Annotated in this window: 47 protein-coding genes and 3 pseudogenes (2 of these 50 running past the window's edge); 24 read left to right on the forward strand and 26 right to left on the reverse strand. The window is 44.1% G+C overall.

Translation table 11 applies throughout. The features are described from left to right. Positions 1-986, reverse strand: partial view of an SGNH/GDSL hydrolase family protein gene (locus ACMAZD_RS19925; RefSeq protein ID WP_435250294.1) — the 5' portion only. Its footprint begins 265 nt before the window's first position; 986 of the gene's 1,251 nt are visible here — the first part of the coding sequence; it begins with the start codon at positions 984-986; the stop codon falls past the left edge of the window. A 427-nt stretch (positions 987-1,413) separates the two neighbouring features. Between ACMAZD_RS19925 and ACMAZD_RS19930 the strand changes: the two are divergent. The 7 genes and pseudogenes from ACMAZD_RS19930 to ACMAZD_RS19960 all read left to right on the forward strand — a co-directional run bounded on the left by ACMAZD_RS19930 (position 1,414) and on the right by ACMAZD_RS19960 (position 12,078). Then, positions 1,414-2,355, forward strand: a pseudogene (locus ACMAZD_RS19930) (esterase/lipase family protein). 39 nt (positions 2,356-2,394) lie between these two features. After that, positions 2,395-3,300 carry a lipase secretion chaperone gene (locus tag ACMAZD_RS19935; protein ID WP_435250295.1) on the forward strand — a complete coding sequence of 302 codons (906 nt, stop codon included), beginning with the start codon at positions 2,395-2,397 and terminating at the stop codon, positions 3,298-3,300. A 311-nt stretch (positions 3,301-3,611) separates the two neighbouring features. After that, a complete protein-coding gene (locus ACMAZD_RS19940; RefSeq protein ID WP_435250296.1) occupies positions 3,612-5,633 on the forward strand; it encodes a prolyl oligopeptidase family serine peptidase in 2,022 nt (673 codons plus the stop codon). Next, positions 5,634-7,778 carry a TonB-dependent hemoglobin/transferrin/lactoferrin family receptor gene (locus tag ACMAZD_RS19945; protein WP_435250297.1) on the forward strand — a complete coding sequence of 715 codons (2,145 nt, stop codon included), beginning with the start codon at positions 5,634-5,636 and terminating at the stop codon, positions 7,776-7,778. Positions 7,779-7,787: 9 nt separating this feature from the next. Next, the gene (locus ACMAZD_RS19950) at positions 7,788-10,040 is read left to right on the forward strand and encodes a proprotein convertase P-domain-containing protein (RefSeq protein ID WP_435250298.1); all 2,253 of its coding nucleotides are present in this window, start codon (positions 7,788-7,790) and stop codon (positions 10,038-10,040) included. Between the two features lie 33 nt (positions 10,041-10,073). After that, positions 10,074-11,507: an Lcl domain-containing protein gene (locus ACMAZD_RS19955; protein WP_435250299.1), complete on the forward strand. Its 1,434-nt coding sequence runs from the start codon at positions 10,074-10,076 to the stop codon at positions 11,505-11,507. 1 nt (position 11,508) lies between these two features. Then, positions 11,509-12,078: a DUF1566 domain-containing protein gene (locus ACMAZD_RS19960; RefSeq protein ID WP_435250300.1), complete on the forward strand. Its 570-nt coding sequence runs from the start codon at positions 11,509-11,511 to the stop codon at positions 12,076-12,078. 170 nt (positions 12,079-12,248) lie between these two features. On the opposite strand, the gene ACMAZD_RS19965 is transcribed toward ACMAZD_RS19960, so the two are convergent. Next, positions 12,249-13,892 carry a methyl-accepting chemotaxis protein gene (locus ACMAZD_RS19965; RefSeq protein WP_435250301.1) on the reverse strand — a complete coding sequence of 548 codons (1,644 nt, stop codon included), beginning with the start codon at positions 13,890-13,892 and terminating at the stop codon, positions 12,249-12,251. A gap of 468 nt (positions 13,893-14,360) precedes the next feature. Between ACMAZD_RS19965 and ACMAZD_RS19970 the strand changes: the two genes are divergently transcribed. The 5 genes from ACMAZD_RS19970 to ACMAZD_RS19990 all read left to right on the forward strand — a co-directional run bounded on the left by ACMAZD_RS19970 (position 14,361) and on the right by ACMAZD_RS19990 (position 20,420). Beyond that, the gene (locus ACMAZD_RS19970; protein WP_435250302.1) at positions 14,361-15,182 is read left to right on the forward strand and encodes a phosphate ABC transporter substrate-binding protein; all 822 of its coding nucleotides are present in this window, start codon (positions 14,361-14,363) and stop codon (positions 15,180-15,182) included. 111 nt (positions 15,183-15,293) lie between these two features. After that, the gene (gene pstC / locus ACMAZD_RS19975) at positions 15,294-16,223 is read left to right on the forward strand and encodes a phosphate ABC transporter permease subunit PstC (protein ID WP_435250303.1); all 930 of its coding nucleotides are present in this window, start codon (positions 15,294-15,296) and stop codon (positions 16,221-16,223) included. Positions 16,224-16,238: 15 nt separating this feature from the next. Beyond that, positions 16,239-17,102, forward strand: coding sequence for a phosphate ABC transporter permease PstA (pstA, locus tag ACMAZD_RS19980; RefSeq protein WP_102438304.1), 864 nt, complete (start codon positions 16,239-16,241; stop codon positions 17,100-17,102). 90 nt (positions 17,103-17,192) lie between these two features. Next, positions 17,193-17,942, forward strand: a complete 750-nt coding sequence (pstB, locus tag ACMAZD_RS19985; RefSeq protein WP_004732036.1) for a phosphate ABC transporter ATP-binding protein PstB — start codon at positions 17,193-17,195, stop codon at positions 17,940-17,942. Positions 17,943-18,275: 333 nt separating this feature from the next. After that, the gene (locus ACMAZD_RS19990; protein ID WP_435250563.1) at positions 18,276-20,420 is read left to right on the forward strand and encodes a GGDEF domain-containing protein; all 2,145 of its coding nucleotides are present in this window, start codon (positions 18,276-18,278) and stop codon (positions 20,418-20,420) included. A gap of 136 nt (positions 20,421-20,556) precedes the next feature. Here the strand turns inward: ACMAZD_RS19990 and ACMAZD_RS19995 are convergent, their stop codons facing one another. The 6 genes from ACMAZD_RS19995 to ACMAZD_RS20020 are packed head-to-tail and all read right to left on the reverse strand — an operon-like array spanning position 20,557 to position 27,529. After that, on the reverse strand, positions 20,557-22,239 hold the full coding sequence (locus ACMAZD_RS19995; protein WP_435250304.1) for a BatD family protein: 1,683 nt from the start codon (positions 22,237-22,239) through the stop codon (positions 20,557-20,559). Between the two features lie 2 nt (positions 22,240-22,241). Beyond that, positions 22,242-24,176, reverse strand: a complete 1,935-nt coding sequence (locus ACMAZD_RS20000; RefSeq protein WP_435250305.1) for a VWA domain-containing protein — start codon at positions 24,174-24,176, stop codon at positions 22,242-22,244. Continuing rightward, positions 24,169-25,161: a vWA domain-containing protein gene (locus ACMAZD_RS20005; protein ID WP_435250306.1), complete on the reverse strand. Its 993-nt coding sequence runs from the start codon at positions 25,159-25,161 to the stop codon at positions 24,169-24,171. The genes ACMAZD_RS20000 and ACMAZD_RS20005 overlap by 8 nt, the downstream gene beginning before the upstream one ends. Further along, the gene (locus ACMAZD_RS20010) at positions 25,154-25,639 is read right to left on the reverse strand and encodes a DUF4381 domain-containing protein (protein WP_435250307.1); all 486 of its coding nucleotides are present in this window, start codon (positions 25,637-25,639) and stop codon (positions 25,154-25,156) included. The genes ACMAZD_RS20005 and ACMAZD_RS20010 overlap by 8 nt, the downstream gene beginning before the upstream one ends. Next, the gene (locus ACMAZD_RS20015; RefSeq protein WP_435250308.1) at positions 25,636-26,562 is read right to left on the reverse strand and encodes a DUF58 domain-containing protein; all 927 of its coding nucleotides are present in this window, start codon (positions 26,560-26,562) and stop codon (positions 25,636-25,638) included. The genes ACMAZD_RS20010 and ACMAZD_RS20015 overlap by 4 nt, the downstream gene beginning before the upstream one ends. A gap of 10 nt (positions 26,563-26,572) precedes the next feature. After that, positions 26,573-27,529 carry an AAA family ATPase gene (locus ACMAZD_RS20020; RefSeq protein ID WP_017081852.1) on the reverse strand — a complete coding sequence of 319 codons (957 nt, stop codon included), beginning with the start codon at positions 27,527-27,529 and terminating at the stop codon, positions 26,573-26,575. A 454-nt stretch (positions 27,530-27,983) separates the two neighbouring features. Between ACMAZD_RS20020 and ACMAZD_RS20025 the strand changes: the two genes are divergently transcribed. Both ACMAZD_RS20025 and ACMAZD_RS20030 read left to right on the forward strand, forming a co-directional pair. Further along, the gene (locus ACMAZD_RS20025) at positions 27,984-29,900 is read left to right on the forward strand and encodes a methyl-accepting chemotaxis protein (protein ID WP_102276472.1); all 1,917 of its coding nucleotides are present in this window, start codon (positions 27,984-27,986) and stop codon (positions 29,898-29,900) included. A gap of 224 nt (positions 29,901-30,124) precedes the next feature. Further along, positions 30,125-30,325 (forward strand): restriction endonuclease subunit S, encoded by a 201-nt coding sequence (locus ACMAZD_RS20030; protein WP_435250309.1) that lies wholly within the window; start codon positions 30,125-30,127, stop codon positions 30,323-30,325. 118 nt (positions 30,326-30,443) lie between these two features. Here the strand turns inward: ACMAZD_RS20030 and malK are convergent, their stop codons facing one another. Beyond that, positions 30,444-31,556: a maltose/maltodextrin ABC transporter ATP-binding protein MalK gene (gene malK, locus ACMAZD_RS20035; protein ID WP_102276470.1), complete on the reverse strand. Its 1,113-nt coding sequence runs from the start codon at positions 31,554-31,556 to the stop codon at positions 30,444-30,446. 664 nt (positions 31,557-32,220) lie between these two features. On the opposite strand from malK, the gene malE reads away from it, so the two are divergent. The 3 genes from malE (at position 32,221) to malG (ending at position 35,960) form a co-directional block, all read left to right on the forward strand. Next, positions 32,221-33,405, forward strand: coding sequence for a maltose/maltodextrin ABC transporter substrate-binding protein MalE (gene malE / locus ACMAZD_RS20040; protein ID WP_435250310.1), 1,185 nt, complete (start codon positions 32,221-32,223; stop codon positions 33,403-33,405). An 81-nt stretch (positions 33,406-33,486) separates the two neighbouring features. Continuing rightward, positions 33,487-35,058, forward strand: a complete 1,572-nt coding sequence (gene malF, locus ACMAZD_RS20045; protein ID WP_435250311.1) for a maltose ABC transporter permease MalF — start codon at positions 33,487-33,489, stop codon at positions 35,056-35,058. 11 nt (positions 35,059-35,069) lie between these two features. Further along, positions 35,070-35,960, forward strand: a complete 891-nt coding sequence (gene malG / locus ACMAZD_RS20050) for a maltose ABC transporter permease MalG (RefSeq protein ID WP_435250312.1) — start codon at positions 35,070-35,072, stop codon at positions 35,958-35,960. Positions 35,961-36,646: 686 nt separating this feature from the next. Here malG and ACMAZD_RS20055 read toward each other — a convergent pair. The 5 genes and pseudogenes from ACMAZD_RS20055 to ACMAZD_RS20075 form a co-directional block, all read right to left on the reverse strand. Then, positions 36,647-36,919: a hypothetical protein gene (locus tag ACMAZD_RS20055; protein WP_435250313.1), complete on the reverse strand. Its 273-nt coding sequence runs from the start codon at positions 36,917-36,919 to the stop codon at positions 36,647-36,649. A gap of 257 nt (positions 36,920-37,176) precedes the next feature. Next, the gene (locus ACMAZD_RS20060; RefSeq protein WP_435250314.1) at positions 37,177-37,680 is read right to left on the reverse strand and encodes an acyl-CoA thioesterase; all 504 of its coding nucleotides are present in this window, start codon (positions 37,678-37,680) and stop codon (positions 37,177-37,179) included. 404 nt (positions 37,681-38,084) lie between these two features. Next, positions 38,085-38,459 (reverse strand): annotated as a pseudogene (locus tag ACMAZD_RS20065) (peptide ABC transporter substrate-binding protein); the annotation flags it as partial. Continuing rightward, complete coding sequence (locus tag ACMAZD_RS20070; protein ID WP_435250573.1) at positions 38,422-38,556, reverse strand: hypothetical protein; 135 nt, start codon at positions 38,554-38,556, stop codon at positions 38,422-38,424. The gene ACMAZD_RS20070 and the pseudogene ACMAZD_RS20065, both read right to left, overlap by 38 nt. A gap of 211 nt (positions 38,557-38,767) precedes the next feature. Beyond that, positions 38,768-39,661: a DMT family transporter gene (locus ACMAZD_RS20075; RefSeq protein WP_435250315.1), complete on the reverse strand. Its 894-nt coding sequence runs from the start codon at positions 39,659-39,661 to the stop codon at positions 38,768-38,770. Positions 39,662-39,760: 99 nt separating this feature from the next. Between ACMAZD_RS20075 and ACMAZD_RS20080 the strand changes: the two genes are divergently transcribed. Both ACMAZD_RS20080 and ACMAZD_RS20085 read left to right on the forward strand, forming a co-directional pair. Continuing rightward, on the forward strand, positions 39,761-40,549 hold the full coding sequence (locus tag ACMAZD_RS20080) for an AraC family transcriptional regulator (protein WP_435250316.1): 789 nt from the start codon (positions 39,761-39,763) through the stop codon (positions 40,547-40,549). 346 nt (positions 40,550-40,895) lie between these two features. After that, the gene (locus ACMAZD_RS20085) at positions 40,896-41,597 is read left to right on the forward strand and encodes an endonuclease I family protein (RefSeq protein WP_435250317.1); all 702 of its coding nucleotides are present in this window, start codon (positions 40,896-40,898) and stop codon (positions 41,595-41,597) included. Between the two features lie 47 nt (positions 41,598-41,644). Here the strand turns inward: ACMAZD_RS20085 and ACMAZD_RS20090 are convergent, their stop codons facing one another. The 7 genes and pseudogenes from ACMAZD_RS20090 to ACMAZD_RS20120 all read right to left on the reverse strand — a co-directional run bounded on the left by ACMAZD_RS20090 (position 41,645) and on the right by ACMAZD_RS20120 (position 47,552). Then, positions 41,645-41,839: a hypothetical protein gene (locus ACMAZD_RS20090; protein WP_435250318.1), complete on the reverse strand. Its 195-nt coding sequence runs from the start codon at positions 41,837-41,839 to the stop codon at positions 41,645-41,647. 126 nt (positions 41,840-41,965) lie between these two features. After that, a complete protein-coding gene (locus tag ACMAZD_RS20095) occupies positions 41,966-42,451 on the reverse strand; it encodes a GNAT family N-acetyltransferase (protein ID WP_435250319.1) in 486 nt (161 codons plus the stop codon). Positions 42,452-42,508: 57 nt separating this feature from the next. Next, complete coding sequence (locus ACMAZD_RS20100; protein ID WP_435250320.1) at positions 42,509-42,886, reverse strand: DUF4440 domain-containing protein; 378 nt, start codon at positions 42,884-42,886, stop codon at positions 42,509-42,511. A 102-nt stretch (positions 42,887-42,988) separates the two neighbouring features. Continuing rightward, a pseudogene (locus ACMAZD_RS20105) lies at positions 42,989-43,087 on the reverse strand (cytidine deaminase); the annotation flags it as partial. A gap of 88 nt (positions 43,088-43,175) precedes the next feature. After that, positions 43,176-44,306 carry a lipocalin-like domain-containing protein gene (locus ACMAZD_RS20110; RefSeq protein ID WP_435250321.1) on the reverse strand — a complete coding sequence of 377 codons (1,131 nt, stop codon included), beginning with the start codon at positions 44,304-44,306 and terminating at the stop codon, positions 43,176-43,178. Next, a complete protein-coding gene (locus ACMAZD_RS20115; protein WP_435250322.1) occupies positions 44,306-46,849 on the reverse strand; it encodes an FtsX-like permease family protein in 2,544 nt (847 codons plus the stop codon). Before ACMAZD_RS20115 ends, ACMAZD_RS20110 begins: the two co-directional genes overlap by 1 nt. Continuing rightward, complete coding sequence (locus tag ACMAZD_RS20120) at positions 46,836-47,552, reverse strand: ABC transporter ATP-binding protein (RefSeq protein ID WP_435250323.1); 717 nt, start codon at positions 47,550-47,552, stop codon at positions 46,836-46,838. Before ACMAZD_RS20120 ends, ACMAZD_RS20115 begins: the two co-directional genes overlap by 14 nt. 358 nt (positions 47,553-47,910) lie before the next feature. Here ACMAZD_RS20120 and ACMAZD_RS20125 point away from each other — a divergent pair, with 358 nt between their 5' ends. The 3 genes from ACMAZD_RS20125 to ACMAZD_RS20135 are packed head-to-tail and all read left to right on the forward strand — an operon-like array spanning position 47,911 to position 50,670. Beyond that, positions 47,911-48,705 carry an ABC transporter ATP-binding protein gene (locus ACMAZD_RS20125; protein ID WP_435250564.1) on the forward strand — a complete coding sequence of 265 codons (795 nt, stop codon included), beginning with the start codon at positions 47,911-47,913 and terminating at the stop codon, positions 48,703-48,705. Next, positions 48,702-49,664: an ABC transporter substrate-binding protein gene (locus ACMAZD_RS20130; RefSeq protein ID WP_435250324.1), complete on the forward strand. Its 963-nt coding sequence runs from the start codon at positions 48,702-48,704 to the stop codon at positions 49,662-49,664. The genes ACMAZD_RS20125 and ACMAZD_RS20130 overlap by 4 nt, the downstream gene beginning before the upstream one ends. A 58-nt stretch (positions 49,665-49,722) precedes the next feature. Continuing rightward, entirely contained in the window at positions 49,723-50,670 is a 948-nt protein-coding gene (locus ACMAZD_RS20135; RefSeq protein WP_435250565.1) for a FecCD family ABC transporter permease, read from the forward strand. A gap of 126 nt (positions 50,671-50,796) precedes the next feature. On the opposite strand, the gene ACMAZD_RS20140 is transcribed toward ACMAZD_RS20135, so the two are convergent. The 5 genes from ACMAZD_RS20140 to ACMAZD_RS20160 all read right to left on the reverse strand — a co-directional run bounded on the left by ACMAZD_RS20140 (position 50,797) and on the right by ACMAZD_RS20160 (position 55,693). Beyond that, positions 50,797-51,786 (reverse strand): zinc-dependent alcohol dehydrogenase family protein, encoded by a 990-nt coding sequence (locus tag ACMAZD_RS20140; RefSeq protein ID WP_435250325.1) that lies wholly within the window; start codon positions 51,784-51,786, stop codon positions 50,797-50,799. Between the two features lie 20 nt (positions 51,787-51,806). Beyond that, entirely contained in the window at positions 51,807-52,595 is a 789-nt protein-coding gene (locus tag ACMAZD_RS20145; protein WP_435250326.1) for a phytanoyl-CoA dioxygenase family protein, read from the reverse strand. Between the two features lie 277 nt (positions 52,596-52,872). Further along, positions 52,873-53,118 carry a hypothetical protein gene (locus tag ACMAZD_RS20150; RefSeq protein ID WP_435250327.1) on the reverse strand — a complete coding sequence of 82 codons (246 nt, stop codon included), beginning with the start codon at positions 53,116-53,118 and terminating at the stop codon, positions 52,873-52,875. 199 nt (positions 53,119-53,317) lie between these two features. Then, positions 53,318-54,199: a multidrug transporter gene (locus tag ACMAZD_RS20155; RefSeq protein ID WP_435250328.1), complete on the reverse strand. Its 882-nt coding sequence runs from the start codon at positions 54,197-54,199 to the stop codon at positions 53,318-53,320. Positions 54,200-54,361: 162 nt separating this feature from the next. Further along, complete coding sequence (locus ACMAZD_RS20160; RefSeq protein WP_435250329.1) at positions 54,362-55,693, reverse strand: MFS transporter; 1,332 nt, start codon at positions 55,691-55,693, stop codon at positions 54,362-54,364. Between the two features lie 325 nt (positions 55,694-56,018). On the opposite strand from ACMAZD_RS20160, the gene ACMAZD_RS20165 reads away from it, so the two are divergent. Both ACMAZD_RS20165 and ACMAZD_RS20170 read left to right on the forward strand, forming a co-directional pair. Next, positions 56,019-56,726: an AraC family transcriptional regulator gene (locus tag ACMAZD_RS20165; RefSeq protein WP_435250330.1), complete on the forward strand. Its 708-nt coding sequence runs from the start codon at positions 56,019-56,021 to the stop codon at positions 56,724-56,726. 106 nt (positions 56,727-56,832) lie between these two features. Further along, positions 56,833-57,671, forward strand: the 5' portion of a protein-coding gene (locus ACMAZD_RS20170) for an MFS transporter (RefSeq protein ID WP_435250331.1). It continues 355 nt past the right edge of the window; the window shows 839 of its 1,194 coding nt (coding positions 1-839); the start codon lies at positions 56,833-56,835; the stop codon falls past the right edge of the window.

Below are 57,671 nucleotides of genomic sequence, written 5' to 3' on the forward strand. Positions count from 1 at the left end.
ACGACATTGACTCCCCTAGCTTGGTAATACTCAGCTTGCTCTTTGATGAAGAGGTTAAACTCAATTATTTTGCAATGCACAATAGAAATTTCGTCTTCTGTTGAGTATTTAAATTGTGGAGCTTTTGTGGCGTCAGGGAGGGTGAAGAGCAAAATGTTTTGAGCACCACTTCCTGTTAAACGAATTAGAGCACTGCTGAAATCAGCTTTTACATCAGCCACCGATCGTTCGTAATTCATAAAGTCGTTAAGGCCGAACTCCAAAGTAAATAATGAGTTTTCTGGACGGTAATTCTTTGCGGCTTCCATGTATTTCAGGTACGACGTGACTTGGTCATAAACTCCTTTGAGGACTCCATACTGATTTGTGCCTGCTGCCCCACCAACTGCCCAGTTATACAGAGGTATGTTTTTCTCTCTAGCTAGGTACTCAGTCCAGACTAAGCCATTTGAGAAGTGACCTAAGAACCATGAGTTGGCATTCGGAAGAACCCATTGCGAACCGTTGAATACGTTTCCAGTATCAGAAAGGCTATCCCCAAAGGTGATGATTCGATTAATTTTATTATCTTGGAGTTCTTCGTCATTCGTCCATATTGAGTGGTTATAGGAGAAGCGACTGTCTGCTGCAAAATAAGTGATGTCGGCGGCATCATGCTGGATGTCTAGTGTCTCTTCGCAACGTTGTTCCATTTCTGATTGTGGTGTTCCACTAAAGAACATGTTTTTATACGATGAAGGCGACCACCAATATCCATCTATAGTGTAGTAATTGCCATCTTCGTTTCTTGCCCATTTCCAATCAGTTGCAACGGAGTCATTCGATATGTCGGTTCGGTACCAGCATCTGATATATGATCGTGTATCAAGCATCTGCCCTTGTGCTACTTCGTCAGGAATTGTTGAATCTAGAGGCATTGATGTATCTGCGATAGCTGATGCAATTAGAGGCATTGTCAACGTAAATACCAAGATCATTTTCTTCATTTTAGAGTACTCATTTAGCAAAGTAAGTAAGGTTAATTACTTTATTATTAATAATAAGAATAAATATCATTTAGACAATGTATTGAACATTACTCATTGTTGCGTCAATAACTCATATGAAGCAAGTGTCATAATTGTTGCACAGATCCAACTTTCAACGCCTTTGCGTTCTTTAATTTTTCTCTGGACGAGAGTCCATACCTACTTTATTAACATTCAATATTAATAGTTATCTCACTTAATGATTATTAATCAATTACTTACTTGTTTTTTCGTTTATTGTGACTTTGGTGGGATCAATGTTCATCACAACTGTTTAATTCAAGTTCAATATCACAAATATCGAGTTGCTACTTTCTGTTTTATAAAATCATCAACTACGGTTTTCTTTACTCATCAGAGGTCTAGTCTGTTTAAGGAAAGAGCATTGAAAAAGATATTTATTTGGACGATAGCCTGTCTATCCAGTTTTGGTGTCTATGCCGGAACGAGCGCATCTGCATTAGAAGCCAGCGGATACACGGAAACGAAATATCCCATTATGTTGGTACATGGTTTGTTTGGTTTCGATACATTAGCGGGTGTCGACTATTTCTACGGCGTGCCTGAATCCCTAACCAAAGATGGCGCGAGCGTATACGTCGCTCAGGTCTCTGCAACCAACAGTTCTGAGGTCCGTGGCGAACAATTACTCAGCCAGGTTGAAACGCTGTTAGCAGTAACGGGAGCAAGTAAGGTGAACCTGGTTGGTCACAGCCACGGCGGACCAACAGCGCGTTATGTGGCGTCAGTACGTCCTGATTTGGTTGCTTCAGTGACAAGCATTGGTGGTGTGCATAAAGGCTCGAAAGTCGCCGACCTCGTGCGTGGAACCGTATCAGAAGGTTCAGCCGCGGAAGGTATTGCGGTTAAGTTGGCTGGTGGGTTGACGACGCTCATCAACCTGTTGTCTGGCGGAACGGATCTTGATCAAGATGGCCTTGCTTCCCTTGAAGCATTGACCACTGAAGGTTCGCTTGCATTCAATCAGTTTTACCCTGAAGGCGTTCCGACGTCTGCGTGTGGTGATGGTGAATGGCAAGCAAACAACGGTGTTTATTACTATTCATGGACAGGATCTTCCACTTTTACCAACCTTCTTGATCCTACCGACGGAGCGATGACAATCCTTGGTTTAGCCTTTAACGAACCTAATGACGGCTTAGTGTGAGCATGCAGCGCGCATTTGGGCAAAGTGATTGGTGATGATTACAAGATGAACCATCTAGACGAGATTAATGGGTTGTTGGGCATCCATCATCTCTTTGAGACCGATCCCGTGACGCTATATCGCCAACACGCGAATCGATTGAAGTTGGCTGGCCTGTAGGTCGCACTGCCCAAAAGTTAAGATCATAAGGAAAATATAATGAAAAAGACCGCCATTTTGTCGATAACTACGATAGCCCTGATGAGCACAGCGGTGGTCTTTTTATATGTAACCTTTTTGCCCGAACAAACAGACAATCTAAATTTAAACAACAAACAACAGAACACCTCCTCACTAAAGGTTACCTCTCAACAAGATACCGAAATCGATAGTGCGTCAGCCAAAGACATGATGGAATATTTCGTGTCAGGTAATACAGAATTAACCCTCGAAGAGATTCGTGACAATGTGGCGAATCACCATGAGCAAACACAAGCAGCGGTGGTCGATGAAGCATTGTTCGCAAAGTATCTTGAGTACAAGTCGGCACTGACAGCATTGGATGTTCAATTCGACACAACCTCAATATCCGTAGAGGGCTTACGCGCACTTAATCAAGCCCTGCTTGACCTTCAAACTCAATTTTTCAGTGAGAGCGAGATAAGTATTCTGTTTACCCATGACAATAAAATGAGGGAAATCGCTTTAGAAAAGTTACTTATGAAACAAGAAGGGCTAGAAGAACAAGCATATCAGCAAAGGCTTGAATCTTACCTATCTGAACAACCCGATTATGTTCAAGTCAGTCATCAAAATCAGGTTTTATTACAGCAATTATCCAGCTCAGAAGTCCTAGATGAACAAGGCAAATACTTGAAGAGAAACGAACTGGTTGGTGAAGAGGCGACACAGAGGCTTGAAGCTCTCGATCAACAAAAAGAGAGCTTTGAAGAAACTTTAGAAATTTACTTTGTTGAACGAAATGACATTTTGAATGGCTTATCACTCTCAGAAATTGAACAAAAAGAGACGATTGCCCAGCTTAGAGAAGCTCATTTTCAGCCACAACAGCTTAGAAGGGTAGAAGCTATCGAAAGAATTAGAGCCGCGGAAAACGGTCAGTAAGGTTTACTGATCTAACGACGTTATTCAAGTTTTCATAATTGCCTTAGTGGAGATAGTTGCTTAACAAACTTAGTAAACGTTTGCTTATTCTGTAAATGGTCAATTTTATGATTGAAATTAACACTATCGACTGATTTATCAGGCTTATCTAAATATAAATTCCTTCCATGATTAAAATGGTAATTCATCATTAATTGATGCCTTTCTCGTGACTAATCTCACACATCAATGTGAATGATAATTTATCTCATTATCGTTTAGGTGCAATATACGCGAAATTTATTAAATTAGCGTATGGATTTGTTGTATTTATGAAAGCGTGTGTGTTGTTAGCTTTTGCGCTCTTACTGACGGGAGCGGTTAGCGCATCTGATCAGTTCTCTTGGCTCAGAGATGATTCTCGTAGTGCAAGTAAAGTACTCAATTATCTTAATCAACAGAATGATAAAACTCATTTATATCAAGAACGTATTCGATCTCTGAGTGAATCCCTACAACAGAAATGGCAAGACAATCGCCCTGAACGCGCCGATAAACCATGGCAGGAAATCGGTGGTTACGAGTATGCGATCCTAAATCACAAGGGCAAAAGAGCCTTGTTGTCCCGATTAGTTGGGAGTGAGGATTTGACCGAGTTGCTTAACATTGATGCTCGTTCTGCCGAGCATGATTACTATCAGTTAGGTGATTGGGCACTCGACTCAACTAAAACCAAGCTCGCGATAGCAGAAGATATTACGGGCACTGAACAGTATCGAGTGAGTGTTGTTGATCTTAAAACTCAGCAAGTCACATCAGTAGCTCAAAATGTAGACAGTTCGCTTGCGTGGTCGAAAGACGGTCAATCCCTGTATTTGATTCAACTTGAACAACAAACTTCGAGACCATATGCGCTAACAAAATACTTCTTAAATGAGTCAAAGCCGATTCAATTAACGGAAGAGCTGGATTCCGCTTGGTTGCTTTCGTATTACCTTTCTAGTGATACGCAATTTGCTGTGGTTCAGGCAAACAGTGAAAACTCCAGCGAGCAACGTTTGTTAAACCTTGATAGCGGCGAAGTCTCTGAACCACTTTTACCACGCAAAGCGGGAGTGGAATACTACGTTGATGTTGCGGGTTCTATGTTGTTTGCCAACAGTAATCACGAGCGCAATGATTTTGCTTTTTACTCTGCACCACTTACTCAGGCTACACATATCAACCTTTGGCGAACGGTTTTTAAACCAACGGACGAATCTAGAATCAGTAACTTCTATTTGTTTGAGTCTGGCGCTGTAGTTGTTAGCCAGATTGGCGCGTCTCAATCTTTGCACTTCTTCGATAATGACAATCGCTATCGCTCAAGCCAGTTATTGGCTGACGCAGGCCAAGTTGCTTGGGTAAGCCAAGTGGGCGACTACCAGAGTAACAAATTACATATTCGCAGTATGTCTTTGACTCAGCCAGCGAAGTGGGACCGGTTGAATACTGATACTTTACAACGAGAACGCTTCTCTCAAGACGATTACCCTCAATACCAGCAATCAGCGTATCAAACCGAGCAAGTTATGGTGAATTCTGGTGGGGTAACGATTCCAGTCACACTGGCTTATCGCAAAGACAAATTGACTAAGACCTCTCCAGTGTTTTTGTATGGATACGGTGCTTATGGCATGACGATGAAGCCCTACTTTATGTCCCAAACCATTAGCCTACTTGATGAGGGTGTAATTTATGCGATTGCACATGTTCGAGGTGGTGGCTTCTATGGTGACGCTTGGTATCAAGCAGGTAAGGGAATTAAAAAAGAAAATGCCATCTTGGATTTCATCGCCGCTGCTCGTGATTTGACTGCATACAATCTCGGTAAGCGCCCTATTTATGCTATGGGTGGAAGTGCTGGTGGCACTCTTGTTGCTGCAGCTTTAAATCAGGCTCCTGACTTGTTTGACGGTGCTGTCCTTAAAGTGCCCTTTGTCGATGTTGTGAACAGCATGTCTGATTCTGCATTACCTCTAACGGCTCAGCAGTACGGTGAGTGGGGCAACCCAAATATCGCCGATGAATTGAAGGTAATGCAGCAATATGACCCTTATCTGAATCTTAGCGAGCAAAACTACCCACCAATATTGATTCAGGTTGGCCTGAATGACCGCCGCGTACCTTATTGGGAAGGGGCTAAGTATTACGCAAAACTCAGTGAACTTACGACTGGAAGCGGCCCTTACCTATTATCGACAAATTTTACTCAAGGACACTCGACAGACAGGCGACAGTCCCAATCACAACAAGCGTTCGAATACGCATTCCTATTATCACTTACGCATAAAAAGACTAAAGCGGAGCAGTAAATGAAGCTTTCACCCCTATCAGCGGCTGTACTGAGTGTACTAGCTGCTAACCTCGCACACGCCGAATCTGAAGTTTTTCAATTTGAAGAGGTCGTTGTTACGGCGAACAAAATCGAACAGCCCCTATCTGAAGTGGCGGGTTCAGTGGCTGTCATTGATGGTGAACAGATAGAAAAAACAGGCGCGACAGAGCTATACGATGCCTTAAAAAATGAGCCGGGTGTTAGCGTGAGTGGTGGGGCAGGCAGACCTCAGAATATTACTATCCGTGGTATGACAGGCAACCGCATTTTAGTGGTTAAAGATGGAATAAAATCTTCGGATGGTTTTGGTGCAAACGACATTAACGACAAAGTAGGCCGCAACTCGTTTGATTTTGATGATATTGACAGTGTTGAAATTGTTAAAGGTGCGAGCTCTTCTGTTCATGGCTCAGGGGCTATTGGTGGTGTTGTTGTTATTAAATCGAAGAAACCAGGTGACTACCTTGAAAATAGCGATTTTTATAGCGACGTTTCCGGCACTTACACTGGAATTAGCGATAAATACCGTGGTGCAACTAAGCTTGCTTTTAGATCTGAAAGCTTTGAGAGTTTGATCAATCTGGCGTACTGGGAAGGTGGGGAAACGCGAAACTACGATGAAAGCTTAAACAAGCGCGATATTGATGGTGTTAGCGGTGCTTACACTTTGAACTACTGGGCACAAGACAATCTTATGCTAAAAGGTAAGATTGATTACTACAAAGACAACCTTAGTAGACCAGAAGGTCTAGCTAAAATCCAAAAAGATGGTGAGTGGGAAACAGAAGAGTTCGACCAACAAGCCTATACCGAATCTTACACTGCCTACGTGGGTGCCGAATATTTTCCAACAGACTCATGGTTTGAAGAGCTCGATACAAAAGTTTATTGGCGCAATACCGTAGCTGACGAAGCGGTGGATGCTCTTATTTCGCAAGAGCAAGGTAATATTACTGCATTTCGTAGATTGATCGATGATCGTCACTTCACTGATGAAGTTATTGGCGCGGATGCAGACTTTATCAGTTCTTTCTCTGATTCGGGGTTTTATCACACACTCTCTTATGGCGTGAGCTTCGATACTACTTTTCATGAACGACCAAGTAACTCACAAATTCTTGACTGGAATGGTCTAACTCAGAAAGATGCGAAGCCTTTTGCGTCTGCACGTTCTTATGTCTTTGCTGCGCATCTACGAGATGTGATTGAAGTAGATCGTTGGACAATTACAGCGGGTGCGCGCTTTGATATTCACCAAATTACCCCAGACTCTGACGGTACGATCGAAGGGTATAAATTAAGCGATAAGACAACAGGTGAGTTTTCACCGAGTTTGTCTCTCGCTTATCAAGTTACAGATTCACTGAACGCATACTTTTCCTATAACCATGGTTTCCGAGCGCCAACTTACGACAAGATTTATGGCTATCAGAACCACGATTTTGTGCCCATCACACCGTTTGAAATTGTGCCTAATGAGGATCTTGATAAAGAGACCAGTGATTCATTTGAGTTGGGGAGTAAGTTCGACAATGGTCAAACAGTGCTTTATGCCGCTGCCTTCTATCAAAAGTTTGAAGATTTCATCGATATTAAGCAGATAACGTCTTCTCCTGATATGAATAACCATGGGGTATATTACAAGCAATATCAAAATGTTAGTGGGGTCGAGACCTATGGTTTTGAAGCGACAGCTGCGCAACGTTTGAATGAATCTTGGAGTGTTACTACCAAACTTGGCTTTGTTAATGGAGAAAATGATGAAGGCGAGAAAATCCGCACATTAACACCGTGGGAAGGCAACTTTACACTTAATTACGATAGTGAATCTCTTTCTGCTTACACCATGTTGAATTGGGCACAAGCGATGAACAAGGTTCCGGAATGTGAAACTGATATTGGTCTAGCTGCAGATTGTGCTACGACGGCTGGCTGGGCAACAGTCGACATGGGCGTCAGCTACTCTTGGAACTTTGGGTTAGATGTTTCTGCAAACGTAATCAACCTGTTTGACAAAGAATACATCCGATACCAAGACGTAGCGGGCGTTATTGATTCGAACAAGCACTACTCTACAGAGCCTGGGCGTTACTTCACTGTAAATGCTCGATACGAGTTTTAAGGCGGATTTATGAAACTTAAGCCATTAGCAATATCACTTGTTCTAGCGTGCGCTCCGATCGTTCAAGCTGCTGAGTGGGATTATCCTTCAGCTAACGTTGTGCTAAACGATCAGTCGGCAGTCAAAAGCTACCTCGACTCCAATTATTCTGAGTTTGGCGATTTTGTATTTCGCTACAAAACAGAATCGCAGCTAGGCGAACATTTCAATTTTAATGTTTGGGTCAACGGTGAATATCAGCCGCAACGCACAGTAGTGGTAACTACCGATAAGACACAACGCGTCATGCGTGTATTCAAGAGTTTTGAAGATACAATCTTAAGGTCAGGTGTGCCTACCGTTGCTGGTAAAATGGAAGCGCCACGCTCTCTTGAAGCGGAAGCGCCACCCGCATTGAGCTCGGGGAGTTTGGTTAACGTCGATGTATTTCTGTTTGATCCCGATTTAAGAACGATGCAGCAACAGGAAGCGCCTGCATCGACTTGGTCATTGGTTTCAGAATACCCCCAATCAATCGAATATGTAACGAAGTCCATTGAAGTTCTGCAATCTGGTGGTAACTATTATTTGTCTAATTCAAGGCTGAACCAGGTTGATGTTACAGCGTTGATCACTGTGCCCTCTGATGGAGGAGAACCGGTTCGAGACACTTCTGGTTTCTTGATTCCAGAAGGTGTTCAATCGTTCGATAGCGTTGAAACCATTGAAAATGTGCGTTTTGGTGATGATGCTTTTCCACAGATTATGGCTTTCTATCACCTTGATACGTCTTTGAAATATCTAGAAAGTTTGTCTTATCAATTGTTTGACGACCCGTTGCGCTTTGATGGAAGAGGGTTGTCTCTCGATAACTCATCATACTATTACGGTCCGAGGGTGGTCACTTTTGGTATCGGCGGTGCTTCACCAGATGCTGTTGATTCAGATGTTGTCTTACACGAACTTGGACACGGTATTCATTACCAAGCCGTACCGGATTGGGCTTACGGTCATACTGGTGCAATCGGCGAAGGTGTCGGTGATTATTGGGCTGGTAGTGCGAGCTATCGTTCACAATACTTAGACGCTTCTCGTCGTGGACAAGAATTCGAACTGGATACCGTGTTTAACTGGGATGGCTTGTTTGGTGTTCGCCGTACTACTCGTAGTTTGTGGAATCAGCGCGCGCGCTACTTTGAACGAGCAGAATACCCTGCCCACGTGAGTGTAGGAGGAGAGTTGGGTGACGAACTTTGGTCAACTCCGCTTTTCCAAGCTTTAAAAGCTGCTATAGAGCGTTATGGTGATGGCACAGATAGCGTTTTTCGTGAGTTCGACGCCGTTGTTGTTGAAGGGCTTTATGGTGTCGGTCGTGGCGTAAAAATGCATGATCTCGCTGAGTCGACGGTATTTGCTGCTAACGCACTGTTTCCAGACAAAGAGTATGCTCAATTTCTTACTGATAGCTTTAATCAACATAACTTATTGAAGCCTCCTTTTGTGGTTCGTTACGATAATCGCTATATCGGTGAAGGTGATGATGTCACTGTGCATTTGGCACAAAATGGTCGCCAAGCGACGGTGAAAGGTCAATGGCGACTGAACAGTGAGTCGGTTTTCGACATTGATCAAACTGTATCTGATTCATCAAGTATGAGCGTTTCATTACCTTCTAACTTTGCTTGTGGCGTGCAATTCGATTCTGAAATCTCGCTAGACTATCAATTTGGTGCAGATCTAAAAACGAACCAATGGGAAAGCAGCACTAAGTTGGTTAATGGTCTTCCAAAGTTAACCACACAGCCAACCGCTTCAAACTCAACGCTTCCAGCGCAGGGTGACAAAATTTTTGTTCAAACCTTATCTGACAAAGAAGCAAAGATCGATGACACCTTTGCTGTCTATCTGAATATTGAACATGCCTCGCTAGAAGATCTGCATGTCCAATTGGTTTCTCCTCAAGGTAAGTCGGTGGTGCTACTTAACCACCAATCAAGCAGCAGTAAGGGGTTTAAAGGTTATTTCACAGCTCAGTATGACGACGAGTTAAAAGAGCTTGTCGGTGAACCGAGCTGGGGAACTTGGCGCCTTGAAGTTTCTGATCGTGTTTCAGGAAATTCTGGGGTCTTGGAAGAGTGGGGTGTGAGTCACTTTGCTCAATATCAGTGTAACACTGATAACACTAATGAAAGCAGTAGTGGTAGCTCAGGTGGTAGTGGTTCACCTTTGGGTTTGATTGTCCTGCTAATGCTATCAATGGTGAGAGTGATTCGCTCTCGATAAGCCACAAACTATTAATTAAAAGAAGATAAATCTATGAAGTTACAATATTCTTTCATTGCTGTATCGCTTGCCCTTGCTGGCTGTGGCGGTGGCTCTGGTAGTGACTCAGCGGCACCAACTTACGATGTTGCTGGTACTATTCGTTCTCAAGGTTCCCTGCTTGATACTCCTGTTTGTATCGATTTAAACCAAAACTTCGCATGTGATAGTAACGAACCAAGTGCGAAAAGTGACAATACAGGTCAATTTACGCTGACTTCGACAGACAAAAACATTTTAAATAGCACCATTCTTGCCGAAGTCGATGCTGGTTCGAGCAAAACACTGCGTATTGCCGCTCCGGGCCAAGGTTTAGCATCAGGTAACTCTATTAATGCGGTTACTACTCTAGTTGCTAGTCTGGTTATTGATGGTGAAACGGTCGCCCAAGCCGATGAAATGGTCAAAGCACAAGTAACAAGTGCGGGTGTCTCGCTAACCGGAACAGTGATGTCTGATCCAACGGTAAATGAGCTAACCAACCTTGAGCAGAATACCACTGCGCTACTTACTGAGATGAAAGTAGAGGAAATGACTCAAGGTGTCGCTCTAGTTGCTAAGAAGTTGAATTACGAAAATAAATCTCTTGTTTCAAGTTTACTATCAGCTGCTGAAACTACGGCATTTACTCAAGAGCTATCTCTTGTTGCTGCTCAAACATCAGGTTCGAACGACACGGGTGCAGTACTGCACTTTGCCGATGGTGCTAGCGACGTTGCAGACGCTCAGACCGATTTCCCTGGTCAGGATGCCGAGTATGGATTTGATAACGACGACCTTCAAACAACAACGGGTGCTGGTTTCAAGTTCGTGAAGCTTGATGACAAAGGTGCAACTCTAGCGGCGGATGCAACGGAATGGTCTTGTACTTTAGATGAGAGAACGGGACTTATTTGGGAAAACAAGAGTGCTGATACTAACTCAGTACAGTTTAAAGACCGTACGTTTGTTTACGAGTCAGATAGCTTTAAGCCATATTCTGAAGACTTGGCTGCTGTAGGTTGTGTTGCTGCCGGTGATGAAATCTGTTCAACGAGCCAGTATGCGGCTTATATCAATCAACAATCACTATGTGGTGTAAATGAATGGCGTTTGCCTACATATTTAGAATTGTACGATGTATTAGATTTCGGTGAGACTGAGCGAGACTCTGACGGTGAATTATATGGCTTAAACCATGCCTATTTCCCAAATCAAGGGATAGGAAGTCCTGATTTAGAAGCCGGCTCTATGTGGGTTCAGGATTTTAGTTACATAAATTATTCAACAGCTGGTGACGATACTGCAAAATACTTTGCATTTATTGTTACCAGAGGAGACTACCGAGGCAACATTAGTTTTGATCAAATCTATACAGATAAAGCTGATGAAGATAGCGGTGCGTCTTACCAATTTCCAATTCGTCTAGTTGCAGTAAAGGGTCAGTAAGATGAAAAAACTAATTTCCGTATTATCTCTAGCGTTAGTTTCTCAAACGGCTTTTGCTGCTCAAGAGTGCGCTGTTGATTTTTCTAAATCTGCACCTAACACACGATACACTTACTCTAATGAAGGTATTGTGACAGACCTTAAAACGGGTCTAACTTGGATGCGTTGCCCGGTAGGTAGAACTTGGGACAAGAACAGTGAAGCGTGTACTGGTGCTGCTGATAAAGTGATATGGCAGAGTGCGCTACTTACAGCAAAACAGATTCGTGATGAAAATGGCAATCATGCATTATATGAATTTGGCGGCAAAAAGAACTGGCGACTACCGAACATTAAGGAGTTAGTAGCACTAACAGAGCATGCTTGTTATGGCCCCGCGCTGAACGGAACCGCATTTGCCAGTGGCTATGATGATCTAGAAGCTGGCGATTTGGCTGGCTATATTTGGAGCAGCACTCCACATGGTAATGGTTCGCAAGTAATCGCGTTTGATTCTATAAATAGTGAGGTCTATGAATATGCTCCTTCTAGCACATATTCCGTTTTATTAGTAACCGACGAAGACCAGTAAATTGAACTTGATGTAAAAGCACCGCCAACATGGTGGTGCTTTTTTGTACGTCGAGTATAGTCAGGAATGGCGGTGAAGTTGACAGCTCTGCTACTATCCATGCTTGTAAGGCTACATTGAGAGGACGAAGGCCGTTAGGCCTCCTCTTAGTCGATTAAATCTGCTTTTATTCAAACCTTAAAGTATCCTAACTGTTGTTTCTGCAGTTCGGCAAGGTTAGACAATTCGTGGCTTGCTGCTGCAGCTTGAGTAATTCCCGCTACGTTTTGGCTTACTAGGCTGTAGATGTTTGAGATATTACGGTTGATGTCTGCAGTCACTTGGCTTTGCTCTTCTGCGGCAGAGGCAACCTGAGTGTTAATTTCTGTCATGTCGGTTACTGAGTTAGCAATACCAGAAAGGGCTGCGCTCACCTCGCCTGAGAGCGTTTGGTTATGCTCTAACATAGACAGTGAACTGCTCATGCTCTCATTGGCGTTGCCCGATTGAACCTGCAAGCCTTCGATGATCGCTTGGATCTCTTTGGTTGAATCTTGTGTGCGGGCTGCCAGCATTCGAACTTCATCGGCTACCACAGCGAAACCACGGCCACTTTCACCAGCACGAGCTGCTTCAATTGCTGCATTAAGCGCAAGAAGGTTTGTTTGCTCTGAGATGCTTTGAATCACCTCTATCACTTTACCTATTTGCTCCGAGTGCTCTTTCAGCGTGCCGACAACGTTTGCCGCTTCGCTAAGCTGAATCGCCATTTGCTCATTGGCTTTGTTGCTTTCGTTAAACAAACTCATGCTGTGTGTTGCCATTTCGTCGGCTTGCTTGGAAGCTGAGTCGGCTTGTACTGCATTCTCGTTTACGTGCGATGCTGTGCTCTCAAGTTGGTTTACAGCAGAAGCAACTTGCTCCACTTCTTGCTTCTCTTGATCTGAGTTTGCGCTTGATTGTGTCATTACAGCCGCGAGCTCTGTCGATGCTGACGCCACTTCGATACTGATCCGAGATAGTGAACTTACCGTGTCACGCAGTTGGTCTACCGATTGGTTAACGTCTTTTGCTAGGCGAGAGATCTCGTTGTCGCCATACTCTTCTGCTTTAACTAACAGGTTACCCTTAGCAACTTCACGCATGGTTGCTTGAATATTGCTGATTGGTTTAACAATGATGCTTGCGAGTACCCAGCTGATGCCCAGTGCAACTGAAAGGATAACCAACAATGCAAACGTTGCCGTATCAAGTGTATTGGTGTGTTGCTGACCATTGATGTCCACTTCTTGCGTTGCAAGTAAGTTGAGTTTTTTAGATAGGATGTTGATGGCTTGCACCATCTCGTTACCTGCATGACGATACTGCTCAATAGCCACTTGGTAACGTGCATCGAAGTCAGAAGACAGAACTGAATTACCATGTTTTATCTTTAATAAAGGAAGCATTGTTGTACGAGAAAAGTCGACATAGTGATTCATCGCCTTACTCATCGCTGCCACTTCGTCTTGCATCCCCGGCACAGTGTTTAATGAGTTCAATAGGCGAGTGTTTAGAGCGCGCTTCTCATTAAGAGTTTGAACCAAGGTTTTCACATCATCTGCATTGAACAAGCTGTAGATCGCTTTGATGCGCATACCGTAGCTGTTGTCGACGATTTCGCTGAGTTCTTCTTTGTGTAGGATCAGTTGGTCTGTTGCGATAGATACCTCTTTGAAGGCATTTTCTAGTTTGTCACCACCGATAATAACCCCCGCCAAGAGCAATACGACGGAAAAGAGTACAGGTATTAGTATTTGTATTTTTATAGATAAGCCACTGAGAAGTTGGCGCATGTAATGTCCCTTTTTGAATAAATAAATGAGTAGAAGCAATTGTTATTATTGTTATTAGTGGGTGATTCTAACTTCTGAGAATGACAATTCAATCAGTAATAGATTTGATTTATATATATGTGATAGGTATTTGATAAGTATTGATTATTAATCATTCAATTAAGCTTTTTTAACCTTTGTAAAGATAAGGCCAATAAGGGTGAGTTGCCCATGTCCTATGTAAATATAAGCAGTGATGGTTAATTGAGCGGGTTGTTTTCATTTGGTTGGAGTAAATACTTAGTGCTTATAGAACAAGGCAATGTATTACTTTGAAGGCATCTAAATAAGGATAAAACAAGAAAATAAATTGCAGTTGTCATCTAGGCTTCAATTAAGTGAAACACAACTGTCACATTCAGATTCTAAAGTGGGCACCGTTCAAGCAAAACAACATTACGGCAATAACGCCACTAAAGGAAATTTGTGATGAAAAAGACAGTTATCGGTGCAATCGCACTACTAGGCGCTCTAACAGTGAATACAGCTTCAGCTAAAGAAACTATCTCTGTAGTTGGCTCTAACAGTGCTTCTCCACTGGTTGAAGTTTTTGCAGAAACCTTCATGAATAAAGGTGAACCAGTGTTCATCGAAATTCAAGCTCCAGGTTCTTCTGCAGGCATCAAAGCAGCAAAAAATGGAAGTGCTGACCTAGGTATCTCTTCTCGTGAACTTAAAGCAGAAGAAAAAACAGTTGACCTGAAAGAGCTCGTTATCGCTCGTGACGGTATCGCAGTTGTTGTAAACCCAAATAACGAAGTATCTGCTCTTACGGCTGAGCAAATTACTTCAATCTACAAAGGTGACATCACTAACTGGAAAGATGTGGGTGGTGCAGACAAGCCAATCGTAGCAATCACTCGTGATACTGCATCTGGTACACGTGGCGCATTTGAAGACATCATGAAGCTTAAAAAGAAAATTGGCGATAAGAAAGTATCGGCTATCTCTCAGCGTGCACAAGTTGCCAACGGTAACGGCGCACTTAAAGTTTCTGTAGCAAGTAACCCATACGCAATCGGCTTTATCTCTTTGGGTACGGTTGACGAATCTGTACATCCTCTAACTATCGATGGTGCAGCTGCGACAGTGGCTAATGTTAAGAACGGTTCTTATAAAGTTGCTCGTCCTTTCCTAGTGCTATACAAGTCTGGCGCTCCTACAGCTGAAACTCAAAAGTTTTTGGACTGGATGGTTTCAGGCGAAGCTCAAGCTATCGCTGGTAAGAAAGGCTACATCACAGTTAACTAATCTTAACTGGCTCACTCTTAATTATTGCTCAGCCTGACTTTAGGCTGAGCCTTTTCTTTCAACTTTGGCTATTTCGAGCTCTTTTTGAGCCACAAAGTTTGAGATTTATATATGACCATCGCACATAGTGAAAAGCTTATGAATACTGAAGCAACTCAAATCAATAAGCCGAGTCTGCGTACTAAAAAGCGCGTTGACTGGAAAGAAAGAATCTTTCACGGCTTGTTCTTATCGAGTGCTGTAATCGGCATCGTATCACTAGCCGTTATCGCTTACTTTATCGTTGCAGAGAGTATCCCTGCATTCCAAGAGGCCGGTGTTTCTGGCATCGTTCTGGGCGTGGATTGGTTACCGCCAGCTCTATTCGGTGTTGCAACAATGATTGTTGCATCGATTGTATCGACACTTGGAGCTGTAGTTGTTGGTGTACCAGTCGGTGTATTAACCGCTATTTTTATTGCTGAGATTGCACCAAAGCGTCTTGCCGATATTATTCGACCTGCAGTTGAACTTCTAGCAGGTATCCCGTCGGTAGTTTACGGCTTCTTCGGTCTAGTAATCATTGTTCCTATGATTCAGAACATCTTCCAAGTACCAGCGGGTAACACTATCTTCGCGGGTATTATTGTTCTGGGTATCATGATTCTTCCTACCGTTATTACGGTTTCTGAAACTTCGATCCGTGCTGTACCTCGTACGTACAAAGAAGGCTCACTTGCACTGGGTGCGTCGAAAATCTACACGATTTTTAAGTTACTCGTTCCTGCTGCACGTTCAGGTATTATGACTGGTGTAATTCTGGGTATCGGTCGTGCACTGGGCGAAACGATGGCAATCATCATGGTGATGGGTAATGCGCCAGCAATGCCAGAAGGCATTTTGGACTCAGCTCGTACGTTAACAGCAAACATTGCTATTGAAATGTCTTACGCAAGTGGTATCCACGCGAGTGCACTGTACGCAACCGGCGTTGTGCTTCTGGTATTCATCATGATGTTAAATGGTGCTCTGCTTTATCTTAATCGTGAAAAAACGAAGTAGGCGAGGATTAGTAATATGGATCGCGTAAAACTAAAACAAGCACGTCAAACGAAAGATAATATCTTGAAAGGTTTTATCTGGGCGGCAGCAGCAGTCACCGTTGGTTTCTTATTCTGGATCATTTGGTACATCCTATCGAATGGCCTGCAATATGTAGACTGGAACTTCATCACCGACGACTACACTCGTACAGGTGAAGAACGTGGTATTTTCCCAATGATCATTGCCACGATCTACATGGTAATCGCATCAATTGCTGTGGCAGCGCCACTTGGCATCATGACAGCAATATACCTAACTGAATACGCAAAAGTGGGCAGTAAACTGGTTAAAGTGATTCGTTTCTGTACCGAATCTTTAGCGGGTATTCCATCGATTATCTTCGGTCTGTTCGGTATGACCTTCTTTGTTTCGATTCTCGGTCTGGGTTTCTCGATTTTGTCGGGTGCATTAACGCTGAGTATTCTAATTCTTCCTGTTATCATTCGTACTACAGAAGAAGCATTGATGTCAGTACCACAAACTTATCGTGAAGGCTCATACGGCCTTGGCGCTTCAAAAATCTACACCATCTGGCGTTTGATCTTACCAAGCGCAATGCCAGGTATCTTAACTTCGGTCATTCTTAGTATTGGTCGTGTAATTGGTGAATCAGCACCTGTATTCTTAACAGCAGGTATGGTGGCACGTGTTCCTGAATCGGTATTTGATTCTGGCCGTACACTAACGGTTCACTTATATAAGCTGACAACAGAACTATTTACTATCGATGAGTGGAACCAAGCCTACGGCACGGCAACAGTCCTAATCGTATTGGTTCTCTTGATCAACATGGTTACAAAACTGATTGCGAGACGCTTCAACACGGCAACTTACTAAGCTAATTAGCTGGCTCAACAGTAAAGAGAGCCCCCGTGATAAAGAAAGCATCAAGTTAGACACGAATTTAAGAATTTAGAGAATATGAAAATGAACAAATTTGATATTGAGAACCTAGATCTGTTTTACGGTGACAACCAAGCGCTTAAGTCTATTAACCTGCCAATTCCAACGCGTCAGGTAACGGCTCTGATTGGCCCATCTGGTTGTGGTAAATCGACATTGCTACGTTGTTTGAACCGCATGAATGACCTAATTGAAGGCGTTACTATTAAAGGTAAGCTGGATATGGATGGCACGAACATCTACGGTAACATTGATGTGGCCGACCTGCGTATTCGCGTAGGCATGGTATTCCAGAAGCCAAACCCATTCCCAATGAGCATCTACGAGAACGTAGCTTACGGTTTACGTGCTCAAGGTATCAAAGACAAGAAACACATTGATGAAGTAGTAGAAAGTTCACTACGCAGTGCGGCACTTTGGGACGAAGTGAAAGACCGTCTTAAAGCACACGCATTTGGTTTGTCTGGTGGTCAGCAACAACGTCTATGTATCGCTCGTACGATTGCAATGGAACCGGATGTAATCCTAATGGATGAACCTACATCTGCACTCGATCCAATCGCGACACACAAGATTGAAGAATTGATGGAAGACCTGAAGAAAGACTTCACCATCGTTATCGTAACGCACTCAATGCAGCAAGCGCGTCGTATCTCAGACCGTACTGCTTTCTTCCTAATGGGAGAGCTTGTAGAGCACAACGAAACGAGTGTTATCTTCAGCGAACCAAAAGATGATCGTACTAAAGGTTACGTAAACGGTGACTTTGGTTAATTCGATTAACTCAGTGCTGTTTAGTTTTTTTAAAAGACAGTGCGCTAACTGAAACGCAGGTTAGATAATCGAATAGATCGACAGAATTATCACTATAACTATAAGCGATGGAAGTTTTGCCCCACTTTAGGTGGGGCTTTTTTATGTCTCTAAAAAAGTCCTAATGTCGATGAAATTTTAGGCAAAAAATCCCATTTTTGTCGTCCTTCTCATGCTTGTGATAATGTAAAAATTGAAATTGCGACCCGCTTAACATCTCATTTTTAGTTATATTGATTGCATATCAATGCTTCGGTATTTTTGCTTCACTCTCAATCGCCAATGGACGAAAGCGTGCCTGTTAAAGCCTTTGCAAAACAAATATCTGCTACTCGCGACCACCGTTTATTGGCAGAGTTTCTTTTTGGTTACCTTGCTAAGGTACTCGTGCCAAAAGGCATGGGGATATTTGCAGAACCTATACCAGAAGGCGATTCGTTACCCTTGTTTTCTTATGGTGATCTAACCTCTCTGGCTAATTATCCTGCGACGTTTTGGCCTGGAGGTTCTCAGTTTGATACCGCAGATGGCGTGCTCCCAATGTCTATCAATACTTGTAAGTGGGAACACATGAAGGTGTTAGGTGGAGAGTCATTCATCATGATGCTCGACAACGCGCCTGCCTGCAGAACTTATTTAATTGTGCAAAATTGCAATGCAGAGCAGATCAACCAAACCTTCGACCAAGATCTTGATGTCCTTCAACTTGCAGCAGCACGCTGGCAATGCATTCGTGCAGAAAAGAACGCTGCGCTGGAGATCAAACACCGCGACACGCGTGAAGCGCAATACCTTGATGAAATTAAGCTTCGTGAGTTGTTTGTTGAGAACATGAAACTGGTTCATCAGGTGGCATTAGAGCTTTCTAATCCTGACTCTTTGGATGCCTTGTATAAAGCCTCAGTTGAGGCAGTTCGTGATCGGTTAGGGTTTGATCGTGCGATCTTCATGCTACTGGATATGAAAAAGCGCTGTTTTAGTGGAACATATGGTACTGATGAATCTGGCAAGACAAACAGCGAACATCATACCCAGTACGACTTACATCACCTCGAAGCGGAATACATCGAAGCGCTGTCAGACAACCACACCAACCTGATTGTTATCGAGCAAGCTCCTCTCTACACGGAAGGAAAAGTGGTAGGGCAGGGATGGAATGGAATGCTCATCTTACGTGAAGGTGATAAACCCGTTGGTTGGATTGCAATGGATAACTACATTCACCGTTCACCTATTACTAATTACCAAAAGCAGATGCTTGAATCCTTTGGTTCTCTGCTTTCTCAGATCTACATTCGTAAGCGCCAAGAACAAAACATACGCATGTTGCACTCAAGTATGGTTGAGTTGTCTCGCTGCGATACTGTCAGTGAAGTGTGTAAATCTGCGGTGAGCTTTGCGATTCAGCATTTAGGCATCGACCGACTGGCCGTTTTCCTCACCGATAAAAATTGCAGTTATATGCAAGGTACGTGGGGCACGGATATAAAAGGCGATATTGTCGATGAGTCCTATTACCGCTCAGAGCTGGTGGAGCGTGACATTGTCGCAGCAGCACGTGCTTGTCCCAATCAAGTCGCCTTTGAAGAGTCCGTACCTATCTATCACGATTTCAATATTGTAGGAGTAGGTTGGACGGCAATGACAATGCTCACCACCAATACGGGTGAGCCGATTGCGTTTATTGCTGCGGACAACTTACTGACTCGAAGTCCCCTAACGCCCCAGCTCCGTGAGGTGATACATATCTTCGCTTCTAGCCTTGCGGAGGTGCTACAGAGAACCATGGCTCAAGAGGAGCTCAAAAAGCTCAATGAAACCCTCGAACAAGAGGTCAGTAAGCGCACTCAAGAGCTTGAACGAGCAAATGAGCAGTTGGATATCATCTCTAAATTAGACCCGCTGACACGTCTTGGAAATCGTCGTATGTTGTCGCAGGTGTTAGAAGATCTAAACTGTGACGATCAAGGAGCGTTTGCCACACAACATGAAGTCACATTTGGCTTGATCCTTGTCGACCTCGATCACTTTGGTTTATACAACAGTGTTTATTGTCATACTGAAGGTGATGCTGCTCTGCGTACTATAGGCAAGATACTTAATGCCCATGTTCATAGCGATAAAGAAACTTTCTGTCGTATTGGTGGTGAAGAGTTTATGTTGTTAATGATCGGCACTCATCACTCTGAAACTAAACAGCGTGCAGAGTCGATCAGAAAATGCATTGAAGAGGCTAAGATCCTTCATTGTGAAAGCAGCACCAGCCAATATTTAACCGCATCCGTCGGCTATGCCTCGATAACCTCAGACCAGTATCAATTCGATTTTGATCTGCTGTATGGCAAGGCCGACAAAGCTTTATATCAAGCCAAAGACTCAGGGCGAAATCGAATTGTCTCTGCTCTAAAGCGAAGAAAGGTTGCGACGCCACCGACTTAGTGTGGTATTTATTTTTCCGCTCTTAAAAACGAATGAAGCCGTGATGATCATAATGTGATCATCACGGCTTAGTTCTTTTTTGTTTACTTATATTTTCTGCTTAACTAGCGTTCTGCTTACTTAGAGCGCTGGTTAATTAAAGCCTTTCTAATGTGCTCTTGTGTTTATTGTTCGACATGCGTTTTGGTTTCTTAACCGCTTTGATTGCTAGAGTTGGATCCCATGACTGACTTGGTGAACCAGCTTCAGTATAGAGGCTTTGGTTGAGCTTGGTTAGCTCGGCTTCAATTGTTTCTAACGTCCCATCACTCAAGTCTGAGTTTTTTGTTTTCCATTGCTCAAACAAGGTTCTGGTCATCACGCCATCTTTTGCTTTCAGCGCGGTAATCAGCGCTTCTGCTGTATCGGATTGACGTTCATCTTGGCGCTTTGGTTTTGCTGTTGTGCCGCGGCGTGACCAGAAGTAGAAAGCAACCGCAGAACTGATTAACCACAAGACAGCGAACAGCGCGGTTAGGTAAGGCCATATTCCAGGGTTATCAACGGTAACAATCGTCGGGCTGGCTTGTTTGGTTGGTGTTTCTGTCACAGGAGGCGGCGTGCTTGAGATCGCGCGATCGCTTGCCTGAACCGACAACTCTAGCCCAACAGCTTTACTGGTCTCTTGTGATTGCGAATCGGTATTAAACCAAGTTTGAGAAACATCAGGCAGAGAGATGCTTCCAGATTTCTTAGGGATTAGAACTTGCTTATACACTATGATAGCGTCACCGGATTGGGTAGTGCCAAATTGCGGTTTCTCTTCATAAACACGCACCGATTTAGGATAGGTGATGTTCAGTTTTGGTAACTGGTGTTGGGACAAGTTGCTGGCTGTCATGGTGATGGTTCGAGTTAACGAATCACCGGCTTCCATTTCAATTTTCTGCTTGTCGTCACCTAAAGGATTGCTATCTGTCAGCTCATTGCCTTGGCTATCTGACCACTTCTGAATCAACTTGAAGTTCGATGTTGGTACCCACTCACCTTGATAGCCTTTTGGTACTGGATTCACTGTGACATCTAAGGTTTCAACGGGCGTGTCGAGTTGGAAAAGGCGTGTTGTGCTTGAGTTGTTGGTTGAGTAAACAACAGCACCGGTTAATTTTGGCCCTTGAAGCTGAAATTGTCCTGCTTGCTGTGACGATATATGGAAAGATTGCTGAACAACAGTGACTTCCTTTCCATTAAGAACGTCTTGAAATTGCTTAGACTCTCCAATCGGTTCAACGTTTAATTGCGCTGAACTTGGTGGCGCAATTTTAGGATCTTGCAGTCTTCTAGGATCAGCCTTAATGATGAGTTTTACATCAAGCTCCGCGACCTCTTGAGGGTACAGCGAATCTTTACTCAGATTAAGTTGAAACTCGGCCATATCACTCTGCTTTGGAGCTGTTTTATTAACCGAAACGTTGATGGTGATCGGTAGGGTTTTTGCGCCGTCAATATCAAAGCTAGGGATCTGTATCTGACCTAGGCGCAGTGGAGCTAGGGTGATATTCCACTCACTTGACACCGAACGGCTACCATTAATGATTCGCATCGATGACCCAAAGCTTGGTGTTCCGACATAGAAGTCTTGCTGAAGCGCGGTGAGGTCCAGAGAATCAGAAGAGACCTTTTCATCGGTGGCAACTCTAAGGAGGAAGACTTCATCTTTGGTGACACTATTCTGTGAAACACTTGCTACGGCAGTAGCCGCCAATGCTGAAAATGACGAGAAAGCGCCCAACAGCAGTGTTAGGGCTATGGATAAAAATGGCTTATTTAGAAATCGCATGGTTACCACTTTTTGTTTTGGTTGTTAGGGGCACTTTTTTGTCGTGCTTGTAGAATCATTTGCGCTTTAAGTAGTTGGCTCGGATCACGAGCGCTTTCTACTTGCTCAAGTTTCCGCATATCAGGATCGCTCGACATCGGTTGACCTGATACTTGTGTTGCAGCTTGTTGAGCGTTGTTATCACTGTCTTTCTTAGTTGCCTCTTGTGCTTGAGCAGTCTGAGATGCTGAGTCATCTTTGTCTTGTGACGGTTTATCTTTTTGACCCGCTTTGTTCTGTTGTTCAGCTTGCTTGTCGTTTTCTTCATCCGCGTTGGAATCAGAGCGGCTATCAGCTTGGCTTTGGTCGGTATGCTGAGCTTGGTTTTCACTTTGATCTTGTTTGTTGCTTTGATCTTGGCTACCGCTTTGACTTTGCGACTTCTCATTGTCAGCAGAGTCTTGTTGTTGATCCTGCGAGTTTTGCGAAGAATCATTTTGCTGACCTTGCTGACCTTGCTGACCTTGCTGACCTTGCTGGTCTTGTTCATTTTGGTCTTTGGACTTAGAATCGCGTTGCTGTTGCTGTTGCTGTTGCTGTTGCTGTTGCTGTTGCTGTTGCTGTTGCTTCTGAGCCTGTTCAACAATCTCTAGATTCTTCTTCGCATAAGAATGCTCAGGGTTGCTTTCTAGGATACGCTGATACTCTTCAATCGCTTGGTCGTACTTGCCTTGCTTTGCTTGTGCATTGGCGAGGTTGTAGCGAGCATCTTCGCCAGAAAGACCTTGCAGCGTCTGTTCGGCCGCTTCGAAATCACCGGCTTTGTATTGCGCAACGCCTTTCCATTCTTGCTGTTCGAACTGTTCTGCGGCTTGTTGAAAGTCCTCATCTTGATACAACTGATAACCCACTTGGTCATCGGTTTTCCAAGGATTTGCAAACGCAGTATTCGGTTGGCTGAACGAGACCAGTACAGCTAGGCCACACCAAATCACCCCTTTTCGAAATAGCCCAAGTGCAGGAACTAACAGAAACGGCAATAACCAGAAACCGTTGTTCACTCTGGTGTTGAGTGAGTTATTGGTTTTAGTCACTTCTGATGTTGTCGCAACTCGGTCGAGGTAACTTGCGATGTGTTCAACGTCTGAGTTATCCAATTGCAATTCAGTGAATGTACCGCCAGAGCGACGAGTCAGGTCGCGCATATTGCCTACGTTGGTTTTCGTAACCACGGTTTGTCCTGAGTCGGTCTGTAACATCGAACCTGTAGGTAACGAGATCGGTGCGCCGCTTTCCGTACCTACAGCTAAGACTGATAACGTCCAATTACTACCAGAGAGTAGCGAGTCGATATCTTTCTTCTCTTGACCATCAATATCATCAGCAATCAGTACCAGATCGCCTTTATAGATATGAGCGCGAGTCATCATCTCAATCGCAAGCTTAACTGCCGATGCTGCATTGCCGCCTTGGAAGGGCATGATATCTGGTGATAGGTTGGGTACGAGGTTCTTGATGGTGTTGATGTCTGATGTCAAAGGACTAATGGTGTAAGCATCTCCGGCGTAGGCCACCATTCCCGTTAGGCCTTCTTTCCAGAGTGATAGTAGATCCAAAGCCTTGTATCGCGCCTGTGTTAAACGGTTCGGCTTAATATCAGTGGCATACATAGACATCGACATATCCATGATCACAACTCGCGCCTGTGTTTTTTCAAAGCTTGGCTGTTCATTTTTTTCAAAGCTTGGACCGGCCAATGCGATGACACCGACCAACCACCAAACACCGAAATAAGTGCTGCGGTTTTTCGATGGCTTTCTCGATTCAGGAGCCAGATAACGGGCGATGTGTGACGCTAATAACCCTTGCTTGGATTGTCTTTTGCTAAGCCACCAAATAGCGGGCAGCGGGGCAAGAGCCAAGAACCAATATGGGTAGATAAAAGTAAAGTTAGACATTGTTTCTCCTAATGGCTAACAGCATAAATGCGAAGAACATTGCCGCCGACAGTGGCCATACGAACCACTCTTGTTGCGGTCGCCATATCTTAGTGGCGTTCGTCACGGGTTCTAAATGATTGATGGTGTCGTAAATCGTTGCCAGCCCTTTGCTGTCACGCGCACGGAAGTATTGACCGCCAGTGCGTTTTGCGATTTCCATTAGAGTACGCTCATCCAAGTCTTGAGCAGTATTGACCTTACGAGTCATGAAGAACTCTTTGACCATCATTTCACCCGCACCGACACCCACTGTGTAAATTGTCGCGTTGTACTTCTTAGCAATATCTGCGGCCTCTAGTGGGTCTAATACGCCCGCAGTATTGCTGCCGTCACTGAGTAGAATCATCACACGCTGAGGGGCATCGCTGTCGACAAAGGTTTTGGTGGCAAGGCCGATACCATCACCGATCGCAGTTTGAGTACCAATCAGCTTTAGCACAGCCTGATTGAGTTGTTGTGAAAGCGTGTCTCTGTCTAACGTTAGTGGTGTCTGCAAGTAGGCGTGATCAGCAAATAGCACCAATCCGACTCGGTCGCCTTTTCGTCGATCAATAAAGTCACTCAATACATGTTTTACCGCAGATAAGCGATCGATGTATTCGCCATTGAACTGCATGTCTTCTTGGCTCATTGAGTAGGAGAGGTCGACAACCAGCATCAAATCACGGTGTTTCGGTTGAAACTCAACCGGTTCACCGTACCAAACTGGGCGTGCCATGGCAGTTACCAATAAAAGCCAGATGATGACCGATAACGCCTTGGGTAAGCGACTGCTCGGTGTTTTGGTATTGCTGTCCTCGGGCAAAAACGGAAGCCTTAGGGCATTGTTCGATTCCGCCTTAGGAGAGAACAAGTGAACGAGAACCGGTAGTGGCGCGAGCACAAACATCCACCACCAAACGAATTCAATATTTAATAAGCTCGTATTTAAAAGATCAGTCATAACGACCTCGCTTTGGAGGAAGGGCTTTACGAAGCCAGGTTTCGCAGTCATTAACCAATTGCTGTTGAGCCTTTTTCTGTTCGTCGGTCATCAAGGGTATATCTTGATAGAGTGCTTGTTGCCATTGCGATTGCTTTGCGGCGAATAACGGCTTTGCCAATTGCGCATCTAAGAACGTCAACCAATCATCACCAGACAAGCCTGCTACTTTTTCGCGTGGAAAATAGCTCAGCGCTGCTTGACGAACGAGGTCTTGAGCTGCGCTCGGAGACAAAACATTTGAAGACTGACGACTACGTAAGCAAGTAAGTGCTTCGTTCTTCGCGTGTTGGTTCTTTTGTCTGCGTTTTACAATGAAAAACATTAAGGCGATCAGAGCAATAGCCGTAATAATCACAGCCCACCAACCCAATGCCAAAGGCCACCATGATGGTGCGCTTGGCGTAATAATAGGGCTCAAGTCGAGAGATTGATTCATGACTGAACTCCTGACACTTGGCTCATTAAAGATTGTGCACAAGACAATGAACTGTATGGGATCGCCAAAGAAAGGCTCATTTGCATAATCAGTTGCTGCTTCTGATGAAATGCGTGACTGAGCTTTCCCTTTTCCCTACTGGATGAAAAGTTAAACCATTGGGTTTTATTGCCGTCGGTGATCTGTTTTGAACCTTTGAATGCAGTAACACCTTGCTCCAACGGGTCGTAAAAGTGCACTAATCGAACTCGATTATGTCGACGTATTTGATTGATAAGTGAGTAATTACTTTCGTTATAACGGACAAAATCACTGAGCATAATAATATCGCTGCCTTTCGGGCAAAGCTGATGAAGAGACTTCAGTCCATGCTCTAAGGTTGTGTCGCTGTGATTGTCTTGGTTGGTTAGCGCTGTGTTATTGATTTCTATGACTTTTTGTAAAATACGCAGCGGAGCATGGTTGCTAGCACTTGGTTTAATCTCAACGATCTCTTGGCCAGTATCTATCACTGCGCCAATCCGGTCTTTTTGAGCAACGGTTAACCAGCAAAGTTGGCTGGCAAAGTGCGCGAGTTGAACTGATTTAAGCAGTAAGGTTGAGCCGAAAATCATACTGCTCGACAGATCTAAGAACAAAATCACAGGCTGTTCTCTTTCTTCAGAGAACAACTTGGTATGCGCCTTACCAGTTCTCGCCGTGACGCGCCAATCAATGCTGCGGATATCGTCGCCCGCCTGATATTGGCGAACCTCAGAGAAATTCATCCCGCGACCTTTACGATTGCTCTCGTGTTGCCCGTTTAGTTGCGACCACAGGCTCTTGGCTGGAGGCAACCAGCGAACAGACTGCGCTTTGTATTGCAGCAGTTCGTCCAGATTTAACGTGACGCCGTCACTATGGTTGGGTAATTGATTATTCATGCGCTTATCCCTATGCGCTACCAACCAACGAGATAAGGTGTGCGATCACTTGGTTTGCAGTGACCCCTTCAGCTTGTGCGTGGTAGCTGCGAAGCAGACGGTGGCGCAATACAGGGAATGCCATCGCTTGAACATCTTGTGGAGTAACATAATCGCGGCCAGCAAGCCAAGCGTGAGCGCGGGCACAACGGTCTAACGCGATGGTTGCACGCGGGCTAACACCCATGTCTAACCATTGATCAAGTTGGTCGCTGTATTGCTTAGGTTGGCGAGTCGCCATTACCAATCTGATGATGTACTGCTCAATGGTGTCTGCCATGTGAATGTTGAGTACTTCTTGGCGGGCTTCAAAGATCGTTTGCTGAGATATCTCTTGTGGCTGAACAGATTCGTTGCCTTGAGCTTCGCCTCTGTTTAGGCGCAAGATCTCCAGCTCACTTTCCATGTCTGGATAAGCCACTTCTAAATGCAACAAGAAACGGTCTAATTGAGCTTCTGGTAGCGGGTAAGTACCTTCTTGCTCAATCGGGTTTTGCGTTGCCATCACCAAAAACAGATCCGGCAGAGCATAGGTTTTTCGACCTGCAGTCACCTGTTTCTCGGCCATCGCTTCTAACATAGCGGCTTGTACTTTCGCTGGAGCACGGTTGATCTCATCCGCTAGAATAAGCGAGTTAAAAATAGGTCCAGATTGGAAGGTAAACTCTCCCGTTTCTGGACGAAAAATATCGGTACCAGTTAGGTCGGCAGGCAATAGATCGGGGGTAAATTGAATTCGGTGAAAATCTCCCTCGACGCAGTCTGCCAGCGATTTAACTGCACGGGTTTTTGCTAATCCAGGAGGTCCTTCAACAAGAATATGACCATCTGCCAGTAAGGCGATCATCAGTTGCTTAACGAGCTCTTGCTGACCAATAATTTGAGACTCTAAGTAGTTTTGAAGGATTTCGAAGTTATTTTTATGCATTTTGGGACTCTCTGGGGGCCATTTGATTCTTACTTTGTGTATTGGTCACTTATTAATAGGAAAAAGTTCCAGTACATCTACGTAATTTATTCTTTCAAAAATGGAATGATTTACAAGTGTTTAGCTAAAAACATCGTTAGGGTGTGATTATTACCATATCAATTGGTTTTTATATACAAAATCTCGGGGGAAGGTCGTTGTTTGAGTTCGGTTAGAGCTAAGGGCCGTGAGCTAAAATCGCTTCTCGACAGTATGATATTTACTTAGTTAATTCATATTTAATCTGAATGGTTTTGATTGTTACATCATACTTGCAGTTTTTTGAGAGAAAAGTCTCTAGTTTTATTAGTTTTGGCCGATACATCACTCAGATTGTGCATTGCTTGTTGGAGTGCACTAAAAAAGTCCTGTTCAGGGTATACCAATAACGAGCGATTCTTTTAAAGGTCCAAATATGTTTAAAACTAACTCTCTGAGTATCAAACAAAAAGTTGTACTTGGAATTACCTTTGCGGTTCTTGCATCGACAGTGATTGTCGGCGCGATGGCACAACAGCAAGCAAGAGATGTATTGAGTCACCGTTTGGTTGATATTGAGCTTCCCGGTATGTTGGAGCGAATCAATGGTGAAATTGACCGTGAAGTCTCTCAGTTATTGTTAGCTGCGGAGCAAATTGCTTCAAATGAATTCATTTCTGATGCTATCGAATCGACCGAGCGCGATGCCGCGCTAGAGAATAAGCTGGTTAAACAACTGAACAATGTTCGTAACCAATATCAGTTGAACGATGCCTCGGTAGCGAACCGTCAAACAGCTTACTACTGGAACCAAGATGGTTTCTTACGTCAGCTAAACCAACAACAAGACGGTTGGTTTTTCGGTTTTACTCAGTCAGGCCAGCCAACTATGGTGAGCATGTTCCAAGAAGCCAATGGTGAAGTGAAGATGTTCGCTAACTACCAACAGCCCTCTGGTTTAGCGATGTCAGGTCTATCAAAATCGATGGATGACATGGTTAACCTGCTGAACGGTTTCAAGATTGAAAATACTGGCTTTGTATTTCTGACTGATAGCCAAGGTGATGTACAAATTCATCGTGAGCGTTCTCGTAGTGACTCTTCACTGCATCAACTTTACGGCCCTCAATCAAGCCAGCTGTTGAACAAGTCGGGCTTCAACCTGATCACCACTGAAAGCCAAGGGCAAGAGCTATTTGTCGCGAGCCTTTATGTGTCATCAATGGACTGGTTCGTTATTGGCGTGGTTCCAACCGATGAAGTGTTTGCTGAGCTCGATGCGACTGCGCAAAAGATGTTGATCATGACGGCTGTTGTGGCTATGGTTTTTATCCTAATGGGCGTAGTGCTAGCAAACAGCATTACTCAACCAATTAAACTTTTGGCTAAACGATTCGGTGACCTTGGCGAAGGCGATGGCGATCTTGCGCAGCGTATTGAAGTTAAAGGCAACGATGAAATCGCACAGCTTTCTAAGGGCTTTAACGGGTTCATTGAGAAGATTCACGAGTCGATGAAAGAAGTATGCTCGACAAGCCAAGCGTTGCAAGTGGCAGCAGAGAGTGTTTCGAATAAAGCACACATCACCCACGATAACAGCCAAGAGCAACGTGATCAAACCATTCAAGTTGTTGCTGCAATCAATCAAATGGGTATGACTATCAGTGAGATTGCATCAAACGCGGCGACAGCAGCAGAAACAGCAACGCAAGCTTCGGGTAATACGGAAGTGGGTCGTTCTGTGGTAAACAAAGCAAAAGACGCGATCAGCCGATTAGCGCAAGACATCGAAAGCACAGGTCAAGTGGTTGAACAGCTTGCTTCAACAACTCAAGATATCGGCTCTATTCTGGGTGTTATCCGTGATATTTCAGAGCAAACCAACTTGCTCGCACTGAACGCAGCGATTGAAGCTGCACGTGCCGGTGAGCAAGGCCGTGGCTTTGCTGTAGTAGCCGATGAAGTTCGTAACCTTGCTAGTCGCACAGCAGATTCAACGGAAGAGATTCAGAAGATGATCAACCAACTGCAAAGCGATGCGAAAGATGCGGTAACGGCAATGAGTGCAGGTAAAGTGATTACACTTGAGGGCGTATCGGCATCTGATGAAGCGGTAGACGTGCTGGGTGGCATCTCAGATCGTATTGTTGATATAACCGACCGTAACACTCAAGTCGCAACGGCAACGGAAGAGCAATCAACCGTAGTTCACACCATCAACCAGAACATTGAAGAGATTAACGCAATCAATGAAGTGACAACGGGTACCGCTGAGCAGCTTGCTGAAGCGAGCCAAGAGCTTCGAGACCTTTCTTCACGTCTGGATAAGATGGTTGGTTCATTTAAGCTTTAATCTCTTTAAGTTTTGATTCCTTTACGCTGTAGCATGGCTTAGAAAGGGACATAGACGAAGAGCTGGATTCATTTAATCGTGAATCCAGCTCTTTTCATTTGCGGGTTTATTTTCTTCTAACTGACCTTCGCTTGATCTGGTTTCGGGCTTTGCACTTAATCGTTCTAGCATCACAGGGCGTAAATGAGTAAAATCTGATTAGGTTTAATATTTAGGTAAGTATCATGAGCGATTTTGAAAAAGAACTAGAGCAGATGACTCAAGAGATGGGCGATGAGCCAGAAGTACAACTGCCATCAATTGAAGAACAAAAAGCGGTCGTTGCTGAATTCAAGCGACTAGAAGCGGAAGGTAAACTAACACCAGAAGTGTTAGAAAAGCATTTTGGCCAGTTTAACAAAACAAGTGATACACCAATCCACTAAGTTTCAGCAAGGCCAATCTATATCGTTTAGATCGGATGGCTTTTAGCTCAAACAGGTAAAGGTCTAGCATCCGCTAGGCCTTTTTTATGGGCAAGTTATATCTTAAAAGGCGAACCGATTAATCTGTACCGTACTCTTTGTACAAGCGACGACATGCGCGACCATCGCTGTGGAACAAGTGACAACGGTGTGCAGGAATACCAATCGCCAGCTTGTCACCAGACTCAATCGTCAACGTGTCTGGTTGACGGTAAATAACATCCGCATCGGCACTTTCAAGGTTTAGGTAAACCTGAGTTTCGTTACCTAGTTTCTCTACCATCATCACTTCAGCTTCAATCGTCGCATCACCTGTTTCAGCAGACAACAAGTGTTCAGGACGAACACCCAGAGACATACGGTCACCAGCATTGACAGTTGTGCCATCAACAGGGATCCAGAAAGTCATACCGTTAGAAAGTTGTACCAATACGCGTTCTGCTTCAGCTTGCTCGATGTGAACCGACATAAAGTTCATCTTAGGCGAACCAATAAAGCCAGCAACGAAACGGTTTTGAGGGTAGTGGTAAAGGTCCAGTGGCTTACCGACTTGAGATACGTAACCGCCATCAAGAACAACAATCTTATCGGCCATTGTCATCGCCTCCACTTGGTCGTGGGTAACGTAGATCATGGTGCAACCAAGTTGACGCTGTAGCTTAGTGATTTGCGAACGCATTTGAACACGTAGTGCTGCATCTAGGTTAGATAGAGGCTCATCAAGTAGAAATACATTTGGTTGAGAAACCAGAGTACGACCAATAGCAACACGTTGACGTTGACCACCAGACAATGCTTTAGGTTGACGATCTAGAAGGTGACCAAGCTGAAGAATTTCTGCAGCATGCTCAACACGCTTATCAATTTCAGCTTTGTTGGCGTTCGCTAGCTTCAGGCCAAAAGACATGTTGTCGTAAAGGTTAAGGTGAGGGTAAAGCGCGTAAGATTGGAATACCATTCCTACGCCACGCTTTGAAGGCTCAACGTCATTCATGCGTTGGTCGCCAATGTACAAATCACCAGATGTAATATCTTCTAGACCTGCGATACAACGTAATAGCGTCGATTTACCACAACCTGATGGTCCAACGAATACTACGAACTCACCTTCGTTGATGTCTAAGGTTACGTCCTTAGAAATCTGTACATCACCATATGATTTATAAACGTTTTTTAACGTGACACTCGCCATCTAGCTAGTCCTCGATCGATCAAATTTTAAGTTTTACTGTTTATCATTGTAAGAAATTTTTGGGTCAACAGTAACTGTAGAAATTGGTAAGTATTGAATGAGTAAGAAAAAAGTGGGTGAGACTTGGATTCTTTAGCCAAGCCCACCCGTCATAGCCAAACTGGTGCCTATTTCCCCCACATCCAGCTAAATCTCCCTCGTGATTCAATCACAGATTTAGCTCGATGCTTTATAAAGACAACAGCGGGCAGTGAAGCCAACTAAATGAACAATGCTTCAACGCATAACATTGGCTGGTAAAGGGTTCTTACTATCCATTCTTGGATGAATGCAGTTTCGGTGAATTGGCGCAATTGTACATCCTCCCAATGAAAATTTAACGAGGGGGAGTAGGAGGGGAGGAGTAGATAAATGGTGTTATTGATAATAGGCGATCCAGTTCAAATAAATCCACGGCATAATGGTGACTCTGATCACGATGAGTATGTTTTTTGTGATTTCAGTCTCTAATCTGACCGGATGGCGATCACGAAATTAAGCCATAATAGCTAGGGCGTAGTGGCTAGGATGATGAGTTAGAGTCTATTTTCTCAGATCATAAGCCCTGAAAACTGGCTCGTCTTGGTAGATGTGCTCTACGTATAAATATAAAAAGGATATTCACATGAAAAACGCTCTAAGCGCTGTAGCTCTAGGAACATTAGTTGCTCTGGGTTCTTTTGGTGCACATGCTGCTATCGAAGAAGGACAACTAACAATCTGGGTTGGCGGTGACAAAGCTTATGAAGGCATGGCTGAAGTAGGTAAACGCTTCGAAGAAGACACTGGTGTTAAAGTAACAGTCGCTTTTCCTGACAAACTAGAAGAGAAGTTCTCTCAAGTTGCTGCAGCTGGCGATGGCCCAGACATGATTTTCTACGCACACGACCGTTTTGGTGGTTTTGCAGAAGCCGGTCTTCTTGTTGATATCAAACCTTCTAAAGAAACTAAAGAAGGTATCGTAGACTTCGCATGGGACGCTGTTTCTTACGAAGGTAAAACAATCGCTTACCCAGTAGCGGTTGAGTCAGTTTCTCTTATCTACAACAAAGCACTTGTTCCTAACCCTCCTAAGTCTTGGGAAGAAATCCCAGCACTTAACGCTGAGCTTCAAAAAGACGGCAAGAAAGCGATCATGTGGCCTCTACGTGGCGGCGCTTACTTCACATGGCCTCTACTTGCAGCAGACGGCGGTTACGCATTCAAACAAACTGCTGAAGGTTACGACATTAAAGATGCGGGCGTAGCGTCTGACGGTGTTCAGGAGTCTCTGGGTTTCATCGAGAAAATGGTACAAGACAAAGTTATCTCTGCAGACATGGATTACTCAGTGGCTGAGTCTGAATTCGTGGCGGGTAACGTTGCAATGACAATCAACGGCCCTTGGGGCTGGGCAAACATCGAGAAAGCTGGCGTTGACTACGGCGTAACAACGCTTCCTAAGTTCAACGGTAAAGCGTCTAAACCTTTCGTTGGTGTATGGGCTGGTGGTATCAGCACTGCTTCTCCAAACCGCGACCTAGCTGTTGAGTTCATGGAAAACTACCTATTAACTGACGAAGGCATGAAGAGCCTGAATGACGACAAGCCATTAGGCGCTGTTGCTCTTAACTCATTCCAACGTCAACTAGATAGCGACGCTCGTATTGCTGCAACAATGGACAACGCGATGAACGGCGAAATCATGCCTAATATCCCTCAGTTCACAACGTTCTGGTACAGCATGGAAGAAGCGATCGGCAACGTAGTTGACGGCCGTCAATCAGTAGACCAAGCACTAAAAGCTGCTGAAGGTCGAATGACTAAGTAACAACCAAGCACTACCTTTTAAGAAGAGGGTAACCTCTCCTTACTTTTCTATTTTTTATCTATATCGCTAGCAGGTTCCTCTATGCAGTCAGTTCAAGGTACAGATGCTATCTCAGCACCATCAAACCTTCCAGGCAGTAAAAGCGCCTTCATCAAATGGGGGTTGCTTGGTAGCGTTGGTTTAATTAACGGCTACGCTACAATTCTAATGTATTCACGCGGTGAGCTCGCTTTTGCGCTGCTTACTGTGATTTTAACGGCTTTGGCACTTTACATTTTTGGCAGTAAGAAAACTTACGCCCACCGTTATATTTACCCGGGTATTGCCGGAATGATCTTGTTCATTCTTTTCCCATTGGCTTATACCGTCGGGCTTGCGTTCACTAACTACAGCGCAAAAAACCAACTTTCTCTAGAGCGTACTCAAACTGTCCTTTTAGACCGATCTTTTCAAAGCGGTGAAAGTTACCCATTTACTTTGTACAAGACTGATGACGGTCACCAGATCGTGGTTAAAGATGGCGAGCAACTGTTAGCAACAGACGTATTTTCTTTTGAAGATATGAGTGCAACAGATATGGACCTATCTGTAATTGAGTCGGCACAAGGTGAGAAAGAGAAGATCAAAGCGATCATCCAAAACCGTGCTGCGATCAACGCGGTTGATTTCCACTTGCCTAACGGCGACGACATCCGCATGAGTGGCTTACGTAAGTTTGCTTCTGTTGCTCCGCTTTACACACTGCAAGACGATGATGAAACGTTAATCAACAGTGAAACGGGTGAAGTTCTCAAGCCAAATATGGAAAAGGGTTTCTATCAACCGGTTGATGCCAATGGTGAGTTTACAGGTAACACAATCTCTCCGGGCTTTGTTGTTAATATTGGCACCCATAACTTTGAACGAGTGTGGAAAGACGATGGTATTAAAGAGCCGTTCATCAGCATCTTTATTTGGACGGTGATCTTCTCGGTATGTACTGTAGCGTTCACGCTTGTTATCGGGCTTGTACTTGCGAATATCGTGCAATGGGAAGAGCTAAAAGGTCGTTCAATCTACCGTGTTCTACTTATTCTGCCTTACGCCGTACCAGCATTCATCTCGATTCTTATCTTTAAGGGTCTATTCAACCAGAGCTTTGGTGAGATTAACATGGTACTGGAGAATATCTTTGGCTTAAGCCCGAACTGGTTCTCAGACCCTATCTTAGCGAAAACCATGGTGTTGATGGTTAACACATGGCTTGGTTTCCCTTACATGATGATTCTATGTATGGGTCTACTTAAAGCGATTCCTGATGATTTGTACGAAGCGTCAGCGATTGATGGTGCGAACTTCCTTGATAACTTCAAGCGTATTACATTCCCACTGATGATTAAGCCGCTAACACCGCTATTGATTGCAGCGTTTGCCTTTAACTTCAATAACTTTGTAATGATTCAACTATTGACGAACGGTGGCCCGAACATGATTGGCACCTCAGAGCCAGCGGGTTACACTGATTTGCTTGTAAGCTACACGTACCGAATCGCATTTGAAGGCGGCGGCGGTCAAGACTTTGGTCTAGCAAGTGCTATCGCAACGCTTATTTTCCTATTGGTTGGTGGACTCGCGTTACTAAACCTTCGTTTCACTAAACTGTCTCAAGATTAAGGAGCACGACAATGGCTATGGTACAAGGTAGAGGCCTTAAATACCGAGTGTGGGCAACGCATGCAGCGTTGTGGTGCTTCTTGGCAATGATTATCTTCCCACTACTGATGATCATCGCGATCTCGTTCCGTGAAGGTAACTTCGCAACAGGCAGTTTGATTCCTGATAACCCATCACTGGAGCACTGGAAACTGGCTCTTGGTATGTCGGTAACGAATGCAGACGGCTCGGTGACACCACCTCCGTTCCCAGTACTGACTTGGTTATGGAACTCGATTAAAGTGGCGGGTGTTACCTCGATTCTAATCGTGGCACTGTCAACGACATCGGCTTATGCATTTGCTCGTATGCGCTTTAAAGGTAAAGAAACTATCCTGAAAGCGATGATGATTTTCCAAATGTTCCCAGCGGTGCTTGCTCTTGTGGCTATCTACGCGTTGTTCGACAAACTTGGTCAATACATTCCGTTCTTAGGCTTGAACACGCATGGCGGCCTAATCTTCTCGTACTTGGGTGGTATCGCACTGCACGTATGGACGATTAAAGGCTACTTTGAGACGATTGATAACTCATTGGAAGAAGCGGCTGCACTTGATGGTGCAACGCCTTGGCAAGCATTCAGACTGGTTCTACTGCCATTGTCTGTGCCAATTCTAGCGGTTGTGTTTATTCTTTCTTTCATCGCAACAGTAGGTGAAGTGCCTGTCGCATCTATCCTGCTAACTGATGTGAACTCTTACACGCTAGCGGTAGGTATGCAGCAATATCTATATCCTCAGAACTACCTATGGGGTGACTTTGCGGCAGCGGCTGTACTTTCAGCACTTCCGATTACTATCGTGTTCTTACTTGCTCAACGTTGGTTAGTTGGCGGTTTGACGGCAGGTGGTGTAAAAGGATAAGCTGTACCCTATAAGAAAGACAAAGAGCGACCTTTTAGGTCGCTCTATATTGGCATTTTTATTACATCATTTGGTTTGGCCGCCGATCAGTAATAAAAATAACCCTCAGGTTACGCATAGCTGGCTACTAATCAGGTTCCTTACGCTATTAATGATTAGTGGTTTTTGTAACTCTAACCCAGGTATTTACTTGGGTTTTTTTATGCCTGCTACTTTTTGCTTTCTACTTTGTCTTGATGTCCGTTTACCTGTCAATTCTTGTGCTCATAACAGCTTCATGTTCAAAGTTTCGAGTCACTTATCTCTCAAACCTTTCCTGCCTCATTCTTCTACTTGAAGACATGAACGAGTCTCACAAATCAGACACTCAGTATAAGGGGCTGTTGGTCTATTGATATATTGCTAATCATCCAATGCGTGATACTTCAATGATTTGCGTGCAACAAATACAAAAGTTACACAGAAAATGTATATAGAAACGGTAGGCGGCTGTGAATTACAGAGAATGATACCTCTGACTTATGGAATGAGTTGGGAAGGTAGTGAATGACGAATGATTGATGTTAGTTGCTGATTCAAACTAGATGCTGATGACTATGATCAGTTAGAAAAGTTATTAGTTAGGAAAAAGGGTCAGTTAGGACCAATGATTAGTTAGGGAAACGATTAGCGATGAACTGTAGAAGCTAGAATTCTTTGCTCGAAGGAGCACAGCCCAAGTGTTGCAACAACACATAGATGCTTTCTTGATCGAGTGCTACACGGCGAAAGAGATCCGCAAACGTGTTATCCCCGCCAAAACAAGTCTGGATATAGTGATTAATTTCATTGCTATCGTAACCTTCTACATACAAGGTTCTGACCCATTGGTACTCAACTGCCTTGAGGTTGTTCAGTGTAGATTCGCTAAGAGTGGGGCGTGTGACGCTCAAGAGTAACTCCGGGAAATTAAAATACATCCATTATGATTGGCGGTATTTAACCAGAGCTAAATGACGACTTTATTACAGTTCGAGCAAATCGCTAAGCAATAGCGGCTTCATTTTAAACCTTGGCTGAGTATCACGCTATATAAGCCGTATTGAGATAAGCAGTAGTGGGTAAGACGCGGCTTTGTCTGTGAGAGTGTGAATAGGGGAGTAGAGCTAGATAAGTAAATGCCAAGCATGTGCTTGGCATCGTAATTAGGTTTTGTAGGGCTTTCTGGGTCGCGACCTTATTTAAGGTACTTCACGTGCGCTTCCATCTCTTCGCCAATCTGCTTTCGCATGTTCATTAGACGAATAGCTGAATCTCTTAATTCGATGTCTTCTGACGTTTCTGGTACCCACTCTGGTACCTTAGTTGGGTTACCGTTTTCATCAACAGCAACCATAATAACGATGCAGTGAGTCGTAAGGCGATTATTGAGCTCTTTAGGGTCGCTGGCTTGCACGTCGATAGCGATGTGCATGGAAGATGAACCGGTATAGATGACCTTCGCGCTGACTTCAACAAGGTTGCCCACATGGATTGGTGCAACGAATCGAATACCACCAGCGTAAGCGGTAATACAATATTTACCACTCCATCCTGCAGAACAAGCATAAGCCGCTAAATCGATCCATTTCATTACTGCACCGCCATGAACTTTACCACCAAAGTTCACATCCCCAGGTTCAGCTAAAAAACGGAGAGTAACGTCTCGTTTACCATCTTGTCGGCTATTGTTACTGCTCATCTATCTTCCTTCATTATTATTGTGCTGCATAACATGCTTGTTACTTGCTAATAACAATATACTTAAGATGACATAAATTAAAGCGGATAATCTCACGGTTAAGACTATTTTTTCAAACGGATGACGAACTGATGAACATCGGTGTTTTCTAGCGATGGAGGCGAGAGGTAAACAAGGCGAGAGGTAAACAAGGCAGAGCAAACATGAACAACCCAAATAGAAAGTCGATTTCAAAAAAACACCTAGCGTAATGCTAGGTGTTTCTAAGCCATTTGGTACTCATGTCGGTACCTTTTTATGTTTGCCAACTAACCGCTGTTAATCTGGTTTAGTTGAAGTGACTGTATCTCAGTTACCACTAAAATGGTGGTGATTATTGTTTTCTTATCAGCTCACTTTTACTCTTATACAAAGTATAGATCCTTAGCGTAGATATTTCCTTTCGGGTTATTGTTAGGGAAGCCTTTAAGTATATTTCGCACTAATCGAGTGTGGTTATAGTGATATAAAGGCATAACTGCTGCAGGTTCGTTAAGTAGCAGTTATGCCTGCTGGTATAAAGCAAAATGTTTAGACTGACCTTCCGTTTTACTCGCTTGCTACAAGAGCTCATTATAATCAGGGTTACAGTACCCGCTCCCATTTGCTGTATGACGACAAGTGAAGGTTTCCAACAGTGCAGAAGGCTCTGGATAGTTACCAAATTCCCAAGAGCGAGCAAGCTGATAATCTCCCGCTCCTTTAGCAGCGACATACGCTTTCCATTCCATGTTCTTTAGATAATGGTGTATCAGTAGGAACTGTTGCAGCAAAGCTTGAGGCTGAGCATAGAGCAAGCAGTGACGATATGATCACTGGAATCCTTGGTTGAATCATTGTAATTCCTTTTACAACTTAAACGGTACTAAATACACTAAAAGTGAGTCAACTCAAGGTTGCAACAGCAGTCAGAACGCATTAAAGGAATTTGAAAACGGTGAGAACAGAACAATTGAACAAAACAGGAAAACAGCAATGCCTGCTGAGGGAGCAGGCATTGTAAGGAGAGGTTGATTCGCGAATTTTCGTTCGTCTAATTTAAGAAAGGCTAGCTTTGCTGAGGTAGCGCAGTTTCAAGCCTTGGTTTCCTTTTCACTTGAGCAAGGATAACACCAGAAATCACCATTACACCGCCAATGATATGGAACTGGTTAATCTCTTCACCTAACCATGTTGATGCCAATACAATAGCGACTACAGGCATTAAGTTCATGAACATTGCGCTGGAATCAGCGCCAATGGTATCAATGGCTTTCACCCACATCCAAGGGGCTAAAATCGAAGCAGCAACGGCGGCGTAAGCTATAAGTGGAATAGCTTGTTGTGAAGGAATGAGTTGATCACTGGTTAGCCAAAGTGGAGTCAACATTGCGACCGCGAACATCCCTTGGATATAAATCACAACCCAATTGCTGATTGGCATTTTCCAGCGCTTCAACAATACACAGTATGAAGCATATACACATGCCGCTATTAGCATGTAGCCATCACCTTGGGTAAGTTCTTGATGGATGAAGAATAGGGGATCGCCTTTACCCAGCATCAATGCTAAGCCCGATAGAGACAACACACCTCCTACAATACTCAAACTTGAAATCGATTTATTAAGTAGTGGAACGCTAAGGAATACACTGATTAATGGCACTAATGATGTAATCAAAGCCATGTTTGAAGCGGAAGTGGTTAAGCCTGCGTAGTAACCTAAAGACTGGTTTAACACCATTCCCAAAAAGCCAAGGAAAGCCAATTTAGATAAATTAGGCTTAATGATTTGCCATTGTTTGATAACCGAGCGAATACAGAACGGTGTGAGAATTAACATCGCAATAAACCAGCGGTAAAAACTCATTGCACTTGGTTCAATGGTACTTGCCGCTAGCTTATTGACGATAGCATTTGCACCCCAGATACAGACTGTGAAAAATGGTAATAGATAATGCATGTGAGTCTCGTGGCAAAATGAGTTGATGCGGCTAGTTTGACAGGTCGTTATACTTACAGATATCTTTAAAAAGACATCAGGCGCGATAGGAAGACAAGTTTGAAAAAACACTCAAGAAACCTTCATCCATCCTTATCATTTGATAAGGCACCATCCAACGTATTTATGAATTTCGAAGCTTTCTTATCGAATACCGAAACTCGTGTACATAGCCACCCTTGGGGTCAGGTACAGTTGATCAGCGGTGGGATTCTTGAAATGGAAGCAGAAGGTACACGTTTTCTTGCGCCACCACATCTCGCGATTTGGGTACCCGCGGGGGTAATGCACTGCAGTTATAATCGAAAACCACTTGATTACTGCTCACTGAATATCGCACCAGAGCTGACTCAGCACCTGCCAGAAAAGACCAGCCTAATTAATATCACGCAGATAGTCTCTTCGATCATTGATGACTTTCGTCAGCGCGATATCAATGTCGCCCAAAGTGAACAAGATCAAAGGCTTGTGCAGGTGTTACTGGATCAACTTGCAGAACGGCAAGTCGAGCATCACTTCCTACCTTCAACTGATAACAAGTACCTTGCTCCTATTCTTGCTGCCATAGAAGAGAACCCTACCGATGATATCTCGTTAAAAGATTGGGCCGACAAAGTACATGCAACCGAGCGAACTTTGTCGCGTCATTGTCAAAGTGAGCTCGGAATGAGTTTTACGGAGTGGCGATTACGAGTTCGCTACTTATACTCAATGGATCTATTAAGAAACGGACAGTCGGTTAAAGAGGTGGCACTCACATTAGGCTACAACCAAGCCAGCCCCTTCATTAGTATGTTCAAGAAATATTCAGGCCAAACGCCAGAGCAATATAAGAATCGTTTGTTGTAATTAGTATATGGAGAGGCATCGGTTTGGAAACGGGTGTCTGTCACGGCAAAACGTTCAGTCTTGCCAAACTAAAGTATCTAGAATCCATTGCGAGTTATTACCTATCAAGAGCTGGATATTGATCCCTTCAATAATAAGGCGTTAGACCTCCCTTTTTATAAATAAAACGATTGCATATAAATTGTGTTTTGTAGAGTCTTAGGACACTCATCAATGATGAGTGATTAAAACAATAATAAGGATACTAAAAAAATGAAAATGCGTTTAAATCTAAGCCTTTTCCTAATTTCTACCGCTCTTAGTCCAGTTGCGCTTGCAGATATTACATACCCTGACGGCTACTACCTTGAAGCTGAAGGGGCTAAGCGGTGATGCCTTAAAAGACATGCTTGGTGTGATTGCCGCTCGCGGGCAAAAGCAACTCACTTATACTCAGGTGTGGTCTGCATTGAAAGACACCAACGAAGACCTGAATAACTCGAACAACGTTATTCTGTATTACAGCGGCCGTTCACAATCTAAAGATTTTACGTCGTCGGGAAATAACGATAAAAATGCATGGAACCGTGAGCACCTTTGGCCTAAATCTTTTGGTTTTAAGCGTAAAGATCAGTGGGGCTATACAGATATTCACCACCTGCAACCAACCGACGCAGAGATTAACTCTATCCGCTCAAACAAAGACTTTGACTTTGGTGGTTCGCCATTGAGAAAGTCTCCGCTTAACAAAACCGATTACAACAGCTTTGAACCTCGCGATGCAGTGAAAGGGGATACCGCTCGTTCGCTTTTCTACATGGCCGTACGCTATGCAGGAGATGACGCGAAAATGCCTAATTTGTACTTAGTCGATAACATGTCGAGCTCTTCAGGGCAACCTAAGGTTGGAAAACTGTGCACATTGCTCCAATGGCATAACGCAGATCCTGTCGATGATTGGGAACGTAACCGCCATGAAAAAGCCGTCAAATGGCAAGGTAACCGCAACCCGTTCATTGATAACCCAAGCTGGGCAAATGACATATATGACAGCCGCTGTAACGGTTGATATATAAACTGAGGCCAATGCAAAGAAGCCGTCCTAGTGATGGCTTTTTATCTTGCGAACACGTTATTGGGTAGAGCTGCTAACAGCACTGAGCAATTGGTGCATCGACTATCGAAAGTGACTCTTAGCCCCTTTTCGTGCGTCGTGGGGAGATCTAATAGATGTGAATCTAGTTCATACTGATCGGTTTCAGATGCAACTTTAAAGCGTTGCCACATCTTGTCGTAAATCTCTTCGCTCACAGTTTTCCTTCGATACTTATTAAGACAATAGGTGAGTACAGAACTTATTCCATTGAGATGAGTGGCTTAAAATTCATCCTCACTCAAATATTATGTTTAGCTGTTCCATTACTCGGTTGTGTGGGTCTAGGCTTCAAGAGCTCCTATTTTCTTAGACATATTAAACCCAGTAATAGAGAAGCCCACTGCTTGGTAGAGCTTTAGTGCTCTTTCATTATGGTACGCGACTCTTAACTTTATTTGTTCAATATCATGTGCCTTAAGCTGCTGCTCTAATAAGCTCAGTGCTTGTTTACCATAGCCTGCACCTCGGTACAAATTAGATACGTAGAAGTCGTAGATGAAGGTAGATTTATCTTCTGTATTAATGGAGTGCCAAAGGTAGCCGACAAGACATGCTTGTCCATTTAACTGAGCTTCAATACAAAGAAGCGAATGCTCGTTTCCTTCAAGGCCATTCGGAAAGCAACGATGCAGATCTTTTTTAGCTAGCTCAACGGATCGCTCCATAGAGTGGCCATAGTTTTTCGCTATTTCACGGCTGTAATCGTCAATAAAATAGTCGCAGTAAGCGGGGTACTCTTCATGGCGCATTTCTCTAAGTTCAATCATGTATGTCCTTACTATGTACAAAATAAAGTCGCGATCTAATGGTTAAGATGCGATGTCTTATCTGTCGGTTAGCTCGAAAGGTAAACAAGGTGTGCCTTGGTGGTATTTAAGCAGCCAACCAGCCTCAGTCAAAACCCATATAGAGCAACGTTTGGCATAGTTACTCACATCACCAAGTTCATTTACCAAAGCGGTCTGATATTTGAGTAAGTGTACCGAAGAGCTTAGTAAAAGGCATTCGTAGTTTTGTGAGTGAATTTTTGAGGTTGAAGGTTCCTCTGCTCTCATCATTTTAACGATAGACATAAAGTTATAGCTATCACCACTGCGACCGACTTCGGAAAAGTCGGGATGGATTAAACGCTTAATACCATCATTGTTTTGTCGAACTTCATATTGATGAAGCTCGATTTCTTGCTGAATTAAAATGTCCAATTGAGCTCCTTAGCGTAGATTTCAAATTCCCAGTGATCATATTACGTATCATCCCTAGAAGCATTGTATAGAGTGCTTCGAGGCTTGGTTATAAGCGTTTTGCTATAGATTGATTCCATTTACTAACGAACAGTGATGTGGCATTAATTCACGGATAGTTTTGAACACCAGCTTGTTCTCTTTTGTAGTGAACATGACTTTACGCTATGCCAAGAGCGTTCGATTTGAATAGGTGGCTGGTTAATTCATGTCTTTTTATTGTCATTGCTTTATGATTGCTCAGACATACCTAATACCCGGTCAACTCCATATACCCTGTACCTGAGTGTGTTCCTTTAATTGAGATTGGCCCCTCCCAATAGGGAACCGATAGTGGCATTTTTGCTTTTGGGTTGAGTGCCGAGACTGTCAGTTCTATTTGCTGGCTTGGAATTGAAACCAGCCACTCTGTTGGATAATCGCGCCCATCAATTACTGTCTGTTTGGTTGCAGTGAGAGTAATGTCTTGCTGCGAAATAGCAGTACCAGAACCATTTTGCTGCATCAGCCTTGCGTGAGCATAACTGGCTTCGCCTGTTGCCGAGTTTCGCAGTTGGAATACGACTAGGCTGGTTTCATCACTGAGCCTAAGTGCAAACCAATCCCAGCCTTGTTGTGAGTCGAGTAAGAACTGTGAGCTCCATTCTCTGTCTATCCAACCTTTGCCTGAAACCTGATGTGTCACACCATCAATCGTCACGTCGCCTGATACATCGATGAATGGCTGACTGTAGTAGTAGGATGCGACTTTTCCGTCACTGCTTTTGGTGCTGTAGCCTTGCTCTCCTTGTTTTTGGTAGGGAGCGTCGCTAGTCAGTGTTAACGAGTAGCCAAACTGCTCTGAGTTAGCATTCAATGTGGCAGGGAATAAGTCATCGGTAGAAGATGTCCACTGCCAATCATCAAGATAGACGCGAAATGGTGATGTGTTTACCCCTGCCAGTTCTGCGTGATCGCGTGACCATTTTTCATCGGCGTAGTGTTTGTCTTCGGTGGTGACGGCACTGTGCGCCATGAAGATCTGTTGGCTTTGCCATGTGGTTGTCTTGTTTTGTTCGACGCTGTTTTCTGGATCTGCGGCAAAGCGGAACTGTGTCCATTGTACGCCTAGTGTGTTGCCGTCCTCATCGATGAGGTTGGCGGTTAAATACCACCATTCATGACGGAAACTCGGGTGCGCTTGATGGTCTTCGGGGAAGGTGAGTTCAACGCCTCTAATGACGGGACTGAATTGATCACTTTGTTGCTCACTGCTCCCGCCGAGTATTGATCCCATGTTTTGAGCGGAATTCGGGTCGACCTTGTCACAACCCCATAGAGATAGCAGGCCCACTGAGAGAGCAGATAGTCTGATTAACTTAGTTTTCAAGCCAATGTTCATTACAACACCTCACTTTGCAAACTGGATACCACAGGTTTACTGACCAAGCGCCATAGAGGAATGAGTGTTGCAATCACAGCCACAATAATTGTGATGAAGGAAATATTGAGCGCATCGCTCCAACTCCACTGGTAATTTAAGCTCCAACCGAAGGCACGAAGGGTGACGATGTCTGTTAGTACGTAGCCAACCATAGCACCTAGCGGGATGGCGATAACCAAAGTAAAGGTCACAAGCACAACGATTTGCCCGATCACCATCGCCATCAACTTTTTACGGCTTACGCCAAGCGCATACAACCTTGCGATAGCGGCCTTACGAGCATCGAGCAGCATAAAACACGCACAGAATAAGCCAATCACAGCGACCATCAAGGTAACGCCATTCAGTGCGCGTGTGATGGCGAACGTTTGTGAAAAGATATCTAAAGCGAGGGATTTGATCTGCGCTTGATCGTAGAGCTGACTTTGGTGCAAGTTCAATTGCTGGCGCAGCTGTTCGTAGACTTGTTGTTGGTCACCAGAGACTTTAATCCCTAGGCTGGTGGGCAAATCCGTGAAGCCGCTTTCAAGCCACAAATTAGGGGCAAGTAACACTTCGCCATTGGGGGAGCCGTAGTCGTGGAAAATCGCCCCGACGATTAGTGATTTGTTTGGAATAGAGTCGAGCCTAAGTTCGCTGTTCAAAGACAAACCAAGCTTCACCGCAGTGGGTTCGCTGATCGCTACCAGTTCACCCTGAAAGAAGCGTTGCCAAAAGTTATCAAGCTGCGATTGGAACACCATGGTTTGCGCTAGTGTATCTTTGTCTTTGGTACCGAGTAACGTTGGCAAGCCTTGCAAGTTATCGTCGACGTAATATTGCTTATAGACGGTTTCAACGTTTTCAAACTGCTCTAACGCACGTTCTACGTTGGCGATTTCGCCTTGAGCAGGGCTAATGTAAATGTCGGCATGCAGCCGCTGTTCTAACCATTGCTTTAGGGTGGTTTCAAAGCTGCCTACTAAGGTATTCATTCCCATGTTAGCCGTTACGGCAAGAAGCAGCGCCATCATGGCAAGGGATAGTGGAGAGATGAGCTCTCTCAATTCAGCAAACAGGTACTGCATCAACCCCGACTGAGTGCGCTCTTCACTCCAATTTGCTAATACGCTGAGCGTTTTAGGCAAATACAAAGGGATAGATACAACTAACACGCCAAGCCACGTCATGGTGAAGCGGTGATGTTCGCTAAGCCACAAGCCAGCTAATGCGATACACGTGAGTGTTACTCCGATGATAAACAGTCGGTTTTCGTTTGAAGCCTCTGGCGTTTGATAAAAGCCACCATGAGAAGAGAGCGGTTGTTGAATGCGTTGTTTAAAGTGCTGCCAGCAGGCAACAAGTGTGGCGGCTAAGGTGAGCACTAAGGCCTGAACTAACCATGACCACTGCCATGTGCCAGGCAGAAGTGTTGCTCCGTATAGTTGTTCCAGCGTTATCGCAACGGTTGGGTGTAGCCAATGGCTCACCTGAATACCCAAAATGAAACCGAGTGAAGCTCCTATGGTTACCAAAACGATAAGCTCGATTAGCAGAGCTGAAAACACGATGCTTGGAGCTATGCCGGCTTGTTGAATTTGCACCAACAGCCGATTACGTTTCAGCAAACTGTACTTCACGCCATTGTAAGCGATAAATAGGCCAACCAAAAACGCCAATAAACTCATGGCGGTCAGATTGAGGTGAAAGCTATCGGTAATTGAACCGAGATCCGTACTTTGGTTGTTGGATATCCATTGCCCTTGTTCGCCAATAAGGCTTTGCCATTTATTTTGGGTATTCCCCTTAGTGTCAAAAACAGCGATGTAGCTCAGTTGCCCTTGCTTGTTAAGCAACTGCTGAGCGAACCCAATGTCCATCAACATCCGACTACCCAGTTGCCATTCATCGGGCAGCACTACCACTTGGGTGACTACTTCATCGAGAGTCAGTGTATCTACTTCACCTAAGCTTTGATGTTGCGATTGGCTCATCATCACGATGGGCTTGCCAGCTAATAAGTGAGGAAGCGGCAAGGCACTGTTGAACAGGGATATGTCTTGACTGTCTTCTGAGGTTCCATCGTTTTCGGCTGGCTTGTCGCTAGAATAGCGAGATCGTGAGGTGAGAGCGGCGATCAATTCACTGCCTTGTACCGACCAACGACGACCTTGTTCGTCTCTCACACGCCCTTCAATCACAGGAAGTATCTCGCTGAGTCCGTTTTGTCTAAGCTTGAAGTAGAGCGATTCTGGTAAGTAGTTTTGCCCCGCTGGTGGAATGATCAGGTTTTGCGCTTGGGCACTCAATTGTTCGGTCGATTCAGCGTAGCTGCGTTTGGCATTGAGGTTGATGGCTTGAACCGCGACAAACAGGGTGACCGCCAACACGATACCAATCATGATCGCCGCTGCTTGTAAGGGGGATTGGCGATAATGCGAAGCGAATAGATTTAGCGTAAGTTTTGTGTGAGTGAGCCATGTGTGATTTAACCTAGAGTGAGTTAAGTTAGCTTGCGGCATGAGGCTTCTCACTGGCTTGATTTTGGTTTAGATCTACACGCTTTAACTCTCCATCATCTAACACCAGTTGAGTCTGCATAAAACTGGCACATTCGGGGCTGTGTGTAACCAGCAATAAAGCGGTGTTGCCTTGCGTGGTGATTTCGTTCAGCAGCCTCATCACTTCTAAACCAGCTTTGTGGTCGAGGTTGCCTGTGGGTTCATCGGCAAGCAGCAGTTTCGGTTTATGGGCTAATGCACGTGCGATCGCCACTCGTTGTTGTTGTCCGCCAGACAGTGCTGATACATGTCTATCGAGCAGTTCACTGATGCCTAGCGCTTCCACTAAATAATCACACCAGTCGCCCCACTTTTGTTGGTTCAAATGCAACGGAAACGCGATGTTTTGTTTTACGTTGATCGGGGTTAATAAGTTGAACTGCTGAAAGATAACGCCCAGTTTTTGATAGCGGAAACGGCTCCATTGTGGGTCTTTCCAAGCTGATGTGTTTTCACCATCGAGCCACAACTCACCTCCTGAAAGTGGTTCAAAGCCTGCTATTAGGTTGAGTAGAGTACTTTTTCCGCTGCCACTTGCTCCTGTCAAAGCCACGCTAGCGCCCGTCGTTAGAGTAAAGTCGACATTGTCCAGCACGCTATGTGTCTCTTTACCATCAACAAAGCTTTTTCTGGCGTGTTTCAGCGTGACAACTGGGTTTTCCATTTCCTCTCCTTACTACCAAAACTGACAATCAAAAGGTGTTGTTACTTATGGTAATTATTGAAGCGATAAGCTCTATCAAACTGTAGACAAAAATTTGGAGAAATAGAGCGATTTATATCGAATTATTAGTAACTTGTACTTCGAAAAGAGGGAAATGGATCAGTAATGGTCGCTAGAAGTATTTTCCTAAACAAGCTTGTCCTCATCTTAAGGTGGTAGCAACAGCCTAAGTTTCTAACCCAGATTAGTACTGCCTTAATATTTCTATTAATAACTATATCTTTAATTTATTGTTATGTTATAACGTAGCAATAGATGTGATTTTTAGAAGCTCGGTGGGAAATTGAATAAACCTGTATTGACTGTGCGTGGCCTCTACGCCGACGGATTGGCTAACTGGAGAGCCGTTTCCGACGTCACATTTGATGTGAATGATGGAGAGTGTGTTGCGATAATCGGACCGAATGGAAGTGGTAAGTCTAGCTTACTGAAAGGGATCACAGGCGAGTACAAAATGGTTGAGGGTGAGATGTTGTTGTCTGGCATCGCCCTTAATAGCTTAGCAAGGCAGCAGATAGCCAAAAAAGTCGCGGTTGTCACTCAGCATGAACATGTGGATCCTCGCTTGAGTGTGTCTGAATATGTTAGCTTAGGCCGCACTCCTCATACCTTTTGTTGTAGCGCGAAAGAGCACAAGCGAGCCGTTCAGCAGGCGATGGAAGATGTCGGGTTGCTCCATAAGAGCCAGCGATGCTTTGGTGAGTTATCTGGAGGTGAGCAACAACGCGCTAGTATTGCCCGTGCATTCGCACAAGAGCCAAGGCTGCTGCTTTTAGATGAACCGACCAACCACCTAGACCCTCTCGCTCGTCTTGAACTTCTGAGCCTAATCAAACAACGCGGTATTGCGTCTGTCGTGGTACTGCATGATTTACCTTTAGTGGCGCCATTCGCCGATAAAGTTCTTTTGATGTCTGATCAAAAAATGGTCACGTTTGCAGCGCCAGATACGGTGATGCAAGACCGATATATGATTCCTGTTTTTGGGTTGCGCGTCCTCTCGTTCAACCATCCTAACCTGTGCAGCACCATCCATCATTTTGAAGCTGCATCTACTTACTCTAATCATTCTTTAATAGGAGCAGCCCAATGAAGTGGCCTGTAATTTCCAGTCTTTTGTTTCTTTTACCTTTGTCTCTTGCAAATGCAGCCAGCACTCAATACCCAGTTACGGTTGATAACTGTGGTAGTCCGCTGACCATTGAAAAGCGTCCCTCACGTGCGGTTGTGCACGACATCAATATGACTGAGATGGCGTTTGCTCTTGGCTTGCAGAAGGACATGGTAGGCGTTACAGGTATCACTGGGTGGTACAAGATGTCGAGCTCATTCAAAGACCGTTTAGGAAACATTCCAGAACTTGCACCCAAGTACCCTTCGTTGGAAACATTGATTGCCTCAGATGCCGACTTCTTTTTCGCTGGCTGGAACTACGGGATGAAAGTAGGTGGTGAAGTGACACCTCAAACACTGAAGCCTTATGGAATTCATACTTTGGTACTCTCAGAAAGCTGCATTCATACTCAAGACAAAAAAGAGGGTGTCACAATGGATCTGCTTTATGGTGATGTGCAAAAGTTAGGCGTTATTTTCGACAAGCAATCCGAGGCTGAGGTTTTGGTTAAGGGTTGGAAAGAGAGAATCGCAAAAGTTGCAGAAAAGCAGAAAGCACAAGGCCAACCGAGTCCAAAAGTTTTCTTGTTTGATTCCGGTGAAGACAAGCCTTTTACTGCGGGTAAGTATGGAATGCCAAATGCAATGATTGAAGCCGCTGGTGGCCAAAATATTACAGGTGATATGGAAGCAAGCTGGGCACGAACATCTTGGGAGAACGTTGCTCGCGCTAACCCAGATGTCATTATTCTTCTCGACTACCAAACGGCGAGCGGTGCTGATTCACTGCAGCGTTTCCTTGAAGCGCATCCACTAATGAAATACACCAATGCAGTGACATCTGGTCGTTACGTCAAATTGCGTTATGAGCAACTCACTCCTGGGCCTGCCAACATCGATGCTATTGAGAAATTAGCAACAGCGTTCGCTTCTGAGTAGTCATCGTTTGATTTTATTTGATAAATATCGAGTAGCTTGGCTAACAGGTATCACTGCCATGCTGCTCGCCTTTATGATGAGTCTGCAATTTGGCTCGGTTCCTTTGTCCTTTAAGGAAGTGGTTATAGGGTTGAGCTCTTTTAACGATCCAACGCCGGATATGACAAGTCGAATATTGCTCGACTTGAGGCTGCCGAGAGCGCTTTTAGCTGTTATTGCTGGTGCAGGGCTCGCGATGGTAGGGGCATTGCTCCAGACCTCGACACGTAATGACTTGGCGGATCCTTTTCTGTTTGGCTTGTCATCAGGTGCGTCTGCTGGTGCAGTATTGGTGATTACCCAAGTGGGAGACACCTTAGGCATTTGGTCGCTTCCGCTTGCGGCATTTTCAGGTGGTATTGTGTCGGCTACGGCTGTTTTAATTCTGTTTTCGATGCAGAAGAAAAAAGGCAATGACAACCTGATTTTGTGTGGCTTGGCAATTTCATTCTTGTTTGGGGCGGTCACGAGTTTTTTGATTTACTCGGGCGATCAAAGGGCGGCGAGCTCAATTTTATTCTGGACGATGGGAGGCTTAGGGCTCGCTCGTTGGAATAATCTAATTTTTGCCTTAATTGGCGTGTTGTGTCTTATTGCTTTAGTGATTAAACGTTATCGCGAACTCGACACTTTGTTAGTGAGTGAACAGACCACAAGCTCATTAGGGATCAATGTTCATCGCCTGCAAAGTGAGATTTTTCTTTGTTGTGCGTTTTGCACTGCATCGATTGTTTCAATGACGGGCGTGGTGGGCTTTATTGGTCTGATGGTGCCTCACCTTGTTCGACCGTTTTCAGGTGTGACTCACAAGCGAGCTATTCCTTTGATCGCCTTATGGGGAGCGGTTCTCTTATTGTTTGGGGATTTAGTCAGCCGAACCATATTAGCGCCACAAGAATTGCCTGTTGGGATTGTGACAGCAGCGCTAGGTGGATTGTTTGTTTTATACCTTGTTTGGCGTAAGTAGCTTGTTTTTTTAACCAGGGAAAACTCATCAAAATTAAGCTTAGGAACGTCTCTAAGCGCTAATCATTTGGGTACTTTCGACCTTTATTCTTGGCGGTTGAAAGTACCTTCTTAGACCCAAGTAAACCTAAACCGGAAGCAAGACGATCTTGCCATTCAGCTGTGTGGTTTTTGATTCAATAAGATCAATAGCAGTCTGAACTTCACTTAGTGGAATACAGCGGTCGATGTCGAGCTGTATGTCGTTAGTGATGAAATGGTCCAGCATGGTCATGAACTTGTCACGACGGACACCTTTCCCCTCTGCTTCTTCCCAATAACGTTGGAAGAAGGTGCTGAATTCGATAGCTTGGTTTTTTGCATATTCGAAGAAGCGTGGTTCATAAAAATCCAGAGAAAGCGTTCCGTAGTTGATGAAACGCCCGTTGTTGCTAAGGGTATGGATAAGTTCGGTTCCGGGCTTACCACCAATCGCATCAAACGCAACCGTCGGTCGAGGTAAACCTAGCTGTTGAATCTGTGCAACCAAATCATCTTTGGCATCTAACGCATAGTTTGAATTCGTTCGAGAGCGCTCAGGTTGTGAGGTCACAACAATGATTTGAAACCCAAGTGATATCGATAACTGGGAGAAGATCTTACCGATGGCTGAGCTACCTGCATTGATGATTAGCACATCTTCTTTGGTCAACTTCGCGACTTCTGTCGTTAGCACCCACGCGGTGAGCGCATTAATGTACAACTGACAGGCGTAGCCATTTTCTAGATCCTGAGGAATGTGGAAGAGGTTGTCTGGTGATACATCGACATAGTTCTGCCATGTTCCACTGATTGCCACGAGCACTCGCTGATTAACTGCAAACTCATCATGGCTGGACTCTACAACCCTTCCTACTGCTTCAAACCCCGGTACTCTCGGCGGTTGGTGACTGTATTGGTATTGCCCAACACCATAAATCGACAATAGATCACTAGGGTTGATGTTGGTCGCTTCAACTCGTACTCGAACCTTATCTTTATCTAGCGTTCCTAAAGCAACATGCTCTAGTTTGAGAGACTCTTTCGGCTGCCCGAAACGGAACTGGCTAATTCGAGTATTTTGCTTAGTGTCAGTCATGGTTCGGGTACCTTTATAGCTTACGAGCACTGAATTGATTTTAAGTGTAGCGTATTCATAAACAGTCTTGGATCGGAAATGTTGTCCAACATTGCAGACGTTGGTAGGCAATCGTCGTCAACGTAGTCGACATAGTCTGCCGCCGAATCAAAGATCAAAATATCCAATGCTAAACGATCCAGCCCGTATCGACCTCTGTGGATCATATCTGCGGAAAACACCAACAAGTCACCTGCTGCTAACGGTATCTGCTTACCGCCAGAGATATCATCGCTGCTCACTTTGCCATTTTCTTCTTGGCGAACATTGTATTCTTCTTCGTTGTCCCAGCGTTTGTGTGTTCCAGGGATAAGCTCCATACCGGGCTCATCAAATAGGGGGACACGCAGGTGCAATACTTGAGTTTCCATGATGACTTTCATCTGATCATCAATGTCGTAGTCGTATTGACAGTCACGATGCCAGAAGTCTTTTTGTTGCGGGTCTACAGGGTTGAAGAACAGTTGCGTGTTCATGAAAGCAGGGTTGTTCGGTATCACAGCATCAACCACATCCATTACTTGTTTTGAGCTGATGAAGTCAAACAATACGGTTCTATCGTCGGCGGGTAAATATTCGCTTCCCGTAATCAAAGATGAGTTAAATGCCTCTTCTTGATAGAATTCTTCGTTGTCCGCCTTCCATGATTCATGGAATTTGAGCACGACTTTTCTAAGTGATGCAATCTGAGCTTCATCGAAATAATTTCTGAGAACAAAGTAACCGTGTTCATCGTAACGGTTACTTAATTGTTGGCTTTTTTCTACCACTGACTACCTTCGTTCATTTTGTACCGTGTAATAACCACGTATTTCTTGGGCGCATAATGCCAGACAGGCGTCATTCAACCAAGTAACAAATGAGGAAATAATGAGATGCGGTGGTGTTAATAGTTACACATGAATATGAGTTCTATGCACGGAACAGATTGAGATTTTTAGTGCTAAAGAGAGCGTTTATCTCTTTGAATCATGCCGCCCACACCTAAGCTGATGTGAACGTTCGCGATAACGAGTAAATCAATAGTTTGCCTTACTGTTGCTATCACTATATCGCAGGCTGTGGCGCTGAGTCGGTATTGTGATTTTGCGTTAGCTTCTGAGTCACAGCGGTTTCGTTTTCATCTAAAGGCACAAAATGTTTATCTGTTAACGCCACTGTCATTGCTTCATGTTTTACCGTTATGGTCGGCGTTTCTGATGGGGCTTCGTTGGTGGCCGTCGGTTCGGCGAATGCCATTAGTGAGGTTGTAAATACGATTGTTGCTAGTGCGATTTGAGCGAGTGTTTTCATTTGGCCGTATCCTACTGGGTAAGTGGAGATTACAAATAGCTGATACGTGCACTATAGAAATTATGTGGAAGTGGTTCTTATCATTTTGGGCCACCATAAAACTTATAACATGGCGTGATGTATTTATCATGAGTATGGATGAAAGGTCAGTTTGCTCACTTTTGTTTGGCCCATACTCACCTTGGTAACGTCGGTCAAACTACTGCCACATCACAAATAACGCTGCAATAGAAAGCAAGATAAGTGCAAAAATGTCTTTGTGAGCAATGTTTTGCCCTAACCAGAAGTAGGATATCAGCACCATAAAGACCACTTCGATTTGGCCTAATGTTTTTACATAAGGCACGGCCTGAAGTGACATCGCGCTAAACCAGCCAAGAGAACCAATTACACTTGCTAGGCTTGTCATCACCACCAGCTTCGATTTGGTAAATATCTGGCGCAATGTGTTGCGTTCTCTGAAAAAGAGATACGTACAGATAATAACTGTCTGAAGTGAAATGACGAGGAACAGCACCCATGCAGCGCTATGAGGGAAGGGTAGGCCGATGCTCAAGCTGGCTTCTCGAACCCAAAGAGACGTTAAAGCAAAGGCGGTGCTGCAAGCCATACCTAAGAGAAAGACTTTGGGAGAGAGGCTTCGCCAGCCGGAAGAGCTGCTCATGATCAACACGCCCAAGGCACCAATAAGTACACCAACCCACCCAGTAATGGTCAAAGCGGTGCCAAAAAACAACACGGACAATACCGCTGAAACCGGAGCCTCACATTTGGCGAGTCCGGCACCTATCGCATAGTTCTCTAGCTTAAACAGCATCACCATTAAGCCTGTCGCTAGGATCTGCATAATCGCAGCAGCAACAATGTAGAAAACGAACTCACCGGAAAAATTAGGCGTGGACACTGGCTGCCATTGATACAGCGAATAGAGATAAATAAGCGCGATTGGGCCAGCCCAAATAAAGCGAGCTAACGTCACGCCAGCCACGCTCATTGTGCCCGCTAGTTTACTTTGAAATGCATTGCGCCAAGATTGGCTAAAGGCTGCGAGAAGAGTAAAGACTATCCAACTAAAAGACATGACGCTTCCATGTGTTATGTAATTTTATGATTATATTAACAAAAAATCATATGATAAGAAGCGATATGGTCTATCTATTACCATAGGCTCACTTTTACTCTCTATTCGGCATCAGTACGTTCTTAAAAAGATCGATGTTTTCTTCAAAAGATCGACGCTTTTTTAAAAGATAGGCTGTTTCTTGTTTTTGAAATAGAACAACGCACTGATCGAAACGAACAATAAGGTGAAGTAGTAGAAGAACGAAGACAGTGAAGCCAAGAAATCGAGGTTTTGTTCTATCTCTTGCGAGGTGTAACCCTGAGACACCAACTTATAGTAGTAGGCATACAAAATACCGATCAAGCCATACCCAAGGTTAAACATCAGGCCTTTGAAGCTGAGAACGGTAGCTCGGTTGCGTGATTCCGTTTTTTTGTTCAGATGGTAGCTAATGAATATGTTCATCGTCATGATGATAAAGATCAGTACTAACGCAGGTATTACGCCATAGATCGACCAACCTATACTGATCCAATAATAGGTCGCCATGCTCGCTAACCCCATGACCAAAATAAAGATTTTAGGCTCGATGCTTTCTGCCAATCTACGGCTTTGTCCCGCCAATATGATTTTAAGCAAACTGATTCCCGCGCCAATAAAACCGAAGTAGATAATAGGAATATCGATAGCGAGATAGTATTGGCTGTTCATGGTTAGGAACATGCGCGAGGTATGCTCGAACAGGCTGTAATACAGCAAAATGAACAGCACGTAAGGCGTAGCAAGTACCCACTTACCTGTGTCAGCCGTTAATTTAAGGCTGGCGATGGTGGTTGCTAATTTGGTTTGGTCGCTTGTCATCACCTTTTTCTCTTCGCGCATGTTAACCGCGGCATAAATGGCGACCATCGCGACAAACAAGGTGGCAAAAACGGGAATGCGCATGAGGTCTTTTGTGCTTTCTGGCTCAGCGAATCCGAGAGTATGAAAGATGTTTGCCATCAAGTTTACGTCGTACATCGCAGCACCAATTAAGGTGACAAAGATGCCGACGCTTGAGGCGATACGAAGCTGGATCTGCAACACTCGAGGCCATAGCTCTTCATTGCTTTGTTCTTTTAAGGTGTCATACGCTAGCGCTTCATCAGCACCGCTTGCTAATGCCATGGCTAAACCGCTGAGTATCCGGTTGACCAAAAAGACCAAGAACACCAAGTTCGGGTTTTCGGTCGGTACTAAGGCGATCATGGCGATTTCAACAAACATCACAAGAGAAGATAGAACTACCAACTTCTTGCGTCCCAAGGTGTCGGCAAATGCTCCAGATGGGACTTCAGCAAGTACAATGGTCGCAGCCCACACTACGTTAAGCATGGCAAATTGCGACAGAGTTAGGCCGTAATCTAAGTAGAGTAGAGTGAATACTGGGTAATAAAAACGCGCAAAGTAGCTGCTTCTGAACATCAAGAAGTAGCGGACATTGGGAATTTTCAGGATTTCTTTATCTGTCACGATGATTTCAGCAAGTTAAATTAAATATTCTTTTTTATAACCTTTTTACCATTTACATCATATGATTATTGAAAACTTTACGAGTTTAAGTAGTGAAATGGCCTTGAGTTAGGCAAGGTTCACATAATTTTTTTCGATTAAACACATCCATGTGGGCTATAAATTTGATTGACGTGTATTCAATAGGTGTTGCCGTAAGATATCAATTATTGTTTTGTTATAAGTGTTAGGTTTAGAACACCAGAATTAATGGACTAGAGAAGATGATGGAAAATATGATTATACTGGAGAGTACATTAATGAAAGAGTCGACGAGATAATTAATTTGAACGAGCATCAGCTTATTGTGACATATCATGAATCTCATAATTCGAGCGAGTTACATAGCCATGACTACCCACTCCTCGCTTTTATACATCAAGGTTGTCAGATTCTATCTACTGACAAGCATAGTTTGCTTTCTATGCCGGGTTCTTTAATTTATATTCCAGCTGGTGTGCCACACTGTGCTGATTTCTTAAAACAATCCCAGATCTCTTTACTTCGCCTGCCCCTAACATCAATACCTGATCTCACTGAAATATGTATGTTGGATGTATCCCCCATCGTTACTCAACTATTTCGCTTTTGGGAAAGTGGTGGTCCAGAACCAAAGCTTGAACCTCATTATATTCATGTCCTAATCGACCAGTGTATCTGTTGTAAAGCAGCTAATAACCCTTTAATTGCAAAGGGAGGAATGGATCGAAGGCTATTACCGGTAATCGACGCACTATCAAACGAGCCAAGTATCAAATTGTCTATTTTAGATATGTCTAAACAAACTGGTGCCTCTGTGCGTACTTTAAACCGACTTTTTCTCTCTAGTTTTAAAGCGTCTTTCAGAGATATTCGCCAAAAAGTTGTGATGGAACGCGCTGAAAAAATGATGGCAGAAGGCGTTAGCGCAACTGATATTGCATTTGAACTCGAGTACTCTAGTTTATCTTCATTTTCTACTGCATTTAAAGAGCATCAGAAAAAATCTCTTTAGTGTGAAATTTGGCGCAATTTGTAAACCGAGTGTCGTTTCACCCAAAACCTTAGCAGCGCAATCAGTTTAATCTGTTGATCTGTTCTTAATGTTATGGGGAAAACCATTGTCCAAAATAACTAATATAGCTATCAGTGTCCTAATGGCATCGATCTACTTTTTTTCGTCAAGTATGTATACACCGAGCTTTCCGGACATACAAAGTGGACTTCAAACTTCTGAGGCGCTGGTGCAACAGACTTTAAGTCTATTTTTTATCGCTTTAGCCTGTAGTCAACTTATCTGTGGTCCGCTCTCTGAGCGCTATGGGAGAAAACCAATAGCGATGCTTTCATCTTTTGTTTTTGTTATTGGTTCAATGACATGCCTTTTGGCTGATAGCATAGAGGTTTTGTTAATCGGCAGGATCATACAGGGTTTGGGGGTTGGTGGCCTCTATTTGCTTTGCCGGACGATACTACAAGACGCTTTCGAGAAGACAGAGCTCATGGGGATACTTGCTTGGTATGGGGTTTTTTTTATGAGTTTACCCGGTTTAACGCTCATTTTAGGTGGGTACCTGACTCAGCACTTTGGTTGGCATAGTAACTTTGTGTTTATGGCATGCTTATCGATTGCCACACTATTGATCATCGCATTTATTAAACGTGAAACGATACGTAAGAAGAACCCCGATGCAATAAAGCCTAAACAGATACTAAAAGATTACGCTCTCATTGCATCAAATGTCACCTTTCTGTGTTATTTGACAATGATGTTTAGTGGGACCAGTTGTATATTGCTCTTCCAAGTGACAGGCTCTTTTGTAGCCCAACACGAATTTGCTTTAACGGCTGCAGACTATGGCATTGGATCAATGGCTTTGATTGTGAGTAGTGTTGCATCTCGATTTATATGGACTCAATTTTTGAAGCACCGTATTAGTGAGAATATGACACTAATTTA

Origin of the sequence: Vibrio sp. nBUS_14 (genome assembly GCF_051201655.1) — a bacterium.
Taxonomy (GTDB): Bacteria; Pseudomonadota; Gammaproteobacteria; order Enterobacterales; family Vibrionaceae; genus Vibrio.

Coding starts and splice junctions, on each gene's coding strand:
- ACMAZD_RS19935 (WP_435250295.1), top strand. CDS start 2,395: ATGAAAAAGACCGCCATTTTGTCGATAACTACGATAGCCCTGATGAGC.
- ACMAZD_RS19940 (WP_435250296.1), top strand. CDS start 3,612: ATGAAAGCGTGTGTGTTGTTAGCTTTTGCGCTCTTACTGACGGGAGCG.
- ACMAZD_RS19945 (WP_435250297.1), top strand. CDS start 5,634: ATGAAGCTTTCACCCCTATCAGCGGCTGTACTGAGTGTACTAGCTGCT.
- ACMAZD_RS19950 (WP_435250298.1), top strand. CDS start 7,788: ATGAAACTTAAGCCATTAGCAATATCACTTGTTCTAGCGTGCGCTCCG.
- ACMAZD_RS19955 (WP_435250299.1), top strand. CDS start 10,074: ATGAAGTTACAATATTCTTTCATTGCTGTATCGCTTGCCCTTGCTGGC.
- ACMAZD_RS19960 (WP_435250300.1), top strand. CDS start 11,509: ATGAAAAAACTAATTTCCGTATTATCTCTAGCGTTAGTTTCTCAAACG.
- ACMAZD_RS19965 (WP_435250301.1), bottom strand. CDS start 13,892: ATGCGCCAACTTCTCAGTGGCTTATCTATAAAAATACAAATACTAATA.
- ACMAZD_RS19970 (WP_435250302.1), top strand. CDS start 14,361: ATGAAAAAGACAGTTATCGGTGCAATCGCACTACTAGGCGCTCTAACA.
- pstC (WP_435250303.1), top strand. CDS start 15,294: ATGACCATCGCACATAGTGAAAAGCTTATGAATACTGAAGCAACTCAA.
- pstA (WP_102438304.1), top strand. CDS start 16,239: ATGGATCGCGTAAAACTAAAACAAGCACGTCAAACGAAAGATAATATC.
- pstB (WP_004732036.1), top strand. CDS start 17,193: ATGAACAAATTTGATATTGAGAACCTAGATCTGTTTTACGGTGACAAC.
- ACMAZD_RS19995 (WP_435250304.1), bottom strand. CDS start 22,239: ATGCGATTTCTAAATAAGCCATTTTTATCCATAGCCCTAACACTGCTG.
- ACMAZD_RS20000 (WP_435250305.1), bottom strand. CDS start 24,176: ATGTCTAACTTTACTTTTATCTACCCATATTGGTTCTTGGCTCTTGCC.
- ACMAZD_RS20005 (WP_435250306.1), bottom strand. CDS start 25,161: ATGACTGATCTTTTAAATACGAGCTTATTAAATATTGAATTCGTTTGG.
- ACMAZD_RS20010 (WP_435250307.1), bottom strand. CDS start 25,639: ATGAATCAATCTCTCGACTTGAGCCCTATTATTACGCCAAGCGCACCA.
- ACMAZD_RS20015 (WP_435250308.1), bottom strand. CDS start 26,562: ATGAATAATCAATTACCCAACCATAGTGACGGCGTCACGTTAAATCTG.
- ACMAZD_RS20020 (WP_017081852.1), bottom strand. CDS start 27,529: ATGCATAAAAATAACTTCGAAATCCTTCAAAACTACTTAGAGTCTCAA.
- ACMAZD_RS20025 (WP_102276472.1), top strand. CDS start 27,984: ATGTTTAAAACTAACTCTCTGAGTATCAAACAAAAAGTTGTACTTGGA.
- ACMAZD_RS20030 (WP_435250309.1), top strand. CDS start 30,125: ATGAGCGATTTTGAAAAAGAACTAGAGCAGATGACTCAAGAGATGGGC.
- malK (WP_102276470.1), bottom strand. CDS start 31,556: ATGGCGAGTGTCACGTTAAAAAACGTTTATAAATCATATGGTGATGTA.
- malE (WP_435250310.1), top strand. CDS start 32,221: ATGAAAAACGCTCTAAGCGCTGTAGCTCTAGGAACATTAGTTGCTCTG.
- malF (WP_435250311.1), top strand. CDS start 33,487: ATGCAGTCAGTTCAAGGTACAGATGCTATCTCAGCACCATCAAACCTT.
- malG (WP_435250312.1), top strand. CDS start 35,070: ATGGCTATGGTACAAGGTAGAGGCCTTAAATACCGAGTGTGGGCAACG.
- ACMAZD_RS20055 (WP_435250313.1), bottom strand. CDS start 36,919: ATGTATTTTAATTTCCCGGAGTTACTCTTGAGCGTCACACGCCCCACT.
- ACMAZD_RS20060 (WP_435250314.1), bottom strand. CDS start 37,680: ATGAGCAGTAACAATAGCCGACAAGATGGTAAACGAGACGTTACTCTC.
- ACMAZD_RS20070 (WP_435250573.1), bottom strand. CDS start 38,556: ATGATTCAACCAAGGATTCCAGTGATCATATCGTCACTGCTTGCTCTA.
- ACMAZD_RS20075 (WP_435250315.1), bottom strand. CDS start 39,661: ATGCATTATCTATTACCATTTTTCACAGTCTGTATCTGGGGTGCAAAT.
- ACMAZD_RS20095 (WP_435250319.1), bottom strand. CDS start 42,451: ATGATTGAACTTAGAGAAATGCGCCATGAAGAGTACCCCGCTTACTGC.
- ACMAZD_RS20110 (WP_435250321.1), bottom strand. CDS start 44,306: ATGAACATTGGCTTGAAAACTAAGTTAATCAGACTATCTGCTCTCTCA.
- ACMAZD_RS20115 (WP_435250322.1), bottom strand. CDS start 46,849: ATGCCGCAAGCTAACTTAACTCACTCTAGGTTAAATCACACATGGCTC.
- ACMAZD_RS20120 (WP_435250323.1), bottom strand. CDS start 47,552: ATGGAAAACCCAGTTGTCACGCTGAAACACGCCAGAAAAAGCTTTGTT.
- ACMAZD_RS20130 (WP_435250324.1), top strand. CDS start 48,702: ATGAAGTGGCCTGTAATTTCCAGTCTTTTGTTTCTTTTACCTTTGTCT.
- ACMAZD_RS20135 (WP_435250565.1), top strand. CDS start 49,723: ATGCTGCTCGCCTTTATGATGAGTCTGCAATTTGGCTCGGTTCCTTTG.
- ACMAZD_RS20140 (WP_435250325.1), bottom strand. CDS start 51,786: ATGACTGACACTAAGCAAAATACTCGAATTAGCCAGTTCCGTTTCGGG.
- ACMAZD_RS20150 (WP_435250327.1), bottom strand. CDS start 53,118: ATGAAAACACTCGCTCAAATCGCACTAGCAACAATCGTATTTACAACC.
- ACMAZD_RS20155 (WP_435250328.1), bottom strand. CDS start 54,199: ATGTCTTTTAGTTGGATAGTCTTTACTCTTCTCGCAGCCTTTAGCCAA.